This window comes from Oceaniferula marina, from assembly GCF_013391475.1.
GTDB classification, from domain to species: Bacteria; Verrucomicrobiota; Verrucomicrobiia; order Verrucomicrobiales; family Akkermansiaceae; genus Oceaniferula; species Oceaniferula marina.
In genome coordinates this window covers 172602-230272 of the sequence record NZ_JACBAZ010000008.1, presented here as the reverse complement: position 1 = coordinate 230272, position 57671 = coordinate 172602, and the positions used below count along the sequence as shown (strand labels likewise).

Sequence of the window (57671 nt, the reverse complement as noted above, 5' to 3'; positions counted from 1 at the left end):
TTCGTATTCCTCGCAGTGTGCCGGGATCTCAGCGTCGGAGACGGTGCCTGAGGGAAGATTGATGTTTTCAGGTTTGATGTCGATGTGATCAAAGAGGTTGTGGTGCATGAAGAACCAGTAACTTTCTTTGTGTTCGCGCGGCAGGCCGGCGTATTCGTCGAGGTTGAAGGTGATGACGTTCTGGAACGACAGTCCCTCTTCTTTGTGCAGGCGGATGAGTTCCTGATAATAGCGGATCGGAGTTGCTCCGGTCGCGAGTCCGAGAACGGTGGGCTTGCCTGCGGCATCGTTGCTGCGGATCAGTTCGGCGGTTTCGGCAGCGAGTTTGGCGACTGCCAGCTCCGGGGTATCAAAGGTTTCGACTGGGATCTTGTTCATGGCGGATGCCTTTTAGCGTGAAAGCCAGCGTTTTCAATAGTGATTTATCACGAGGGAGGGGGTGATTTTTATTTTTCGGGGGTGATTATTTTCACTAGCTCCGTGGTGCTGACTTGTCCATTGACCCTTGAGATCGTTTTGATGCAGTCGAGTCCAGGGTAATACCACTTGGTGGCGTGGATGGTTTGAACATTACCCAGGTACAGTTGATTCGATGATTTTTCAATTTTGATGCAATCTTTGAAGGTGCCTGCGGGTGTTGTTATGGATTCCCGGCCAATGATTTTGATCGAGGATGACTGAATAAACGGGAAAATTTTTCCTTCATAGTGTTGCTTCCCGCTAGCATTCGATGAAATCACATCTCCCTTGTGAAGGGTAGGTGGAAGCTCCAGATCAGGTTCAGTAAGCTTGAGGCTTAGGGCCGGATTAGCATATTCAAGTAAATGAAATCCGTTTTGATCGATGTGATGTTTACTTGTTGATTTATGTTTGCTTCCGTCAGGTAGAGTTTGGTCGTGAGTCACAGTCGCGGTTCCGTTTGTCGAGCTGGTCACACTGCTTTTTATGCTGATCTCATCACCGTTGTGGATTGTGTTTTTATACAGCCAAGTGTTACCCTCAGTGAGGTTGATGAGCTCCTTGGCGGTTGATAGGACTTCTCCTTTGTTTTGCTTTGGTGCTTTGTTTTTTTCAGGTGCTTGTTTATTGTAAAGTTTGGCCCTGATCCTCACACCGCCGTCTTCGAATCCGAGTGACGATTGCAGGCTGTTGAAGCGGGTGAGCCAGGAGAGTGGCGGGGCATCGTTGCGAGGGGCTCCGGGGTGGCCGTAGGCGACGGACTCCATGGTCATGGCTTCGGCGTTCCATTGGTATCCTTTACCTCCGGGGCAGTAGAGGTCGGATGCAAAACGTTGTTGATGGATGAGGGCTGGCTGCTGGCCGGGGAAACGGCGGTGCCATTCGTTGAGAATGGGGATGGCGCGCCAGCTTTCCATTCTCCGGGTTTCCTCCAGATCGGTATCGTCGATGATTTTTGAGAGACCTGTGAGAAACCTCGGATTAGATTCGAAGAGGCAGTGTTTGGCCTGAGGCAGAGCGTCGAGTGCCGGGCCTTCGGCGATGGTTTCAGCTTCTCGGTCGATGGCTCGGTGTAGTATGTTTTCGTCGAGCGATAGGAGGAATGCACTTGGCAGGGCTGCATAATAGAGGGAGATTTGGACGCCATTGAGTTCTTCTTCATCGGTTAGCACGGCGACATAGGATTTGCCTCCATGTTTGCGAGTCTCATAGCGGACGAGATCGGGAGCGGAACTGCCGATCATGCCCTTGATCGCGGTCAGGAACAACGCCAGTTTCATTTTACTGGTGGATTCGACCCTGATGGCGAGAGGTAACTGTCCGATCAGTTTTTCGCTCATTTTGGTGTTCTGAACAGCTTTCCAGAAAAATCCGTCTTCGAGGTGAAGTGAGACGGAGTTACCGACCCAGGAGAGTGGATTGATTTTCAGCCCTGGGAGCATTTCCACCAGATCTTTATCGAACTCGTCGAAGAGCTCGCTGTTTTTATCGAGGGCAAGGGCGAAATAGAGCAAGGATTCCGCGGGGACTGAGCGGGCCTTGGGGGAGAGGCTGGCTTCTCCTACGAGGTCGATCATTTCGTTGTAATCACTATCCACACTCAGTGGAAGCACCGTGATATCCAGAGCTTGGGAGTCGGGTTTGAGTTTCAGCTGAATGGCGATGGGGTCGAAGACCTGGGCCCAGCCGGACTCGTATCCGCGACGCCATTGTTCGTAGGCTTGGGCTTCGGTGGCGCTTGCCGATGTGAGTTTGAGTTCGGAAACCGGGGTGATGAAACCGAGGTTGCCGTAGTGTTCACTGTGGATGGAGCTTCCAGCAAGCTTGCAGGATCCGAGTAGCCCGTCAAAATCCTTGCCGATGGGTTGTTCTGCCAAGGCCCGGGCGTTGAGTTCACCTAGGGCGGCTGCGGCGCGTGTGCGACGGGATGCCCCGATGCGAAGTTCCGGACTACACCAGCGTCGGATAGTGGCGTCGGAGAGGTAGACGAAGGCGGACTCGTCTGCGGCGATAGGGTAGCGGTGACGGAAAAAGCGGAACTCTTCACTGGCTCCGAGTGAACGATCGCGGGTCACTGCGGTGAGGCGTTTGATTTGTTCAGAGGAATTGGCCACGGCGACCAATGTGCCTTTGAGCAGGAGGTGGCAGGAGAACGATCGATCGGTGTTTTCAAAGGCAAGGTGCTTGGAGCTGCCAGAAACGTCGACGGCTTTCAGGCTTTTGGCTTGATGTTGTTTTGCTTTGAGTTCGATGGTTTTCGATAGTGACTGGAACAGGAGTTCCGGTTTGTCCGATTCAAACAGAACGGCGACATCGCTGCCCATCGGGAAAAAGGGATCCCCGCCGGTAACGGCGACCGATTGAATGGGTAGGAGTTTTGCCGCCATGTCTGGAACATCGAGCCCCATTTGGCGTCGGTAACGTGATGGCAGGGTTCGGAAGGGGTTGCGGACGGTGAAGCTCTGAATGACGGGGGCTCCGTCACGTTCGATGTGGTCGATCAACTTGAAGAGGTCGTTGATGGATGGCACAAAGAGAGCGTGCTGGTCGATGGGGATGTAATGGGAGAGGGGGTCGACGCTTACCGGGTCTGAGGGAAGTTTGTCTGTCCAGTCGATGGCTTTGACGGTGACCCCTTTGATCGTTTTGATTTCGACATCAGGTTTGTCTTTTGAGGTGGCTAGAATCAGGTCGCGGTCGAGGGCCAGGTTTTCGGAGATCGCGCGGCCACCGGAAAAAATGGCAAAGGTATCGTCGAGGTCTGAAGCATTGCGTCTGGTGTTGGCGTTTTCTTTTTGAGGGGCGCCTGCTTGGTGCCTGAACCACGCGGTTCCCGGGAGGTGTCCATTTGCGAGGCGTTGGTAGTGTTGGCTGCGAAGGGCTTCAAACTGTTCTTTGCTGCAGGGTTTGGCCGTGGACGGGTCGAATTGGAACGCGTATGATTGCAGTTTTTTTTGGCGTTGATCGTTGCTCATCCAGAGGTTGATGATGCCTTTTGTTTTTTTCGGCTCTTTAAGCTGGATGGCGATTTGTAGTTCTTTTTGTTCCGGGGTGTGCCAGCGATGTTGTTGTTGTTCTCCCTCTTGGATAAAGGCGGTGAATGCCTGACCGGAGGATTCCGGTATGCGGACCGAGACCGCTTGCTGTCTTTTGGTGTCCCAAATGCCGAGAGCCAACGCTTGTTCGGGAAGCTTCTGTGCCTTGTCCAAGGTAAGATCCTGGATTTCGACTTTGTAGTAGGTGTCGGCATTCAAGGACGTTGCCGTCAGCATGAAGGTGGTGGAGAGAAGGCGTAGCGGAGAGAACAATCTTCGTTTCATGCTGCAATGACTAACACGCTTGGACACAGCATGGAAATTGATTTTTTTTATGGGATGATCGATTTGATGTATGTTGCGTAGCATATGATGGCTTGGCAGAGGCACAAAGATGGGGGAGGGTGTCGCTATGCAGGTGATGAGAGCAATGCGATTGAGATGGACGGGGGCAGCTGTTGGTGTGGCGGTGATGGTCGGAGTGTTGATACCCGGAATGCCCCTCATTGCTGATGAACGCGTCGAAACCGCTTACAGTAGAGAGCTGGATGCCAAGCTTGAGCAAGCGGGTGAGAACCGTGCTGAGCTGGAAAAGGCTCTCGATGAGGTGCCAAAGGCGCAGCGCAAGGGGATGCATTTTTTGATCGCTTACATGCCGGATTCTGACGCCCGCTCGCTGAATGCCGCTTATTTGTTAAACAATGTGGCCTGGGCATACAAGGCCCGCGAGAATTTCACTTGGGCGAAGCAGGTTCCTGAGGACGTGTTTTTTAACGATGTGTTACCTTATGCCAGTTTGAATGAACGGCGTGACGATTGGCGGCAGGATTTTTATAAACGCTTCAGCAAGTATGTGAAGGATGCGAAAACGCAAGAGGAGGCTTTGATGGCTGTGAATCGGAACATTTTGAAGGAGCTCAAGGTGGAATACAACACCAAGCGTAAAAAGCCGGATCAGAGCCCGTATGAGTCGATGGAGCAGGGGATGGCGAGTTGTAGTGGCTTGTCGATTCTGCTGAACAATGCCTTTCGCTCGGTGGGCATCCCTTCTCGGGTGGCAGGTATTCCAGCATGGACCACCAAGCGAGGGAATCACAATTGGGTGGAAGTCTGGACCCCGGTCGACAAAGCCTGGCATTTTACCGAGTATTACCCGGATGCCAAGGGACTGGACCACGGCTGGTTACTGGCTGACGCCGCACAGGCGAACCCGAAGAGTTTTTACCACAGTATTTATGCAAGCTCTTGGAAGTCGACCGGGCTGCATTTTCCTATGGTGTGGAATATGAAAAACAAGGAAGTGCCCGCGGTGAATGTCACGGAACGCTATGTGGCGTTAGGTGGTGAAAATGCGGTAGGTGAAAACGATTGCGAGTTGCGCATTCACCGGATGGTGGGCGGGAAGCGGGTTGCGATTCCCGTGGTGGTGCTTCAGGGGGATCTTAAAATTGCCGAGGGCGTTTCACCTAAGCCAAGCGACGATATGAATCGTTTTTATACGGTCGTGGTTCGCAAAGGGCAGATCTATCAATTGATGTGGAAGGATGAGGTGTCTGGAGCGATGCAACGGCAAACGGTCACCACGCCGAAAGATAAAACCTGGCTGGAGGTCAAGTTGGGGGGGTAGGGGAGGAACTTTCTGATGGCCTCTGTTTTGTTCCTTCGTGCTTGATGCGCGAGTTGTGTATGGGCTTGGAATGCTAGGGTTTTCTCAAGGCGATTTCGAGAGCGGTCCGGACGGCGTTTCTTTTACTGAGGGCCCGGAGTAGTTCGGCTTCGATACGCTCCCGGTTTTCTTCGTCGGTGGTGAACTCGATCTCGTTTTCGAGATGGAGGATGAGGTCGTTTGTCTGACGCAGTTTTTGCTCCATATGAATGAGGGCACAGGTGTGTCTCCATGCTGGTGGTCTAGGGGCTGATGATGCCGTGGATTGGGGCGCGAGAGGAGGCGTCTTTTCGCTGGATAGCGCTGATGCCTTCAGTTGTGTATGCGTGGCTTGTTTCGTCGCGGGTGTTTTTGCAGGGTTCATAGATGAACATCTAACATTTATTAGGAGGTTTGTCTATGTGTTTTTGTTAGTTTGTAGGTTGCGGTAAAGTAGGGCAGGATTCTATCCTGCCGGCTTCCGGGTGTGAGGTGGGGGGTAATTGTAGTTATGCCATGCCAGCTGACAGGTTGGAAACCTGTCCTACTTTGCTAAGGTAGTTTGGTCAAGGGATGGTGCTCTCACGCCGGCTGAAGAGGGTGGGGGCACGTGGTCTGTTAGCTCGGTGGTTTATTTTTTCATGGCTTTGTTGACTTTGACTCCCTTGCCTTTGCTTCGGCGGAACTCATTGTAGCTTTTGTAGTTCTTCTTGTTGAGTTCCAGCTGGCCTTGGATCAGGTTGCCTTTGAAATCGACTTTTTGTTTTTTCTGTGGGGCGGCGAAGGCATCATCGTTGCTTTGCTCAGTTTCGCTGGATTGGTAATCAATCTGGCTACGGAAGAACGCATAACGACCTTTGGGGTCGCGGGCGATCACGGTGGGTTTTCCCTGGATGGATTCGGCTTTCCAAATACCGCGGAGATCGGTTTCCCCGGTTTTGAATCGGGAGTTGTCACTACCGATGGCTTTGACATGGACGTTGTCGAGGAGCTTGCCGGATTCGCGATCCCTGACGTGGACTCGCAAGCTCGCGGCGTCAGGCTCTTCTTGGACTTCCATTTTTAGGGGGGTGATCAAGACGAGGCCGGACGTATAGAGGTAGTCTCCACGGCAGAGGATGAGGTAGGCACCGTCGTTGCGGATGGGGAGCGTGATGTGTTGCTGCATATCCTCTGTCATGTCGCCCTGGTTGAGTTTGATACTGAGTTCATGTTCCGGAGCAATACCGGCGAGTTCAATATTGGTGATGTTCGACAGGTTTTTTTGTTTTAAGTAGAGCTTCATGAGGTCCACACGATAGATTTTCAACTCAGCGGTTGAGATATTGCGGTAGTCCATGGTGATGGTGGCTTTTTTTCCAGATGAGAGCACTTTGACTTCATCGAGTTTGACTTTTTTCTGTTCAAAGTAAGCGATGGATTCACGTGCGTCCGGGTAATGGTCCTTGATGGGTTCATACCATTCCATTGCCTTATCGGGTTGTCCTTTGGCATGGAAAATCTGGGCAGTGATGAAGGTTGCCAGATTTTTATCCTGCGAGGTTCCGTGGGCCACTTCAGCGGCGGCTTGGATGGCGACATCGTAGTCTCGCAGCCAGAATGACCCGAGGGCCTCCATGTAGCGGAAGCTGCTGAGGTGTTTGCTTTCAGGATACCGTTGATGGCAGCGTCGAGCCTGGGCGACGACGGCGCGGTAGTCTTTTAAGGCGAACAGGGTGTTGGCCATGGTGTAGGAGACTTCATCGGCTGCCGGGTGTTCGGGGTGTAGGAAGAGGAATTGGTCGAGCATCTTTTGGGATTCGGAGATGAGTTCGACTTCGCTGACCTTGCTGTTTGCCGGGCTATCGATTCTGGCTTGGACTTTTCTGGCGTTGCCAGACCTTTCGTTCAGTTCCTGAGCCATGGCAAACCACGTGTTGGTGATCTCGCCGTGGTCAGGATAGAGTTGCCAGATGTTTTTCTGGTAGTCAATGGCGTCGAGGAAACGTCCCTGGTCTTCGAGTGCTGCTCCGACGTAGGTGTCTTGGGCGAAACCAGCTTCGAGCGTGGCGGCAAAAACGTACTGCCCCCGTTCGAACTCTTTGAGTTGTCGGTATGCTTTGCCGACTTTAAGGATTTTATCGAAGGGAATGCTGAGGTCCGGCATTCTGGCGTCGAGTGTTTCAAAGGCTTCGACGAGTCGCTTGGCATCGGGTGTTTGTTCAGCGGATTCTAACCAGAGTGTGATGCGTGCGATTTCAGCATCTTCGGTGGATGGAAGTTTCAGCTTGCGTCGTGCTGCGAGGTGTTGTTTCGCCAGTTGGTGTTCTCCATGGTTGTAATGGAGTTTGGCGAGTTCGGCGTGCTCGGCCGCAGAGGTTTGATAGGGTTGTGTGGATGCCTTGCCTCGGGCAAGTACGGTGAGTGACCCTTGCGGACCGAACACCGCTTGTCCGGGGGATTGCAGGGGAATGAAGGTCGAGGGTGTCTGATTCCACGTTCCTGTGTGGCTTGCAATCATTTCATAGCGGATCCAGCGTGGTTTGAATGTCCCTCGGAAGGTGACGACCAAGTGGTTGTTTTCCAACCGGGCCCCACTATGGGCACCACGAAGAGAGCCCGGAATGTAAGTGAATCCGGCAGGAAGCTGCTCGACCAAGACGACATCTTTCTGGTCTTTTTTCTGATTTTCCAGACGGATGTCGACACGCACGATGTTCTGGAATTCGGCCTCTTTTGCCGGTGACTGTCCCGTGGTTTTGATAGGCTGCCCCTGGAAACTCAGATTTTCACGGTAGTATTTCCGTTCGAGGATGGCGAAGTTGTCGTTATTGGATTTTGGGAATTCGGCGAGGAATCCTGTCAGGCTGGCTGATAGGTAGAGTTCGCCCTTTCCCTTGACCACGGCTTTGACCGTGTTCTTTCCAGGTGTCAGCTTCTTGCCCGGGATATGGATCGGGGTGGATGGGGTGTTGTCGTCTGTGTGGTGGGTAAGGATTTTGTTCCCATTGACGAAGATTTCAACCGTTGCCTTGGTGGCGTCCGTTGCTTTCACGGATGCAGCCAGCCCGGAGACGGCGGCGGCACGGATGATGTCATTGGTGTATCCCACGGCTCCGGCTTGTTGCCAGGTGAGCTGTTTGAGTTGCTTGGCCTGAGCCTTCAGTTTGGGATTGATCTTGGAAATGCTGGAGAGTGCCCGGAGTGCTTGCCCTGCGATCCATGCCGGATGGCGGGTGATCGGATCGGTCGAGCTGGCCCATTGCTCTTGATCGTGCATGCTTTCGAGGAGGTCCGAAGCAAAGGACGGGCGGTCGAGGTTGATAAATGCCTGGGCGAGGAGCACCTTTCCAGCGTCTCCCAGGGTGCCTCGGTCTCGGTAGAGGCGGTTGCAGATGGAGAAATCAGATGCTTTGCCAAAGGAAAGCGCTTGTTGCACGAGGCAGCGGGAATCCACTTCGGGGTCTGGGATTTTTTTTGCCTGGGTTTTGAGCCAGGATTCGGTTGTTTGTGTCGCAAGTTCCTTGCTGAAACCCATGGCCTTCCAGCGATGGATGGCTTCGTAGGCTGTGGCGGTCACGATCAGGTTGCTTTGTTTGCGGCCATGTGTCGAAGTCCATGATCCATCTGCCCGCTGAAGTGCGAGCAGCTCATTGAGTGTCCATTTTGCCCGTTGTAGTAGTTGCTGGTAGTGTGGGCTGGAGGTGGCCTTTTGTTTGGTCAAATACTCCAGCACCGCGACCTGGGCGTTGAATTGACCCGCCGGGTGGGCTTGCCGGCACGGGACGTTCCAGCCAAAGACGGGCTCAAGCTTCGAGGTGGAGAGCTGATAGAGTGACTGGTTGATGTCTTTTCTGAGTGTCAGAGTCAGGTGGTGTGGGGTTGCCTGATCTTGCAGAGCGATATCGAAGCTGCTTGTTCCGGCGCTCAATGTCTGGCTGTGCCGATTTGCGACCGGGGCTCCGTATGGGCGGATCGGAACCTTGATCTCGGTTTGGTATGCGGCGCCCTCCAGCGTGAGCTCTGCGAGTAGCGTCAGGGTGCCGGATGCTGGGACCGTGATCTTTTTTGTCGGGACGGTGGCTGAGTCGGCATCTTTGTCGATGGTGAGTTCCTCGGTGTGAGTAGCCAGAGGCTTGCCGTTATGGTTGACGCTGATTTTTACTTGGCCGTTGGTCGCGGGCAGGGCGCCGTGGCGGAACAGTGAGAGTTCGGGGATCCATTTGTCACCGCCCATGACCTGTGGGATGGAAGCAAAGCGCAGGCTGACCGGTTCAGAGGTTTTGATGGTCTGTCGATCGACCCCCAAGGTTCCATTTTTTGCTGCAGCGAGGACATGGAGCGTCCATGTTCCAGCACGATCGGGGAGGGGGATTTTCAGCGTCGAGCTTCCTTGGGCCAGTAGTTGGATGGGGGCGGACCAGTTGGGTGCGGCTGTGTGTTCGGTGGTGTTCCATGTGCCATTGAAGAGGCCTGTTAATGCCATGGGGCTGGTTCCTACGGCATTGGGAAGCTCGGGGATTTGATTGAGCCTCGCCCCCCCCTGATTTGCCGGGATTCCGGGGATGTTGGTGAAATTGACCGGGCTGATGAAGTCGACCCCGTTGCGGGCCTCGCCATTTCCGATACGGCCTCCTCCGACGAACCCGCTTTGAGCTCCTTGGGAGCGGAACACGGGTTGGTTGATCCGGTTGGGGTTGACGGCAAACCCATTCCGGGACCTCGCCAGAGCGATGGCATTGGCATCTGCTGTCGAGGTTCGTTGTGGGTTGTTGAGATAAAAATCGATACTATTGCGTTGGAGTGATTGTGTGCGGTTTGGGTTGTTGAGAATGGCATCGATGGAATTCCGGGTCACGGCGTAGTCTCCTGAGCGAAGACCTGCGGTTGCGCGGTTGCCTGCCTGGATGTCAACTTGATTGGGGAGTTCCCATGCCTGATCAACCTGTTGAAGGCTCTCAGCTCGGGTTTGGTCGTATGCGGAGCGGTAGTAATCCGATTTGATGCTGGCGACTTTTTCCATCCAGCGGCGGGCATCTTTGTTATACGGATCTTCACGTAGGACGTTACGGAATGCTTCATCTGCTTCATCGTATTTGCCTAGGTTGTAGTATCCTTCACCCATGTAGAGATGCTTACGGATGTTGTCGATACTCTGGAAGTGTTGTTGGGCGAGACGGCTGAGGTCGGTGACTCTGTGAGCTCGGTTGTTGCCGTCGGCGATGCGTTGTTGTTCTTCTTTATAGGCAGCGAGGATTCGTTGCTGGGTTCCGGTGTGGGTGAACCCGCAGCTGGTGCCCATTGAATATTGGGGAAGCTCTGAGGAGCGTTGGAACGGGGTGTAGATGAACCAGCCGCCCTCGGGTGATTTGGCCTGAGTTTCGTGGCGCTGCTTTTCAATGGATGCCATCAACAGAGCCGGGACGGGTTTGCCTTGGGTGTCACTCACGTTGACCTGGGCTGTGATGGTTTCTCCGGGTGAGAAGGACGCCTTTTCCGGTAGTATGGTTTGGACGAATAGCCGGCGGCTCACCGTAACCACGTCCTCCGCGGAAAAGAATGATCGGTCGTGCATGACCATCAAGGAGGTCCTGAATATCGGGGCGTGCTGCGGGCTGAGATCCAGCTTGAAAAGGTTGGCTCCCGGTTTTAGCTCGACGATTTGATGTTCAATGATGTGTTGGGCCTCAACTGTGAGCAGGGCTTGACAAGCGGTATGGCGTTTGGAAAAGACCCGCAACTCGAATTGGCTGTCATCGAAGAGCTTTTGGGTATGGTGGTAGGCGGTGATTTCAGATGCAGCATCATCACCTAACACGTGGATGATCGTTTCTGTCAGGCTGGGTTTTCCCTGAGGGTCAGAGCCTTCGATGCGGAGAATGTAGCGACCTTGAGCGGCAATCTTGATTTCGGTTTTACCTTTTCCTGATTGGGGGTCGGTGGTGATTGGGAGTTCCTGAACGAGTTTCTCCTTGTTGCCTTCAGTGCTTCGCAGGAGTTTGAGTGCGAGTGTGGCTCCTACCGGTTGTTCGGAAGCATTGTGGGTGTTGACCTTGATGGTGATCGGCTCCTGGCTGGTGACCATGGCTTTGTCTGATTCAGCCCGGATGTAGAGCTGCAGCGGGTCAATTGTGATGGCGTTGGCTGCTCCCATGCTGGAGATGCCGATGAGTTGCGCAGAAAAGACGAGTGATGAACCGGATGCGATGCCTGTGGTGTCGTAGCTGAATGTGGCGAGGCCTTGGGCATCGGTGACAACATCGCTGTGTTTTCCTGATGGTAAAGTGAGACGGATCCGTCGGTCGCTGACGGGAGCGTCCCAGTGATAACGGGCACGGAGAGAGCCAGTCAGGATATCACCCGTTTTGAGGTGAGATTGGTCAAAGGTGAGGGTCAGGGAGGCTTGACTGTCCGACTGTCGGGTGATCGGGATGAGGTACTGGAAACGTTCGGGGCTGGGTGTGGACGATTGCTTGGCTTCGTCGGGACTTTCGGGGGTTAATGTGACGATGACGGCTTTACTTTGCGTGTGTCGTGGGATTTTAAATTGGGCTTCAAAACCACCTTGCGGGTTTAAATCAAGCGAGGATTCAAAAATGGGCAAGTGGTGGTTGGTTCTGCAGTTGAGGGTGTATTTCTTGTTTTTAGGCAGGGTGTAGGAACCGTTGAGTGCGTCCCGGACAATGCCGGAGAGGTGCACGGTTTCTCCGGGGCGGTTTTCACTGCTGGCCGTATGGAACCACGCCTTGGCGGTGAGTTTAGCCGGAGAGGAGGTGCTGTCGAGGTCCTGAGAGCATGTGGCCGCCCCTTCTGGGGAAATGGCCAGCACTCGCAATGAACTGAGATCTTCGAGGGCATCGAATGTTTTATAACAAACGCCGTCGGGACCGGTGAGCTCTGTCCCGATGATTTTTTCACCGCTGGCGAACAAGAGTTTTACCTTGGACGCCGGTTTTCCGCTGACCCAGTTGGTGGCGTAAGCGATAAGCTCCCGGGTGCCAACGCGGACGGCAATATCAATATTGCTACGCATAACCAGGCTGGTTGTGTGGTAGTCTTCGTCTTCAATTTTGATGATGCAGACGCCGGGTTTATTTTTGGGGAAGGGGATATCTATTTTCTGGGTGAGCGGATGATGTTTTTGATAGTCTTTGATGGAGACGTCCCATGAATGATCGGGTTCGATGAGGTCGATATCCAGTTTGGTAAGATCTGCCAGGTGGCCATTTTTGAGGAAGTAGGCTTTGAGGTCGATCCAGTACTGATGGACTTTGACCTTCTCGATGTTCCTTGTATTGAGGATGATTTGAGGTGTTTCTTTCAGGGTGAACGTTTTTTCAGCGCTGGCTAACAATCGTTTGCTGGTGAGGGCGGCCAGACGGGTGCGGAAGTCTTTGGCTTTGGAGCTTTTGTAGAGGCTGATCGCCTTTTCCATATCGATGAAGTGTTCTTCCCAGAGTTTGGCCGTCAGAAATTTTGCGCGGGAGGCTTCATTGGATTTTCCGTATTTACTGGTCAAGATATTCCAAGACGAGATGGCCTGCTGATAGAGTGTGTCCTGTCGGATTTTTTTGTTTGCTGGTTCCGGGGACTCCTTGTCGATCCGAATAGCCAGTTCGTATGGAATCTGGCCGCAGGAGAACAGGAGCCCCGCAATCCTCGGGTCGAGAGGATATTGGCTGATGAAGGCTTCGACTCGTTTGGTCGCCTGGGTGTGGCAGTCCACCTCATTGGCTGCCCCAGCTTCTTTTTTCAGGATTGCCAGCTGGCTTTGCAGCTGGGCGTAGTCGATTTCGACGAGGCCTTTCTGGCATGCGGCCCATTGGGTTCCATTGGGGAACGTTTGAGCTGTCAGGTTCCAGGCTTTACGGGCGAGTTCGAATTCTTCCATCGCGAGGTGGATGGAGCCGAGTGCGTAATGGGCCAACTCAAGGTGTTGTCCTGCTAATTTTTTTCGAACCTCCAGCTCTCCGGCGGTTTCCACTGACTGACTGAGCGGCGTGGGGGTGACGGCGGTCTTGTATTTATCAGCGATGTAATTTTGATAGGCGGTGATGGCCAGTTTGTTTTTGCCGTGGGATTGCAGCATGGAGCCTAAAAGGAAGGCCGTTTTGTTTGCGTGGATGTGTTTGGGGTAGGCTTGGAGGTAGGCTTCGGTGGTTTGTTTCCATTCGTTGATGTCGTATGCTTTGCCTCCTTTTTGGCGCAGGGTGTGAATACGCAGCCAGCTGGCGTCGGCGAGTAATGCTTGATCCGCATCGATGTGTTTTTCTTCAACCAGCTGGAGGAGTTCGAAGAGATAGTTATCGGCTTCGGGTCGTCGGTTTTGTCGGTGCAGTGCCTCGGCATGAAGGTAACGAACCATGGCGATGTGTTTGCCCGTCGCCAGGGTGTTGGCATTTTTTTTCATGGTCACCCGTTCAGGGCTTCCGATCAAACCTCTCCATGACGGGTCAAACTCTGCGAGGTAGGCGAGGGCTTCTTTTTCTGCTCCCTGATAGTTACCTGCCAGCGAGAGCATGCTGGTCATTTGGTAGCGGGCTTCGGCTCGTAGTGTGTGGCCGCAGTTGAGGTCGAGGATTTCGCTGTAGAGGTTGTAGGCTTTGGCGTAATCCGGTGCGGGGGCATCGAGGTTGTCAGCCGCGGGTTTGCGGGTGAACGACTCGGCAAAGCGGATCAATGATCGGGCGATGCCAGCCTTACGTTCGGTCGCGAAGAGTTTGATGGCTTGGCTTTCGTAGATGCCAATGGCTTTTTCATACTGTTTGCGAGCGCTATAGGTTTCCGCTTCAAGGAAGATGGACTTGGATAACCATGTGCTCTTTGGAAATTGCTTTTGGAGCTGCTGGCAGGATTGTTCCGCTGCTTCGTAATTTTTTTGAAGGAATTCGGTGGTTGCCTTCAGGTGCAGGAGTTGATCCTGGGTGAACTGCTTGTCCGCTGCAGCCAGGGTTTCCAGATTGCCGCTGAGGATTTTTCCTGCGAGGGCGTAGTTGTTGTCCTGCAGGGCGTTGGCCGCTTTTCTGGCGTCGGTTTCAGCATGGACGCACGGAATGGGAGCGAAGGTGAAAAGGAGGACGGCGAAGGCGATGAAACTTTTCATGCTGGCTTTTTTAGCAAGCCGGCCAGCTGATACGAGAAATAAATGTTGGGCTCGTGTAAAGGGTTTGTAAAAGGGGGCGTCGGCTGAAGTTTAAGCGAGGAAGGGGTTGTGTTGTTTTTCCAGAGCGATGGTGCTCAGGGGGCCGTGCCCCGGGCAGAGGAGAGTTTCGGGGGGCAGGCTGAGGAGGTTTTCACGCGCATGCCGTAGCGACTGTTGATAGCTGCTGAGCCCGGATGCTTTTCCCATCGATCCGGCAAAGAGGATGTCACCACAAATACAAACCGGTGCGGAGAGCCCTTCAATGAAGTAGGCCCGGGAGGGCGTAAAATGGCCGCTGGTTTCCAGTGCGGTGAGTCGGATGTTCGGTGTCAGTGCACGGGACTCTCCGTGACGGATGTTCTCTGGCAGGATGGTTTGATCTTCTGGAAACGAGGGCAGCCCGGAGATGTGGTCGTGATGCCCGTGTGTGATGTAGAGGTTTTTTAGCTCCAGTCGGTGTGTGCTAAGGTGGGAGAGGATGGGCGATGGGTCGGTTCCGGTGTCGAAGACCCAAGCGGAGTGCTCATTTTCCAGAATGAAGGCGTTGACGCCGGCGTGGCCGAAGCGGGTTGTGATCGTAATCAGTCCGGCTGGTGCTTGGCAGCCCGGGAGGTAGGTATTGAGCTGGGCCAGAGCCTTGGGGTTGAGCCCGAGGGCTGAGGCAATGGCGTTGAGCTCGTGGACGGGCAGTGCCGGGCCATCGGCTTGCAGGGCACGGGAGACAGCGGGCTCAGGCAAGGATGCCTGTTGTGCCAGAGATGCCGGCGTAAGTCCCTGACCGCGCATGGCCTTGCCAATGACATCACAGATGTCGTCTTCTCTGGGGATCTGAGGGGCTTTGGTCTTGTCCTGTGTCATCGCGCTTGTGGTAGAGGTTTGGAGTTGTCGCTAGACTGATCTTTAGTCTAGATCATGGGCATGATCAATGTGGTTTGTGCGGTGATTCAGGATGATGACGGACGGGTGATGGCTTGCCAGCGGTCGGAGCATCAGTCCCATGCCGGGAAATGGGAGTTCCCCGGAGGGAAAGTAGAAACCGGTGAAGATCCTCGGGATGCCTTGCGCAGAGAGATCCGGGAAGAGCTGGGCTGTGAAATCGAGGTCGGAGATCGATTACCTGAGGTGAAGCATGATTATGGAGACGTTGCCATTTGTTTGATCCCCTTTGTCTGCCGCTTGGGAGAGGGCGCTGAGCCTGTGCCCCATGAACACGCTGCTGTTCGCTGGCTCGAGGAGGGGGATTTTCCGTCTTTGGATTGGGCTGAGGCGGATATTCCTATCTGGCGCCACTGGATTGGAGGACAATAAAAAACATCCCCACCGGATAGAACCAGCGGGGATGTTTGAAGAGTTGGTGATGTTGGCCGCTTAGACGCTGTATTTGGCAACGAGCGCTTCCATTTCCGCCATCTGGGCGTCGATGGATTCGCAGAGTGCGATCTGGGTGCGTGTGCGATCGACGTTGTGGCCGTCACGGTGCACTTTGAAGTAGACGTCGCCTTTGAGGTAATCGGTCAGGAAGCGGGTTCCGCATTCCATCGTCAGGAGTTTGCCGGAGAAGGCGAGCAGTGAGCGTTCGTTGTCGGTCAGGAATTCCCCAGCGGATGCGAGGTAGCCTTTAACCAAGGCGTCGAACATGAACATGCGCATTTCAACCTTGGAGACGTCCTTTTCATCTTCGGCTGCCGGAGAGGTGGCGGTGCGCACCATGTCGCCGAAGTCGTAGATGGCGGATCCGGGCATGGTGGTGTCGAGGTCGATCACGCAGATGCCTTCGCCGGTTACGTCATCGAGCATGACATTGTTGAGCTTGGTGTCGTTGTGGGTGACACGAAGCGGAAGTTCACCACTTTCAAGCATGTCGACGACCTTGCTGCCTTCTTCCTGACGGGCCATGTACCAATCGATTTCCTTTTGCACGCTGGCGGCGCGGTTCTCGGTGTCGGCCTCGATGGCCTCGACGAGATGCTGGAACCGTTGTTTGGTGTTGTGGAAGCCTGGGATGGTTTCGTGTAGGGGATCACCGGGCAGGGTGGCGGCGAGTTTTTGGAACTCACCGAATGCACGGGCTGCTTCGGTTGCTTGGGCTTCCGACTCGATGGTGTCGTAGGTGCGGGCACGTTCGATGAACGGGTAGGTGCGCCAGCAGTTGCCTGCGGCATCGATGGCGTGCGGGGTGCCTTGCATCGATGGAATGCAGGTGAGGGTGCGACGGCGGGCTTCCGGGTTGCCTTCCTTGAGCAGTTCGTCGAGTGCGTGGGTGGTGACCCGGTCAACGTTCTCCATCAGTTCGATGGGCTTTTTGAAGGCCTCGGTGCTGAGGCGCTGGTGGATGTAGCGAATCCGTTGTCCTGCCTGGTCGTAGTAAGCGCAGTAGGTATCGTTGATATGACCGGAGCCGTAAGGGTGGGCGTGAACAAAGTCCGCGCGCATGTCGAACAGCCCGGCAATCTCTTTGATGTCGTGCATAGTGGTGGTAATGTTTTGTGTGTTTAGGAGTGGGCGCACCTAGGGAACACCTTGGACGATTAGTCCAGAGGTGTCGGGTAGTCCCCGGCGTCGATGAGCTGTTGGATGTTTTCAACAACGTGTGGTTTGTCTTCCGGATAGGTGACTCCGAACCATGAACTGGTGGTTTCAAGAACTTTGCAGTCGCCTCTGTCTTCCCGGATGAGTTCGTCGACGAGTGTCGGGATGTAGCACTCGGATTTGAGTTCGGTGCCTCGTTCCTTGAGGAAGGTGATGAAGTGTGCTTCGATCTGAGTGAAGAACTCGTTGGTGAATCCCCAGAAGTTCATGGAAGCAATCGCTGATTCCGGAACTTCGCGGCGGTTGCCGTCGAGTCCGTTACCGTAGATGTTCCCATCGTCCTCACGTTTGATTTCGGTGACTTCCTCGACATCCTTGAGGAATCCGTTTTCAGCGGAACAGATGCCACGGTTGACATCTCCGTGATCCGAAAGGGTCTTGGTGATGTGGTAGCCGACCATGCAGTAGTGTGACTTGTCGTCGTTTTGTTCTGTGGTCTGTGCGAAGTACTTGGCAATTTGTTGGTAGGCGTCCGATCCGTAGAAGTCATCGGCGTTGATCACGGCAAAGGGGCCGGAAATGGCGGTCCGGGCAGCCCGGATCGCATGAATGGTGCCCCAGGGTTTGACGCGTCCTTCTGGGACGGCAAATCCGACCGGGAGGTCGTCGAGTTTCTGGAAGACGTAGTCGACTTCGATTTTTCCAGCGAACTTGGCTCCGACTTGTTCCTTGAACAGGTCGGCAAAATCTTCGCGGATGATGAAGACAACACGTTTGAATCCGGCACGAATGGCATCGTAAACCGAGTAGTCGAGGACAGTTTCGCCATTGGGCCCCATGGGGTCCATTTGTTTCAGGCCGCCGTATCGGCTGCCCATTCCGGCTGCGAGAACAAGAAGTGTGGGTTCCATAATAAGAATTTTCTGTGGTTGTGCGGGGATGTTTTGCCGTGGAATAGGGGATTTGGCAATGGTTTCTTTCATGCTGAGGAAAATCCGCGCTGCCTTTGGTAAAGAATGCTATTGTCAGTGCCGCTTCCATTGTCTTTGATGGCCCCGGTCATACAGATTGCCTTCGCATCCTTGGATGGGGGTGGTGATGTGGACGACCGATCCGAATCACAACTGCATGGAGATACTATCTGACGAAGGAGGACGCCGGCATGTGCGCTCAGTTTATCGGGCGATGCTTACGGCGCGTGTTCTCGAGAACAAATTGGGAAGCCTCTACAAGGCCGGTAAGATTGTTGGCGGTGTGTATCTGGGTAAGGGGCAGGAAGCGGTGAGCGCTTCCCTTGCGACTTGCCTGGAAAAGGGAAGGGACGTGTTTGCCCCCTTGATTCGGGACCAGGCCGGACGCACGGCCTTTGGTGAGGATTTACTCGATTGCACCCGGACTTACCTTGGCTCGGTGGATGGCCCAATGCGCGGTAGGGATGGGAATATTCACCGGGGACGCCCTGCAGAGGGGATGCCGGCAATGATCTCGCATCTGGGAGCTTCGATTTCGCTGGTCAGTGGTATGCTGCTGGCCAAGCGCTTGAAGGGGACCTTGGATGGCGTGGTCGGAGCCACTTGTATTGGTGACGGCTGCACCTCGACGGGATCCTTTCACGAGGGATTAAATACGGCTGCGGTAGAAAAGCTTCCTCTGGTGTTAACGGTTGCCAACAACCAGTATGCGTATTCAACGCCCAATGTGCATCAGTTTGCATGTGAGAGGCTGGTGGACAAGGCTGTGGGATATGGAGTGCGGGGGCATCAGGTCGACGGCACGGATATGTTGGCCTGCGTCGAGGTGATGTATGAAGCGGTCGAACGGGCCCGGGCGGGTGAGGGACCTCAGTTAGTGGTGGCGGAAATGCTGCGGCTTACTGGTCATGGTGAGCACGATGATGCTTTTTATGTGGATGCTGCAATCAAGCAGTCGGGGGTTGGTCGCGATTGTTTGGAAGTAGGGCGCAAGCAGATGGTGGACGGTGGCTTTGCCGGAGGTGATGAAATCGACACTTGGCAGGAGGAAGCGGCTCAGACGGTGCAGCAGGCTCTGGCCCAGGCTCAGAAAGAGCGCTCTCCCGACCCCTACCAGGATGATTGGCAGGCCTATGCCACCCATTTGTCCACGTATTACAATCAAGACTGAAGTGGATGAGTGAGGTAACCTACATAGACGCGATTCATGCTGCCTTGGACAAGGCGATGGCAGATGACCCGGGAGTTTTTCTTTACGGTCAGGACATCGGAACCTTTGGTGGGGCTTTTAAGGCGACCAAGGGTTTGGTTGGCAAATACCCCGGCAGGGTGCTGGATGCTCCGATCAGTGAGGATGCGATGGCCGGTGTGGCGATTGGAGCGGCGATCGAAGGAGCCCGCCCGGTTTTGGAAATGCAGTTCGCGGATTTTTCGTCTGTGGCGTTCAACCAGATCGTGAACCAGGCTGCGACTCATTATTACCGGACGGGGGTTCCCGTGCCCTTGACGGTGCGTCTGCCTTCCGGCGGCACCCCGGGGTCCGGGCCGTTTCACAGTCAGAGTATGGAGTCGATCTATGCGCACTATCCAGGGCTGGTTGTGGTGACTCCGGCAACGGTGGCAGATGCGTATTCGATGCTTTTGGAGTCGATTGAGCTCGACGACCCGGTGGTGTTCTGTGAGCACAAATTTTTGTATCGCTGGCTGAAATCAGAGAATTTTGACGGGGATGCGTTACCGATTGGCAAGGCTCGGATTACCCGTCCGGGAAAACATGCAACGGTGGTGGCCTACAGTGCGATGGTGCATGAGGCTGTGCGTGCTGCTGAAATCCTGCACGCCGAGGGGGGGTGGGAGATCGAGGTGGTTGACCTGAGGAGTGTGAAGCCGCTGGATACGGATACGGTGGTTGCATCGGTGGCCCGAACCGGGCGTCTGCTTGTTGTGGGTGAAGCCTTTCCCTGGGGAGGCGTGACCGCTGAAGTGGTTTCGCGAGTGAGTGCGGACGGTTTTCACTTGCTGGATGCACCTCCGGTCAGGCTGAACGCCCGCGACACGCCGATCCCGTATCACCCGAAATTGTGGTCGAGTCACCGACCAACGCCCGAGTCGATTGTGCACGAGCTCCTCAAGCTCTTGAATTACTAGTTTTTCATTGTCGTTTATAATTTCCAACCCTAATCAGACTATGCCCAAGGTTCCTATTCTCATGCCCCAGCTGGGTGAATCCATTGCCGAAGCCACCATTCTTCGCCTTAATATCGCGGTCGGGGACCAGGTCGAACAGGATCAGGATCTCATCGAAGTGGAGACCAATAAAGCGGTGATGGATGTGCCATCGGTTTGTGCCGGTGATGTGCTCGAGATTTATGCCGTTGAAGGCGAAAGTTACGCAGTGGGGACCGTGCTGGGGGTGTTACAAGTCACGGAAGAGGAACTTGATCGAACCGGAGAACAGTGCATGGACGCCACCGAAGCGCAGCCGCTTCCCAAGAACGGTGATTCAAGTGAAGCCAATGAGGATGCCACCCTGCACTTCAAGACCGACGGCGGAGGGTATCATGAGCCGAAGCCTGTGGAGCCAAATGTCAAAGGGCTGCCCGTGCCGGCGGGCAAAGGAGGAGCGCATTATATTTCTCCCCGGATGCGTGCCCGAATGATGGAGCTTGGATTGCGGGCGGCTGATATTTCTGCCATTTCAGGGAGTGGCGGCGGCGGGCGTGTGACGGTGGAGGATTTGGAAAACTTTCTCGAGTATATCGAAACCTGGCCCCATACCAAAGCATCGCCGATGCGTTTGGCCGTGGCGGATGCCATGCGCCGTAGTTGGTCGCGCCCCTTGGCTACTGTGGCCCGGCCGCTGGTGATGGATAAAATTTTGGATCATCGCAGGGGGCAGGATCCCAAACCCGGCCCCGCATTGTATATTTTGAGGGCATTGGCATTGGCATTGGCCGAAAACCCGACAACAGCGGGCTATCTGATTGGTGAGAGCGTGGTGCACCCGCGTTCCTTTGATATTGGCGTGGCGGTTCAGGTCGAGGACGGTGTGTTGGTTCCCATTATCCGCAATGCGGATTCCAAGAGGTTGAAGGACCTAGTCGAAGAATACCACGAAATGGTCAGCTTGGCTCGAGCTCGGAAGTTACCGGAGGAAGCCACCCAGCACGGGATTGCCACTGTAACGAATTTTGGAACCTTTGGTTTGACCTGGGGGACTCCCATTCCTTTGCCAAATGAGACCTTGATTCTTGGTTTGAGTGCCGGGGTGAAGCGACCGGTTTGGAGCGAGCAGGCGGGAGCCTTTATTCCGGTGACCGAAGCTGAAATCGATCTGACCTTCGATCACCGGGTGGTGGATGGTGGTGGCGCAGGCATGCTCTTGAATAGGATTTCCGAGCTGCTGCAAAAGCCTGAAGATCTGTAGAAAAATCTATTGAGCTCTGCTGTAGGGGGCTTCGGCGAAGGGGGAAGCTCCATGCCTTTGCTTCACTGCGGCCCTCGACCACTTCCAAGGGTCGATGCCCTTTTCGGTGAATACCGCCATGCCGATCACGCCGACGTTGCGGGTGGTGCCGTGCCGCTGATTTGAGTAGGACGCATCCACCGAAGAAAATTTGAAAGCCGCGACCGCTGATTCGCTGGTTCGGAATCCGTCAACGACGAGGGTTTTACCCGGCTGAACAATATATCCGCGCTTTCGGTAGGCCGCCGCCTTGCCATCCATCACATCGAGCCCATCGACGCTGAGGACAATTTCCAAACGGGAGTGGCTGAGGTTTTTCACCACCAGCGAGTAGTTGCTGTTTTTGCGTCCGACCACATAGCGGCGAGGATTGTCACTGTATCGGGTATGGTAGTTTTTCAAGCTTCCCCACGAACCCTTGACTCCCCACTCGACCAGCCCGCCTGCCGCCTTTTGCATGCCCTTGCCACTGTATTTCCATGAATCAACCATGGCATTGACGCCCTCCTTGTCATTGTAATAAATCGCTGCGACTCCAGCAGGTTTCGAGGATGTCCGGTTGAAGCTAGTGTAGCCAATCTCCGATTCCAGCTCATCTCCCCAACCTGTGCCCAGACCTGGACGGCTGCGGGGGGCTTCAGAGGCGGCATAATTAGCACTTCCCGCCGCAGGTGCGGACTGGCTATCTGGAGGACTGACAACCGCAGGGTAGGGTGCGGTAGCACATGAATGCATCAAAACGATTCCGAGCAGGCTGAGACCGGAACTGATTATGGGGAACAAGGCTTTGTTTTTCATAGTGATGCTAAAAAAACAGCAATTGAGGTATGCTGTCAAGCTTGGATGCTAAATTTCCAGCATTTTTTAATTGCGGTATTTCCAGCATTGTGGAAGGTTGATTGTATGAATCGATTGGAGCAGGGGCAGATGTCGCGTCGTGAGAGACAGATCATGGATATTTTGTATCGTCTCGGCAAAGCGTCGGCGAAAGAGGTTCTGGAGAATTTGCCGGACCCTCCTTCGTATTCGGCGGTGCGGGCATTGATGGCGACGCTGGAGGGCAAGGGGATGGTGAAGCATAGCAAGGAATCCAGGCGGTATATCTACCAACCGGTGGTGGCCGAGACCAAGGCGAGGAAATCGGCGATTTCGAATTTGCTGAGTACTTTTTTTGAGGGAAAACCTGAGAAGTTGGTTGCTGCGTTGTTGGATTCGGAGGATATGAAGCTCGAGAAGGAAGAGGTTGTCAGGATCCGGGAGGCCTTGGGCGATGATGACCAGGCGGAGCGTTGATGAACCACTGATAAAAAAGATGATGTCGATCCTCCTGAGTAGTTTGATGATTTCCGTGCTTGCTGCCGCAGGTCTGTGGCTGATTGCCAGGAAAGACCCGGCGGGTTGGCCCTGGGTGACTGTATGGAGTCTTGGATTACTCTTGTTTTTGCCATTGTTGTCACTGTGTCCGAAGTGGCATATGCAGTCGCCCGTGATGGCGGATGCCGCTGATCGGGTTTCGTCAGGCGGGGGATTGGTTTCAGCATTACTGGTTTTGTGGGCTCTGGGAACAATGGTGATGATGTTCCGTTTGTTCTGGCGGCATCGGTGTTTGCGCCAGTGGTTAATGTGTTCGACTCCTGTTGATCGGGCGGAGGGCGATGGCTTATTCCTCCTTGAGGAATGTTGTCGGATGTTGGGGGTGAAACGGGTTCCTGAGCTGAGGATGAAAGAGGGGCTGTATTCGCCGGTGGTTGCCGGATACTGGAAGCCGGTGATTGTGATGCCCTATCATGCGGAAGCGTGGTCACCCGAAATGCGCAAGATGGCGATCCTTCACGAGCTGGGGCATATTCAGCGCTGGGATTTGTGGATGCGCTTGGCTGCCGAGCTTTGCTGTGCGCTGTATTGGTATAACCCTATAGTGTATTGGATGCGCTCCAGGTTGATGAGCCAGTGTGAATACGCCTGTGATGCGAGAGTGATTCGTGCAGGTGTGGATAAAAAACATTATATCGGTGCTTTGTGCGATGTCGCTGAAAGGATGCTCGAGTCGAGAGCCAGGGTTATTTCTGTTGGTGGCTTGGCGATGGCGGATCATGCCAGCTTGAAACGTCGGGTTGACCGGATGCTGGTGCAGGCCAGTAGTCAGGGGGGAGCGGCAGCGGCTCTGGTGGTATTGGTGACTTTTGTCAGTGCGCTGGCCTCAGCGTTGGTCGAGCCGGTGAATAGACCATCATGGGACGTGATTCCGGGGGTGGCATCACCGGCGGACGAGATGAGTGAAGTGGAGCTGCGCCATTCAGCCAATCCCTTCCCGGGAAATTGAAAGCGATCCTCTTTTTGACCGTGTCTGATCCCCTTTCTTGAGTGGGGGAAGGTGCAATGGCCGAGATGCTTGGTTAGTTTAAGTGGTTTGGTAACAAGTCCTCTCAATAGGGGGTGACCAAGTGGCCGTTGTGTATATATATAAAACGTATATCATTTGTATATATCATTTGATGGATCCAACAAATGGCATCATATTCAACACAATGAGACGTTATCATCAACTCACGACAGGGACCGGACGTGTCAATTTCTCGTATCGGCGGGGAAACAATCCTCCACCAAATCAATCCCGTGGATTTGCATTGGTGGCCACGATTTCGGTGATGGTTTTATTGGTGATGATAGCCTTGGCTATGTTGAGTTTATCAACGGTTGAGCTTCGGAGCTCGACAGCTGCCAAGGCCCAGGAAGAAGCCCGGGCCAATGCCCGGGTGGCCTTGATGATGGCCATTGGTGAACTCCAAAAATATGCAGGACCTGATCAGAGGGTCACCGCTGAAGCTGATATTCTGAGCTCAGCCGGTTTTTATAAAAACAACCGGAGTGAGGGGCGTAAGCATTATTTGGGTATTTATTCGACGGAAGAGTGGCATGAGAGGGATTCCAATGGTTTGCGCAAGGCTTGGAAAACGTATGACGAAACGCGCAACCGGGATGCCTTTATGCGATGGTTGGTTTCCGGTGATAGTGAAGATCGGAATTCCTTGGGCTTTGCCACGGAAACGGTGGCCGAGGATCAATCCATTGAATTGGTCGGTTCCGGCACTGTGGGGGAAAACAGTGCCTCTGACAGGATCAGGGTTCCCTATGATGCTGTCACTGATGCCCAAGGAAAGGTATCGGGTCGGATGGCTTGGTGGGTCGGTGACCAGGGGGTTAAGGCCCGATTGGATTTAGCCGACCTACGTCGGGACACATCCCAGAAGGAGTGGACGAACCGTCGGGAGCGGGTGAATCCGGTGCAGATGGGCATGGCCAGTGTCGAAGGTTTTGAAAACATTGGCATCGACCCCGAGAACGAGGAACAGCAGGAAGAACTGCAGCGGATCCTGAGCTATTCCCAAAGCGGATTTTTTAACGGAGGAGCTCTTGCTTTGGACACATTGAAAGAGCGTTACCATGATGTCACGACCTTGAGTCGCGGCGTGCTGGCTGATGTTGCCTTGGGTGGGTTGAAGCGAGACTTGTCTCTGCCTTTTGAATTGCCTAATCTAACTGCGGATTCAGGTTCTTCTGATTGGATTTATAATCTGAACGGAAGTGATGTGCCGCAGGAGCGGGAATCGGGTTTTGCCAAAATTCAGGAGTTCAATAACAGTGGGGACCAGCGCTCCCAATGGGTGTCACAGGAATATGACGGTACCGAGCGCTGGCCGAATGGGTTCCGTCCTGATTGGTGGGGTAAAAAAGTAGGTTATGTCTATTCCTATCCGGGAAATTCGGGCTCCGATGTTCAGGGTAATAAGCAGTATCTTCGTGGTGCTAACTGGGATATGTTGCGCAACCATTACCGGATGTACAAACGTGAGTATGAGCAGTTGGGATCCTCAGACCCCACTCGGCAGGGGGTGCGCAACCCGAGCGATGACAGAACCTGGTTGGTGAGGAGTTATGATCCGCCAAGTCCCCATACGGGATCAAAAGGTCAAACCCCGCTTACGTTGACCGCTGTTGGTGAATTTGGGCCAGGAGCGGCCAATGCCAGTCCCAGCAAGAGTTTGTTGGACCCCTATTACACCTATGGATTTGCAGCATCACGCGGCATCCGTCATTGGAATGACCGGGAAGTGTCTTCCCTTGGTCTGGTTCCGATTATGACCCGTCTGACATTGGTGATTGGCACCTATGGTGAAGATACCGATGACAATGGTGATATTGACCGGATGCAGTTTACCGTGGATGCCGTAGGAACGTTATGGAACCCCTACAATGTCCCGATCGAGGTGGAGTCTGTATTTTCGGACATTAAGTTGGAGGGCTTGGCCATGAATGCCAAACTTGAAGGTGAAGGTTGGGAGATCGACTTGCCATTCAATAGTTTGCGCCTTGGCGTGACCGAAGAGAAAGACCCGAATTACCCCTTTGCTTCATCGCCTCCCAGCCAGCTGATTCGTCTGGAGCCGGGAGAGTTGAGAACCTACTCGCTCAACTATCCTGAGCCGAAGGATTATTTTGCGGGGAGTGGTGGCAAGGTTCCGGGGTCGTTTGTTAATAACAATTGGACAGGTGGACTGTTTGGTCGCTATTCCCGGAGAACCGTCCCAGCTGGTAAGCAGGTTGAATTTGAATGCACCCCGAATACCAATACCGTGTGGTTGCAGAATTACATCGGTTATTTTCATACTGCCAAGGGGCAGTTTATGAACCCCTTCATGAGGGGGGATTTTCATGACCTTCCCCAATTCTCAGGAATGGTGGTGAAGGATGCATCGAGTATTGGAACTCCGATTAAGAAAAAAATTACCGTGCCTGAAGGTGCCGATAAAAAGATGGCATTGATGACCATCGATTTTAAATTGCGCTCATCCGGTGAGACCCTGAGCGGTAACAGCATCGCTCGGGAGTTTGACCCGCGTGCCATTGTCAATCACGTCAAGGCCGCAGGGCAGAGTGGCAAGGGGGATGTTCCGGCCAACTGGGATGTTTCAATTGAATCGATCAGCGATTATGACCAGGTTCAGATAGGGATTGGAAGTGGAGGCCGGAATAATGGCTTCTGGGGCCCCTCCCATGAGGGAGATGGGGAGACGCATGTGATTTACTATGAAATCCCGGATGCTCCTATTGCCTCGATTGGCGGTCTGCAACATGCGCAGACCTCTCCGGCTGCCTGGGACCAGCCTTATGCTATCGGTGGAAGCTCGGCTCCGCAAAAGCTAAATCGGAATCAAATTTTCAGAACTCAGACAGAGAGTGCAGGCTTTGAGAATGTGTATTACGACGACGCCTATCTTCTCAACAGCGCCTTGTGGGATCGCTATTATTTCACCGGGCTAACTTTCAGCGATACCAATGTGGATGAGTCGAACGCCTTGCCACTTGCTGAAGAAATCATGGCTGAGTTTCTTGACCCTCAAAAGGAAAACCCGCTGGGGAACCGACGCCTGAGTCTTTCCGGGGGGCAAAGCTCACCTCCGATTGAGGAGTTGACCCATTATCGTTGGATCGCCCGTCATTTGATGTTGGACGGTGCTTTCAATGTCAACTCCACCCGGGTGGAGGCATGGAAAGCATGGCTGAGCAGTTTGAAGGGGGCCGATGTGGATCGAGTGAACCCTGTGAATGGTCGTCTAACGAAGGATTCCAATTCAAACACACCCTTCTCACGCTCGGTGGTTGCCGGGGGGAAGGAAGGTGAGGACTGGCGCGGCTACAACACCTTGTCAGACAGCCAGATTCAAAAATTGGCTGAAAATATCGTAGAGGAAGTCAAAAAGCGGGGGCCGTTTCTATCGGTCGCCGATTTTGTCAACCGCAGGATCAGCTCTGACGAGACCGGCAAGGAAGGTGCACTTCAGGCCGCTCTTCGTGCTTCGTCGCTGAATCTAGGGTCCGGAGTGGAAGAAGGGATTCCGGGCACGATTCGTCAAGGTGATGTATTGGCTGGTTTAGGCGCTTCGATCGCAGCCCGTAGCGATACCTTTATCGTTCGCGCCTATGGTGATTCGTTGACTGCAACGGGTGAGGTGAGAGCCCGAGCCTGGTGTGAAGCCGTGTTGCAGCGTATTCCGACGCCTGTGGATGACAACGGGAAGTTGTTGGATATGCCGAACCCAGAGTTCCCAGGGAACAACCCGGGAGGCACAGATGCTTATGTGGAAAACGCCGAAGCTCCTCTCGCCGCCAAGGACTTTGGTCGTCAATTCCGCGTGATTTCTTTCCGCTGGCTTGCGAAGGATGAAGTTTAGATTATATATAGCCTCAATGAGAACCGTCATATCGCTTATCAAGGTGCTTTCCATATTGTTGGTGAGCTCGAGTATGCTTGAAGCCCAACAGAACAAGCAGGGAAGAAAAATTTCATTTGTTTGTGCAAGTTGGATCCCGATGGACGACGAGCTTTACTATCAGAAAACAGGGAGTTCGAGATCCAAGAAGCCTACGTATGAAGAAGTGAGTATGTCGGAAATGGTTCGATCGCTTCCCTATGAGGCCAGAGTTGAGGGGTCCCTTGGTTTTTACAAGCGCGTCGGGGATGAGGAATACCGCAAGGTTGCCCAGGTGAGGATCCCCACGGGTTGTAATCGTTTTCTATTGTTGTTTATGCCGAAAAAGGAAAACAACTATCAGATCAAAGTGATTCCCGATGATCGGAAGCGTTCACCTTTTGGCGCGTATAGCTTTTATAATTTCAGCCGTTTGCCGGTGAAGGGCTTGCTCGGAAATAAGCGATTCGATGTTGATGCAGGAAAACATAAGTTGGTTCAGCTCCAATTGAAAGCCGGGACTCCCTTGCCTTATGCCACTCAGGCCGAGGTTGATGGAAAACGTCAATGGCTGCAGCGCAATACGTTTCATTATAACCCTAAAAAACATTCCAAGTTTTTTATTTATCAAGTTCCCAGTGCGAACAACCGCTACAAGGTGAAGTGCAAGGCCATTGTGGAATTCCAGCAGGACAAACCCAAAGCAAAACCTGAGGTCAGTACTCCGTAGTTTGGCTTGCTCGGAGAGGGGGGGGCGTCTTTGGTTTTAGCCGGCTGAGCCGGTTAGTCGCTATGGTTTGATCGCTTGCGGTGCTTTTGACAGGACTTCAGCTGTCTCTGTAGTTGTTTACACAGGCTGTCGATCGCTTGGTCTTCGGGTGAACCGGAAGGAACATCCGGGCAGAAGCGGATGTGATTATGCGATTCACTCAGCTTGTTGATCAGTTCGGATTGTTCGGGTAGATGCTCGGTCAGTTGGGCGAGCCATTCCGGAAGAGGCATCCCTACAGGCCGCGGGCCGAGGATTTTGCCCAATTGGGGTTCGAGTCGGTTGAGCGGGGTTTGGGATACTCCGCTGGGTGGGTGATAGACCTTGGCTGTGTGAGATTGCCGGGGACGTCGCGATTTCCAGAGTCTCCATGCGATCCAGAGGGTGAGTACGGCGATCAGGCTAGCGATGATGGTTGAAACCTGGGAACGGTTACTCTCTTCGCTTCTCCAGAGAAGGAAGTCTTCACTGAGCATTTGCCACCAATCGGAAAGTTTGCGTTGCCACTGGTTTCTTTTTCCCTCTCCGAGGTGTTGCCAGCTGGGCGGCGTGAGGTCCAGATCTTGCCAGTGACCACCATGTGTGCTGTCGTTTGATGGAATCCAGACCCGGCACCAGGCGTGGGCATCCAGTCCCCGCATGAGCCATTCGTCTTGATCTTTTTCGTCTGCGGCGAAACCGATGCAGTAGCGTGTGGGAACTCCGGCCTCTCTGAGTAAGAGTGTTGTGGCTGTTGCAAAGTATTCGCAGTGTCCGGTGCGGGTTTCTTCGAGGAAGCGGGAGATGGCCGTTCGGCGGTTGCGTTTACTGAGTCCCGGGGTGTTGAGGTGGGTGCTGTAGGCAAATTCGGTGGTGAAAAAATGACGAAGGGCTTGAATTTTGAGAGCTGTGTTAGGTAGCTCCTTGAGCTTGAGCTCTTCACTTATTTTGCGGATCGACGCTTGTTCTTTTGCCGGGATGTCGAGGTCGGTTTTGTCTGGAGCTCGTTCGGTGGTCGAGTGTTTTCCTCGCCAGATTTGATATTGAATGACGTGGTATTCGGGGTTGGCGAGGCGGACGGTGCCGAGAGTATTGCAGTCGAGGTTGGATTCGGGTCCCAGTTTGGCGATGCCGCCGATGGCTTGGGTGAAGTGGGGCAGTGGTAGGGGGTTGTCGATCAGCCGGGGGTTGATTTCACCGATCATCGTGAGCTCGGCGGGTTCTTCAATGACGGGTAGCGGGGCGGATTCCTGATCTTTGAACACCCGGATGTCAGATTGGGGGAGAATGGTTTGTCCGAGGTAGCCCAGCTCATCGTGAGGAGCATTGGGGTCACGGTCAAGGTACTGATATTTCCAGACAGCGTTGGCGTAGCGGTTGTAGGTGGCCACCCTGACCAAGGGGGGCGGGGGACCCTGGTGGACGCGCATTCGCCAAAAAATGCGTGAGCTGAGCTTGAGGCGCCCGAGCCTTCCGATGCTGGTTCGGGATTCGTCTGCAGAGCTGTGATGGTTTTCATGGTCGGGGGCGCTGCTGCTCCGGTAGTAATCGCGTAGTTTGAACATCCCCCACTGGCCGGCCGATGTGAGCGCGATGATGCACCCGATGGAAACGGCCCATGCCCAGGGGCGGAACCCGGCTTTGCGAGCATTGAAGAAAAGCGCTATGGCGATCAGCAACGACATGCCGGCGAGGTGATGCCATTCGCTTCTGCTGCCCATGGCCGTAGCGAGTAGTGTTACGGCCAGGTAGGGGTAGCTCGTGTGGATCATGCGAGGTTCAACCTGGCGCCCCAGTCGCTCATCTTCTTGCATTTTCCTGCGGGCAAAAAAGGAAAAGGTATTCAGTGGTATTTTATTAGCGGTGCCAAAGCGCATGGCCAGTTCAATTGGCAGTAAGGCCAAGGGCGCCCAGATGAAGAGACTGTGGAGCTGGTTTGCCTTTGTCCCGTTAATCCATGAGAGAATCGCGATCAGGGTGGCGCACAGCACGGAGTAGTGCCAGGCCCTGACGTAGGTGGTAGGGCCGAACTCCCAGCGGGTTGTCAGCCAGGATTTGGATTCTAATAATAAGGCCGCGATGAGCCCGAGTACAGGGTGCCCGGTCATGCTGCCCCAGAAGAGCAGGGTGATACCGGATAACAGACGCGGAGGCATAGTCGGATGATTAAGTTGTTAGGTCGCGGGTGAGATCAGATCTTGCTGGATGTGTTGACTTCTCAGCCAGTGGACTGGCGTGACGGGAGGTGAGGATTGTTTGGCCTGGCGTATACTTTCTTCATCTTTGCAGATGCAGATGACCTTCAAGGAGATGCTTGCTTGTAGCAGGCGTTTCAGCATGGTGTTCCTGGCCTCTGACCAACCAGTGAAGATGCAGATGCACGCTGTGAGGTCTTCACGGTATCTGAGGATGAGTTTTTGTAGTTCGATGAAGTCTTCTCTGGGCTCGCAGCTGACGCCTGCCAGAACTTCCAGCATTTTGTCGATGCGTTCCTCGCCCCTTCCGGCGCTGAAGACATGGGCTTCATCCCGGATAAACATCAAGTCGAGTAGAGATTCCCGAGTGTCAATGGTTGCGGCAAAGGAGGCTGCTACCGAGACGGATTCTTCAAAGATATCAGCATCTTCAGCGGGGACAAAGGTGTCTAACACGAGTCCGTAGCGAGGAAAGAAAACTTCCTCGTATTCTTTGACGATAGGGTGTCCTGTTTTTGCCCAGCTCTTCCAGTGGATGTGGCGCAGAGGGTCCCCCGGGCGGTAGTCCCTGACGCTGGTGAAATCCCCTGATTGGCCGACGGCGCTGGAGGCTGTTTCTCCTCCAATTTGGAAGCGGGCACTTCCGGGTAGGCTGAATTGGGGTAAGCGGTAGCGTTTCGGTAGGACGATCAGTTGATCGTTGTTGGTATGGATTTTTCGAACCTGTTGGAATAAGCCCAAGGGGTCGGGCAGGGTGACACGCAAATCGTTGAGAGAGATGACGCCGCGTTGTTTGGGTGTAAGTGTGAGGGTGGTGCTGGTGTGAGCCCCCGGAGCCAGTGTTTGCAGAGGTGGTGAACTCTCGCTGCGGAACCGGGTCAGTGTGCGTTGCAGCCATTCCCAACGATAATAACAAAAAAAACGATCGAAGAGGTTCCGTTTTTGCTCCCCTGGTTCACGGGAGTGGGCGAAGAGGTCAAAGGATGGCCGGTTGTCTGGAGGTATTTCCAGAACCGATGAGCCTGTGAGTGAGAGCGCTCCGGTATTTTCAAGGTCGACACGGTACCGGAGTTCTTGTTGTGCCGTTGCGTGTTTAGGCAGATGGCGTGTGGCCTTGAGCTTGGCTCGCCGAATCAAAGCCCAGAAAGCGCTGAAGCCAAGTAAGGCAAAGAGGCTGGCCCTGATTTGGAACAAGGGGGCAAGGGAATACTGCGGGAGGAGTAGCAGCGAGGCCGGAATTAAGAGAACCAACAGAATGCCCCCTGGCCGGAAGCGATGCATCAGAAAGTGGGCGACCGCCGAATTCTGGTGATAAATACGGTAGAGAATTCGCTGAAGCCGGGGCGATGGTTGGCTCTGGCTCACGACTTAGACCGGGACGGGGGTGGATGCCAGAATGTCATCGACGACGGCTTTCCCTGTGAGTCCGTTGAACTTGGCTTCGGGGGCAAGAACCAGTCGGTGTGCAATGACGGCTGGAGCGATGCGTTGAATGGTTTCCGGGATGACATAATCCCTGCCTTCGAAGATGCTGAGGGCTTGAGCAACCTTCATGAGCGCCAGTGATGCTCGTGGGCTGGCTGCGAGCCTGACGTCTTCCACCTCACGAGTGGCGTTGCTGAGGGTGACAATATAGTGGCAGAGTTCGTCACTGATTTTTACGGAAGATACCGATTGTTGGAGCTTGAGGATCTCTTCGAGTGAGGTGACCGCTTCCAGTTGTTCCAGCGGGTGTCCTTCGTTCTGGCTTTGGAGGATTTGGACTTCTTCCTCCGGGGCGACGTATCCGAGTGAGCACTGCATCATAAAGCGGTCCATCTGGGCTTCAGGCAATGGGTAGGTTCCTCTGAACTCAACCGGGTTCTGGGTGGCGATGACAAAGAACAACCCTTCGAGTGGGTGGCATCGGCCTTCAATGGTTGCCTGGCGTTCGGCCATGGATTCAAGCAGCGCACTTTGGGTTCTCGGCGATGCCCGGTTGATTTCATCCGCGAGTAAGATATCCGTAAAGACAGGCCCCGGGTGAAATTGAAACGCACTCGTCTGCTGGTTGAGAATGGAAACGCCGAGAATGTCAGAAGGGAGCAAGTCCGGAGTGAATTGAATGCGGTTGAATTCCGCTCCTCTGATGGATTTTGAAATGGCTTTGGCCAGTGTGGTTTTCCCGGTTCCCGGGTTGTCTTCCAGCAAGACATGTCCTCCGGCGATCAAGCAGGCGAGGACGTTGCGGATGGTGTGGTCTTGTCCGCGAATAATTTGGGAGACGGATTGTTCGAGAGCGAGGGCCGAGGCTTGGGCTGACATGGATAGAGTAAGGGTGATGGGAAAACTCGGGCTTAATCTTTGATGGGCTCGTTGGTTTTGATGTCTTCAGTAGCGAGAGCACTGTGGCCATTGAATAGCGTTTGCACGTCAGATACGTCACCAACGGCTTCTTCAAGTTTTTTCCAATTCCGGTTGTTGAGCAATTTGCGGCCTTTGTTGGTCGCGTGTCTGAGGTCGATATCGAGCAGGATTTTTGGTCCTTGTTCCGTGGCGACAACCAAATACAGCGGGTAGTCGTAATGGTGTGATGTTTTCGACTCGGTGCGGATCGAGACGGCGGTCCAAGAACCGGCGGAGTTGACCCCGAGAACATGGTCATTGGCACTGTGGTCAGAAGCACCGCGCAATGCGTAGTTGAAGGTTTTCAACGTTTGGACGTTGCTGGTTCCCTTGAGGACGGCACAGAGGGAAAGGGCTTCGGTGGTATCGTTGGCCCGAAGCGTGGATCTGAAGCGCGTGAGTGTTTTTTTTGCTTCGTCGGCACTGATATTTTTTTTGTGTAGTGGGGGCGAGAGGGTGGTTACCCGGGCGAGCAGCGTTTTCGAATGTTTTTCCTGCTGTTCTTTTTCCAGTGCACGGAGTTGCGTCTCAAGTTTCTTTTTTTCGGCTTTGAGCTGATCGTTAGCGTACTCGTTGAGGGTTTCGTGAGGGATGAGGTGCCAATTTCCGGATTCCCGGATCAGCCAGACTTTGATTGTATGAAATTCGCCTGAACGGTTGGGTTTGGCGAATTGCAGCGGCAGTAGCGCGAGCGACTCGGATTGGATGAGGTCGAGGTCTCTGCGCGGGTTGGCTCTCACCCGGTGAAGTGACTTCCAGAGCTGGCTCAGTTGGTTCAGGTGTTGGGCCTGTTTTTGTGGGTTGTCAAAGAAGTCTCCATTGCGGGGTATGAGACGGAAGCAATTGAGGAAGTTCAGGCTGTCGAGGGCTTGGATGAAGTACTGGCTGACTTCTTCGGGATCCCCAGAGAAGGTTTTCGCCGGGTGATGTTTGTAGATGAGTTGGGGTAGTTTTCCAACGAGCTCTTCCTGGTCCCGTTGTTGGTTTCTCCACTGTTCCCTCCAGCGTTCTTCTTCTGGCAGAAGGGCTGATTTGAGCAAATTGGGTAGTTTGGTGAAGGTTTTTCCTTTTTGTTTTTCCGTGGGAAAATAGAGAATATGGCTGTGTTTCGAATCGAGAGGGTTCCAGAAGCCTACGACGACATCCTTGTTTTTTTGATCCGTTTTCAAGGTGTGGGTAATCACGGACGGGTGGGTGACGAGGGTCCACGCATTTGCGTCCTCCGAATGGTCGAGGCCGCGGGAAATGAGATCGGTGGTGGTGTCCAGAGGCTCGGGGAGTTGATTTGACCCCGCTCCCAGACTGGCGAGGACGCCAAGTAGATTTTTATTTTTCAGTTGTCGCAGAAGATTTTCAACGGCCTGATGGCTATCCAGCCGGTCGAGTCGGGCTGAATTCTCTTCTTCTTTGATGGAGTCCAGCAAATTGGCTTGGGCGTTTTGGCGGGCACTGGATTCTCGCTTCGTTTTTTCTTTGGCCATCCACATTTCCAGTTGCTGGACCGATTTCTGGACAGCCGGGTCGTAGCCGTAGCCGGTGTTGGTAAATCGGCTGGGGAGTGGTGACGCCAGCCATTGATTGTTTTTTTTGACTAAAGCAACGGCATGAATGCGGATGTTAAGGGGGCTGCGGGCGTTGTCAGATCGTAGCAGGATGGCTGCAAAATTGGCTTCAGTACGGGAGCCTTCATAGGAAAACACATCACCGTCTTGAAAGTGGGTGTTTTGAAGGAATTCAAGCTGTTCTCGAATCTCGTTGCGCCGTTTGATGCTACAATATGGCGAAAGGGCGGTGTCTTTTGAAATATCCAGAGTTCCCTTGGCCAGTTTGTCCAGATACCGCAATGCGATCGATGTTTCCGGTGTGGCTTTGGGCTCTGCAGAAGGCGTGTCCGCCCGGCTGTGGGGCGAGGACTGAAGCAGGAGGGCTCCCAGCATGATGCAGAGTCCCATCCGCAGCTCGGGGAATGTGTGAGCTTTGATGAATCGACTCTGGTTGGCGTGGAACATAACTATAATCAAGCAGCTTTATGGTAAATGACAACTACGGATACCTTAGGGCCGCCTGGTGCATTGACTGACATCAGCGCGGGTAGAGCTTGTCGAAATCCTTTTCAGAGGGCTCACCCTCTGGGGCAGGTTGTTTTTCCCCGTTTTCAGGTTTCTTTTTTTGTTGCTCGGGGACGAGGGCTTCAAGCAAGGCTTTGGTTTCACTGCGTGAGGATGCACCAAGGTATGGTTTCAACTGGCTGTGCAGGTTGTCACTCGGGGTGCGGATGTTTCCCGCCAGTTTGACATCAATGTGGTAAAATCCACTGTTGGGACCGGTAAACGGAGCCGGGACTTCCTCTTCAAAGTAGGATTCGGGGACGCCGAGTTTCAGCGTGCCACTCAGTGCGCCATCATGGTTCACCCGGATTGACCCTTCCATGGTGAGCAGGCTGCTATTGGCGAAGTCAATCTCACTGAGGGTGAGGCCTTGGGCCGTGCGCATCAAGACTCCGGTGGAGTTGAAGAAATTGACCCGGGCATACGCGGTTTCACCGGTTAGCTTTTTCAAATCCTTGAACATGGGAAGCCCGGACATGAAAAGTTCGGTTGCATTGAACGGTAGGTTGAAGCTCAGTGCTTCTTCAGGTGCTTTGTTGTAGTCGTAAGAGAAACTACCTGACCGGCTTTGAATATTGCCTTGAATCAGGCGCCCCATTTCTTTGCCCAGCAGTTCTTCCATCGGGAAGTTTTTGGCAGAGACATCAAGACTGGCCGCTGTCCGGGTATTGTTTGGTAGGCTGCCTTTGAGCGTGATTTCCCCCTGATTAGAAGATTCGGACACCAAGCGGGCTTCGATATCGGCACTTTTTGATTTGAGGGTCAGGACCCCAGAGGCCAATTGCATTTGGGGCCAGTCGGGGATCTTCAGTGTGCCGTTGCTGAAGACAATTTGTTTTTGCTCATTGGCGAGTTCCCGCAGGGAGACTTCGATGTCGGCAATTTGTGGTGCCTTGCGCTGGTCTCCAAAGCTTAGCGAGAGCTGGTTACATCGGTAGGCTTCGAACTCGTAGGGGGGCGATGCGGTTGCCTCGTTGGGTTCGCTTGACGGCTGGGGGACTTGCAGGTGGAGCGTCCCTGTACTGGCAACGATTTCTTCGCCGATCCAGTTTTTTGAAAAGAAACTGGTCGCTTTGATATCAGCACGCAGGTTGTTGAAGCTGGCGTTTTGGATGAAGGAGTGTTTATCCCAATGGATGTCGACCTTATTTGCCTTGGCTGAGACCGGTGTGACTCTGAGTTGGGTAAGCTCTGCGCTTTGTGATCCTGAGAGCGAACAGATCATGGATTCTGTGTCGGCTTTGAACGTCCTGCCGTTGTACTTCACGATGATGAAGATGCTGGCAACGATTAACAGGACGAAACCAATGCCAAAACAACCAAGTAAAATCCATTTGAGGCGGGGGTCCGTCTGGCTTTGTTTTTTGGGTTGCTTGCTGCGGCGTTTGCGGCGGCGGACTTTGATGGCCTGGGTTCCGTCTTCACGCGTGACGAGCTCTCCTTCGGACTTCCGTTTTTCCTTTGATTCGGAGTGACGTTTTTTGCGGTTGCCGCGTTTTAGGCGGGCCATCATTTCGTCAACGGAGACAGACTCGTTGCTTGGATTGGATTGGTTGGATTTATCAGGGATGGGTGCCATGGAAACCTTCGCTGGTTGTACACTTTGCAGTAGAGCTGCGTTCAGGGGAGGGGGTATCGCGTGCCTTTAGCGATTTCTCCAGATCTGGCCGCTTGGGTCAATTAACTCAGCCTGGACGGTGATGATCACCGCTTCATTGAATGACTGCTCTGCATCAGAGCGGAACAGGCGACCGGCAAAGGGGATGTCTCCCAATAAGGGAACCTTGTCTTCGATTTTGGTTTTTCGGCTGGTCATTACGCCACCCAGGACCACCGTGGCCCCATCCTGGATGGTGACATTCTGGTCCTTGAGGCGGGTTGCCTTGAACACGGGCATCAAGATACGGTTTTCAGTTAGGACACCAAACTGGCCGCCACTATTCGAAACCATGTTATTGATGTCGATCAAGGTTGTCGATCCTGCTGATCCACTGATCGGAGATCCATAGTTGACGAAACCTTCGAACTCAACCAGCTCAGGGCGGAGTGATAGCTCGATGAATTTTTTGTTCGGTCCAACCGTGGGTTCTACTTCCAAGGTGACCCCGACGTTGCGTGTTTCAAAAGCTGTCGGGTGTGCCGGTGTGATTGGAGTTGCCGGGTTAGATACTCCGATGGTTCCGGTGGTGAGATCCAGAACCGCGTCGCCTCCACCAACAGTGTTGGGTAGCTCAGGTGGTTCATATTCCGTGGGGTAAATGAACTCGCGAATGACTTCGATTTTTGACCGCTCACCACTTCGGGCGATGGTCGCCGGCTTTTGCATGACGTCGGCGCCTGTTTTTTGATCGAGACCGCGCATCATCATTTGGACTTGGACGCCACTGTAGACCCCGGTCAGGGTCAGGATGCCGGGAGCGCGGACATCAGAACCCGTAAAGGCTGAGGTGCTGCCAGCCCGGATCAGGCCCTCGATCGAGTCGCTGTCCAGACCTGTGTCTCCGCTTCGGGTTCCAGAGGTGATCGGACTGCCAAATCCGGAGAATGGTGAGAGTGGCATGTCGGCCAATGGGGTGCCGTTGCCCACGGTGCCACCTCCGAGAAAGAGATGGCTGGTGAGATCAATCGGAGTAATCAGCCAGTCAAAATTCAAGGCTTTGAGTTGTTTCTCCGAAATACGCATGATGGTGGTGCGCACGATGACCTGAACGGGTTCTTCATCGGTCAGGTTGGAGACGAGTTGATCCACGATGTCGAGATTCGACGGCGTATTGCGCACAACCAGGCTGTTGCTGCTTGCGCTGTAGTTGGCGCTGGCTCCGTCGGGGAAGCTGATGCCGCTCTTCTGAAGGAATTCTACGATGTTGACATTTTTCGGGGTAAGTCCGCTTGAGCTGCTTGGTTCACTATCGAAGATGCTTGTGGAGTCTTCCTCTTGTTTTGTGCTGGCTGATGTGAGGAAATTTGGGGGCACCCGGAAGGTTCTGGAGACCAAGGCCTCATCGGTGCTACCGAGGGGGGTAATGAGGATGGCTGCACCGTCGCTGCGCCACTGGGTGTGCGTTTGGTCGGTGATGTAGTCGAGAACTTTGGATAGTGGAAGAGCCCTAGCTTTGAGATCGACCCGGCTGGATCGGACCATTTTGGCTGTTTCCGAGCCATCTTCCCCGAGGTTCAGGACAATGTTGATGCCGGTTTTTTCTCCGGTAATTGATGGGGCATCGCCGAGTCGGCTTTGCACGCGGACAAAATCCAGAGCCTCGTCGATGGATGCATTATCCAGATCAATGACTTCCACCGTGATGCCTGCCAGTTTTTCGCGTAAGCTGATGCCGACTCTGCCAGCGGGATCGGCATCAAGGCCCAGGGCGCTCGGGATGATGACTTCAGCAGGAACAGGAAGCTCCCAGTTGGCATCCACTTCGCCGAGCATGACGGAGCGGGTGTGGTCGTAAGCCGCGCGATAGTAATCGGATTTCGTGGCTTCCACTTTTTCCATGCCGCGTCTGGCTGCTTTGTTAAAGGGGTCGATACGCAAGACATTGCGGTACATGGCCAAGGCCCGGTCATACTGGCCAAGGTTGTAGTAACCTTCGGCTTCCCTGAGCGAGAGACCTACTTTTTGAACATCCTGAACGTGTTCCGGCGTCAGGGTGTGGTTGTAACGGATCGGGTCGTCGATCTGTTTGCGTAATTTGATGGCTCCGAGGTGGGCTGGGGCCACGGTGGGGGCGAGAACCTGATCGAGTAATTGCTTGGCGCTCTCGTAGTCGCCGCCCTTGGCAAGTGCCCGGCTGCGCTCAGTGGCTGCCGTTGCGTATCGATCTGCCGCGGCTGCGTGGATTTCCTGGGTGATCGACCCAATGGGCAGTAGAGCGAATGCCTGCGAGTAGTGTTGCACCGCCTTGGCGTAGTCTTTGCTGTTGTAGGCAGTATCACCTTGATGGAGAAGCTCCTGGGCTTTGCGGGTATTGTTGACCCGGCGCTGCAATTCTTTTTGGACCAAGGACTCCTGAGCCTTGGCGATTGGGGTATAAGTAGGCACGACCAGGCCCATGGCACAGGCCATTCCCAAGCTCGTCAATTGCCTCCCCCATTGCTTATGATGCGCAATATTTAACTTTTCCATAGGTGTAGTGACTGGCTTATAGACTGCTTCTGGCTCGGGAGTAAGCGTAAAATTCAAAAAAATGCAGTGTTTTACAGGGGCTTCACATTGTTATGGCACATAGAAAATTAGAGAGTTCCGTGCAAAAATGACTTGTGATGGGCTGGAGTCTGGCTAGATTGCGCGCACCGGAGAGTATCCGGTTCCCGATATGGTTATTTCCTCCGACAACACCTCAGGCACACCCTCTTCAGCCTCGGATTCGCTGGAGTCCGCTCAGACGACTTTGGCGCATGCCGCATATGACTCTAAAATTGAGGGTAACGTTATTTTTACTCGCGTGGATGCCGCGATCAACTGGATGCGGAAAAATTCACTGTGGCCGATGCCCATGGGCTTGGCGTGTTGTGCGATTGAATTGATGGCGACGGCGTCATCTCGTTTTGATATTTCTCGTTTTGGGGCCGAAGTGATGCGTTTTTCACCTCGTCAGAGTGACGTGATGATTGTGGCTGGCACTGTGACGTATAAGATGTCGCTTGCGGTGAAGCGGGTTTGGGATCAGATGCCGGACCCGAAGTGGTGTATTGCCATGGGGGCCTGTGCTTCCAGCGGTGGTATGTTCCGCAGCTATTCAGTTTTGCAGGGGATTGACCGCCTGATCCCGGTGGATGTGTATATTTCCGGTTGTCCTCCTCGTCCTGAAGCGTTGATTGAAGGGTTGATGAAACTGCAGGATAAGATCGACCAGGAAGAGTCACTCAAAGCATTGAAGGTGGACTCCAGTGAAGTGGGTGAGGCGTCCAAAGGCTAAAACAAACAACAAATTTGACTGATGATGACGGCAGAGCAGGCAGCTGAAAAGGTTTTGGGATCGTTTGATCGGGTGACTCATTTGGAGTTCCGAGGTGAGCATACAGTGACGGTTCCTTTGGAGAATTTGAGGGAGGTCATGGAGTATTGCAAGGGGGAGTTGGATTTGGATTTTTTATTGGATGTCTCCAGTGTCGATCACATGGGAGATGATCCACGGTTTGAAGTTGTTTATGAGTTGGCCAAGGTGGACGATTCGGTTCATCTGAGGGTGAAAGCCGCCGTTAGCGAGCAGCAGGCTGAGGCAGAAGCCGTACCGACCGTTTCGGATTTATGGGCTACGGCCAATTGGCATGAGCGTGAGGTTTACGATATGATGGGGATTCGGTTTGGCAATCACCCTGACATGCGGCGGATTTTGATGTGGGAGGGGTATCCTTACCACCCGCTTCGCAAGGAGTTTCCTCTGGCTGGTAAGCCGACGGAACTGCCTGATGTGGCATCGACGGATGCCGCCCCGATGGCGGACGGCCCATTTGTCGCAACTTGTGGTGCGGATTCTCGAATCAAGTCTGAGCCCCGCTCCAGAGCTTAGACGCAAGGTGTTTTTTTATTCGGGAGGCCTCAGTGATGAGCGCTTGATTTGGCGTTTTGCCGGTCTTCCCCTGTGTCGTGTGATCTCCAGTGAAATGGTCTTAGGGTGATTTTGGCTGGTGTCTTGAGGGTGCTTTTTGAGATGGGGGAAGATTGCACAAAATTATTCTGTCGTTTTGCTTTGGGAATAGCATAGCCTCCGACATGTCAACGCTTCCCGATGCGGCCCCCATCCCTGAAGAGCCTGCCCGTCACCTCAAAGGAGGAGTGTTGTTGGTGGTTGCTCCTGTAGATTTGGCAGAAGCCTTTTTTTCGGTTCCAGCGGTTCGTGCCTTGAAGCATTTCCGGCCGATGGGCAGTATCACGGTCCTTTGTGTGGAGTCTCAGCGGGAGATGTGGGATGCCATGCCTGAAGTGGATGCGGTGGTGGACTATCCGCTTGGGAGTTCAGCGAGGAAATTGCATGCTTTGATTAAAGGGGGGGAGTCGACGCATTCGTTTTTTGACTCGGCTGTTTTATGGGAGCCAGGGGCTGCGGCTTTGGCTGTGATGCGGGCTCGTGTCCTGCAGCGCTTCGGATATCCGGCCAAGGGGTTGGTGAAATGTTTGACCGATCCCGTGGAGCGGGTGACGGATCCTGGGCCGATCGAACACCGGGTCAGGTATTACCTGGGATTGGTACAGGAGCTTGGTGCTGATGCCTTTGTTCGACAAAATTTTCAAACCATTCCTCTGCCTGAGAAACCCAGGTCTATACGTATTGCTGTTGCGGTGGAGTCTGAATATGGATCGGCCTACCAATGGCCTGAAGCAAAGTTGGAAACTTTGAAGCATGCAATGGAGGAAAAATACGGGGCTGTGCAATGGGTGGCGATCCGCAAAGGTGAACCATTGATCCCTCAGCTTCAATCCTGCACGGCCTTGTTAGCGAGTGATGGGGAAGTGGCACATTGGGCATCCTTTGTCGGTTTGCCAGCCGTGGTTGTGTTTGGTCCCGGCGAGCCTGATTGGAAACGGCCGTTGGGTAAGCAAAGCTTGGTCGTTCGGGAACATGTGGCTTGTAGCCCGTGTTACTTGGCCGAATGTCCCATGGATCATCGGTGTATGGATGGCGCCAGCGTGGAGCGTGTGATGGCGGCGTTGGAATCCGCGATGGCAGAGCGATCGTAGGCGCCGCATGAGCGCCTGTATTTGATGGTATGAGTGGAGTTTCACTAGCAGCACATAAGCTGCCGACCGATGAAAATCGGTCTTGCTCATTATCAATTTCTGCTAGGCCTTATACCACTCCGCAAAACAGACGAGACGATTGATCGTTGTTGAGGTATGTGGAAAAGCACTGCGTGATCCATGAGAGTTCCGGATGAATGACTCCTTTGGCTTTGTTTCTCCTTAGTCATGGTGCCCGCACCATTCCTTCGTCGCGCCTGACCAAAGAACTCATTCATCTCGGCTATCGTCCCATCTGTTTTACTACTTGGTATTATTCCTCGATTTGGATCCGGGGGAAAACCGGTTTGGGTTTGCCGATTTCGTGACCGTCAGGGATGAGCCCCCATTGGAGTTCGGGGATGGTGGTTTCACTCAGGCCGGGCATCCGGAGTTGGTTTTGGATTTTGGTGCAGGCTCCCGGGGTGACGGGAGAGAGCAGCACGCTGATGTGGGCGCAGCTTTCGATCATGTGATAGAGCACCGAAGCCAGTTTTTCTTTTTGATCGTCGTCTTTAGCCAGTTCCCACGGGCGGTTCCGTTCGGCGAAGCCGTTGCAGAAGCTGACGTGGGCGTTCAACGCACGTAAAGCCGCTGCGGTGTCGTATTTGGCCATTGCCTTTTGGTAGGCGTTGGTCGCATCGCTGAGTGACTGACGCAGGGCGCTGGCATCTTCATCGTCCGAGGTGGAGACTTGCATGGTTCCTCCGAGGAAGCGTTTGCTCATGTTGAGTGCGCGGTTGCAGAGGTTGCCGAGGTCGTTGGCCAGCTCGGTATTGTAGAGCATGACGAGTCGGTCGGCATCGAAATCGGCATCTTTACCGGTGGTGATGTCACGCACCAGGTAGTAGCGCAGGGTTTCGGGACCGAACTGCTCAGCGAGAGCATCGGGGTCGATGACGTTACCAATCGATTTGGACATTTTTTCTCCCTTGATATTCCACCATCCATGGACGAGCAGGGAGGGCATTTGTTCGTCGGAGAACCCGATGGCGTGCAGCATGGCTGGCCAATAAATCGAGTGGGATGGCACGAGAATGTCTTTTCCCAGCACGTGGATGTTGGCTGGCCAGAGCGAATCGAAGTCTGGGAGGCCGCTGTCATCATCGGCGAGGTAGCCAGCGAAGGAAATGTAATTGATCAGAGCATCGAACCAAACGTAGGTGACGTAATCGGTATCGAAGGGAAGTTCGATTCCCCAGCGGAGGCGTTCTTTCGGGCGTGAGATGCAGAGGTCGGTGTCGGCCGCCCGGTCGATTGCGTTGAGGACCTCGGGGGTGCGGAAGCCGGGGATGACAAAGTCATCGTGGGATTCGACGTAAGAGCGTAACCAGTCGGCGTGCTCGCTGAGTTTGAAGTAGTAGTTTTCCTCGTCCCGTTCTTCGACTTCTCCCCATTCGGGTCCGAAGTTGCCATGTTCGTCACGCTCTTTGTCGGTCAGGAATTGTTCCTGTCGGACGGAGTAGAATCCTTTGTATTGTTTTTTGTAGATCTGTCCCTCGTCATGGAGTCGGGTCAGAATGTTTTGCACACAGGCTTTGTGGCGCGGGTCGACCGTTTCGGCCCAGCCATCGTAATCAACGCCGAGTTTCTCCCAGAGTTTGATGAATTTTTTTGTGTTACGTTGGGCGAAGGTCGCGGGGTTGACGCCTTCTTTTTCGGCCGTCTGCTGGACCTTTTGCCCATGTTGGTCCACACCGGTGAGGTAGTAGGCCTCTTCACCAGCCAGTCGGCGGTAACGGGTGATGACATCGGCGAGAACCTTTTCGTAGGCGTGGCCAATGTGGGGGGCTCCGTTGGTGTAATCGATTGCGGTGGTGATGTAAAACATGGCAGAGTCTGGGCCGTGTGAGTGGGGGATGAGATTTCTCGAAGGTTGCTCGTTCAGAAGCGTCGGGTGAGGTTATTGTTGCTCGGTGGCAGGTCCCTTGACTTCGGCTTTGGCATACTGGTGGTGCATCCAGTTGAGGTAGGTTCTGATCATGAAGTCAGCTTTGCCTCCCTGTACGGCGCGGTCGAGTTGCAGTTTGTTTTGTTCGGTGTCTTCGAGTTCACGTTTATCGACGTAGAAGAAGATGGCGCGGTCGTTGAAGAGACGCTTAAAGCGCTGGGCTTGCTGTGGGTTTGCGAACTGGGTGTCGGAGTCAATGGTTTCCGAGACCTCACCGGGATTGAGCCCCTGGGCCACTTCATGCAGATACTGGTAGGCCAGTTCATCCTTGGGAGGGGTGCCTGAGAGTGAGAACGGGCCAACCTGAACAGGAGTCAGGCCTTTTTCTTTGGCTGATTCGTCAAAGGATTTTCCGGACTTCATCAGTTCAACGATGGCGTTGCGCTGATCCTTGGCAGCTTGCTTGACTTTTTTGGTGGCGTTTTCACCGATCAGATTTGCGCGGGCCTTGTTGCGGGCCGTTTCGTAGGTCAGTAGGACCGGCTCGACGACTTTTTTGAGAACAAAGATGACGTGGGCGGATTCTCCAACGGGAAGAGGATCCGAGACGTGGTCATAGTTGTTGTCGGATTTCCTCATGCTGAAGATGACTTCCTCGATGGGCATGTTTTTGTTTGAGCGTCCACGAAGGGTGAGTCCCTTGAGCTCCTTGGGGAGGGTAGAGCGGGTGAAGAGCTCGGTTTCAACCACGGAATGCTCACGCTTTGCCATCAGGGCTTTGAAATCCAGCGGGCGTTTGGCGGACTCGCTGTCGAGGATGTCCTGGTGGGACTCCTTGATTTCTTTGGCCAGGTCACGGCTAGCGATCCGGAGTTGTTCAGCCTTTTCGGCCTTTTCTTTGGCTTCGGCTTCTTTTTTGGTTTTGTCAGCCTCTTTCTCGGCCTCGGTCATCTTGGACTCATCCTTTGGCTCTTCTGGTTTTTCCTCGGGTTTGTCTTCCTTGGTTGCCTCTTTGACCTCATCGGAAAGGTCGATCATGATGTAGGAAATTTGACGTTGCTCGTCGGTTTTATAGGCGTCCTGATGAGACTCCCAGTAGGCTTTGATTTCTTCCTCGCTCGGGTTTTCCTTTTCGACAAAGTCGTCGCGATTGAAGGTGATTTTTGCCAGCGTGACGGTTTGGTTCTGGGCTTCGAACTGGTCTTGGGCAGCTGAGCGCAGCGGAGTGAGTCCACCACCGACGATGGCAACGAGTTTATTCAGGCAGAGGCTTTCACGAATGATGCTGCGCATGTCTTTCTCTGTCATGCCGAGGCGTCCGAGACGTTTATCAACGAACTGAGCGTAGGCGGTTTCGTTGTAATTGCCTTCACGGGTGGTGAAGATGGGGGACGTTTTGAGTGCGTCACTTACTTCGTCTTCATCGGCATGGATCCCCATGTCATTCATGGCGTGTTGCAGAATGACGCGGTTGGCGATGAAACGGTTTAGATCCTGGTTGCCGAGGTTGCGTTGTGAGATGGTGTAGTAGTTCATGCCATACATGCCGAGTTGCATGGCTTGTTGCAGCGCCTCGGCATCCGGTGCCATCAGAAGGTTGATGTAGTTGTGCAGACCCATTTCGTTGGCCAGTTGCAAGGTGGTTCCTCCCATTCGCTGATAGTCGTTGTGGTTATAGGATTCGCCATAGACCTCGAGCATGGTCGGGCCGCTTCCTCCACCGCCACCACTGGAACCTCCGATGTCGTTCATGGTGAAGAGGAATCCAGCTCCAAGCAGGACGAAGACGACGGCCATCAGGCCGGTGTATTTGCGCATATTTTCGATCATAGCAAAAAAAATGGAATGGTCAGGGGTGCCTGAAAATGAACAGGCAGGCGCGGGAACTTAGGGAGAGATTGGCCGCGTAGCAATACTAAACCCGCGGGAATCCGCGGGTTTTTTGAGTTTTGTCCGGGCTGGGGTGGGCCCGGGGCAATGAATGCCAGATGGGGATCTATCAATACCTATGGTTTTTCCGGGCTTTGGCCCGGGTTTTGGCCCGGGTTTTCGGGGATGATTTCGAAGCGGTAGGCATTGGTTTCACTGAGGTATTTCTTTGCCAGGGCATTGATTTCCTCAAGGGTGATGCTGGCGTAGTCCTGGTCTCGTTGACGCGCCCAATCGAGTCGGTAGGGTTGTTCTTGGGACTGTGACATGACGGTTCCGAGCCAGTAGCTGTTTTCTCGCAGGGTTTTCTTCAGCATGCTGAGTTTTGGTGTGAGTGCGCGGTTGAGTTCGTCCTCGGTGGCCCCTTTACTGGCGAGTTTTTGGCCGATCTCGAGAATGATTTTCCCTACGCGTTCTGATTGTTCCGGTTTTCCGGGGCTGACGGCGAGTAGGTAACCCAGGTCCTTGTAGGCAGCCTCGCTTTGGAAGCCTGAGTAAGGACTGTAGGCTTCACCCAGTTCCTCCCGGATTTTTTCCCGCATGCGGTTTGAGAGGATGGAGCTCAGGACGCCCATTCGGCGGGTGGCTTTGATGTCGCCGCTGCCGAGCCCCGGGCCTTTCCATACGACCATGGCAGCTCCGGTCGGGATCCGGCTCTCGAAGGTGTAGCGTTTGGTGGTTGGCGGTTCGGGGCGCTTGTCCAGCGTCCGTTCCTTATCGTATGCCGGCTTATCGACTTTGCGTTGAGGTAGGGCTCCGATGGTTCGGGAAAGAATGGGGATCAGGGTTTCCTGATCGAAGTCACCGATGATCGAGAGTTCCAGCGGGTCTTGTTTCAGTGAGGGGAGGACCCACTGTTTGACGTCATCGAGGCTGAGTTTCCGGGCTTTGTCTTCGGTGGGGATCACAAACCTTGGATCGTTGCCGTGGAGGTAGGCGTCGATTTTTTGCTGAGCTCCGGCCTGTGTGTGCTTCAATTGGGAGTAGAGCTTGGGAAGTTGCGCTTTGAACAGACGCTCTGCTTCCGGTCGGAGGCCGGGGTCGGTGAGGTAGGCACAGAGAAGTTGGAGTTGGAGTTCCAAATCATCCGGTGTGGTTGCTCCCGAGAGAACAAAGGCATCGTCGGTTACAGAGAACGAGACGCCGGCATTTTTTCCTGCGAGGATGCTGCGGAGGTCATCGCTGCTGTGTTTGCCCAACCCTCCGGCGATCAGGGTGGCCGAGGCAAACATGTCGAGCCCGGATTGATCGCGGGGCATGGTGAGCTTTCCTGGCCCCACGCGGGCGGTCATACTGACGGAGTTCTTGGTGAAGTCGGTTTTTTTCAGGTTGCACCGGCAGCCGTTGTGGAAGTGAAGTTGGGTGATGTCGAGGTCCTTGACATGTGTTTGTTTTTCGATGGTTCCAGTAGGGCCGAAGTCGGTGTAGCCGAAGCTGACACTGGCTTTTTTCTCCGGTGCTTTGACCGCAACGTTTTGACTCTTTTCGTAGAGCTTGAGCATTTCGATGTCTTCTTTTTCTGGCTTGGTATTGGTCGTAAGGACGAGAGTGACATCCTGGGTGCTCCAGAAGGATTTGAATGCTTCGTGGCATGTTTCCGGGGTAATCTTTTCCAAGTTGGCGTTGAGGATTTTCAGGTCATCTTCCGGGGTCGAAAAGACAGCGTTTTTGTGAACGTGTTTGGCGAGCGATGATGCTAGTGTGGGGGTTTTACGGCTTGGCGCTGCTTTGACCTGACGCTCGTAATAGTTTACCAAATTGGCTTTGGCTTCAGCGAGTTCGCTTTCGGTGAACCCGTGTTCCATTGCGCGTCGGAATTCTTGTTCGAGGACGGGGAGGGCGGCTTGCCACTGGTGGTTTTTTGCATCCACTGAAAGGCCTCCCATTTCAACGAAGTCGAAGAGGCTTTCTTTGAACGAGCCCCCTTTGGAGATGGTGGCCTTTTCTTTTTTTGCCAGTAGGGAGAACCGGCGGTCGATGATGGCATTGGCGAGGGCAAAGGGAAGTTTTTCTCCGCGGGTCGTCACGGTGTCCGGTTTTGCGGTGAAGGGTTTCAGCGCCAGCAGAGTGATGTCGGTGGTTGCGACTTCCTTGTCTCCGAGGACGAGGGTGCGAAATCCATGGTTTTTGGATACCTTGCCGAGGTCGGGAGATTTGCCTGCTTTTGCTGGCTGTTTCATACTTCCGAAGTTTTTGATGATGCGCTGCTCGGCTTTTTTGACATCGAAATCACCAACGTAGATGAAGGTCATCCGCTCCGGCACATAGAATTGCTCGTAGAAATCGGTGAAGGCGCTGCGAGGGGCTGATTTGATGATTTCTTCTGTTCCGATGGGGAAGCGCTTTGCCAGTTTGGCATCGGGGAGCAGGGAGTTGAATTGTTGCTCCATGAGGCGCATTTGGACGGAGTCCCGTGAGGTTTTCTCAGCGAGAATCACGCCTCGTTCTTTTTCGATCTCCTCATTGCGGAGGAATGCACCATCGCCGAAGTCGCGCATGACGTCGAAGCCGAGCTGCAAGGTGTCTTCCTCGTTATTGGGGAGGTCGAGCATGTAGACGGTTTCGTCAAAGGACGTGTAAGCATTGGCGTGGGCTCCGAAGGCGATTCCCAGGCGTTGCATTTTCGGGATGAGTTGGGATGAGTCCGGGAAGTGCTTGGATCCGTTGAACACCATGTGCTCAAGGAAGTGGGCGACGCCACGCTGGTCCTCCCGCTCCATCAGGGAGCCTGCTGCAATGTGTAGTCTCATACTGACCCGGCCCGGAGGGTCTTGGTTTGGCATGAGGATATACTTCATGCCGTTGGGGAGTTTGCCGTAAGTGACGTTTGCGTCCGGTGTGATATCGCTTTTATCCTGAGCCCAGACCGTTTGGTCTTGGGAATTGGCCTTGGCGTTTTGGGGGAGTGCCGGGACCGCCAGGATGGCGAGAGCTTGAAGTGAGGAGAGTAGGGTTCGGTTCATCTTCATAATGTGACTGCTTAGCGATGATCGCCAAGGTGATTGTTTGATTTTTTTTTATTGTCGTATCTGCACAAATAGTTACACTTTTTTTGAAAAGTTTCAGGATATGTGACGATTTTGTTGCATAAAACCCCTTCCTTAGGCGGCTTGGCTCGCTTCGCGGCTGGCTATGGGATTTTTATAGAGCAAGGGGACGAGCTCTAATAAACATTCTTCGATTCACCCTGAATAACTCTTACATTGACCTGTGTTTCCACGCGTAGATAGAACTGAATTCAAGTTTCTGATCCCTTTGTCTGTCAGAGATGAAGTGATTAATGTGGTTGAGCAGCATACGGGCTATGACGAGGAGGCTGGGGGGAGTTCCCAATATCCGATTATCAGCCAGTATTACGATAATGCCTTCCGCGACTGTTATTGGGAGAAGCAGAGGGGGCAAAAAAGCAGGAGGAAGTTGAGGATCCGGGTGTATGGTTCGAATGCCGGGGAGATGCCGCCCACGACATTTATTGAGGTGAAGCATAAGTGCGATGGCCGCGGCGTGAAGCGGAGGCTCAGGTTGCCGATGGAGGACGCCTTGGATTTGGCTGAGGGTAAAGTGGAGAAGATGCTGGTCGACGGGGGTAGGATGTCTCGCTATGAGCGGATGGTGGTGAATGAAATTCTGGGGTTGGTCGAGCAGCGGCAATTTAAGTTTTTGTGCACGATGCGTTATGACCGTCAGGCATTTGTCGGGGGGGAGGATGCTCCTGATTTGCGTGTGACCTTTGATACCGGGATTGCCTGTCGCTTTGAACAATTGGATTTGCAGGCGGATGATCAGCGCTTTCAACATTACCTTTTACCGGATGATCATTGCATCATGGAGGTGAAGACTTGTTCCGTGGTTCCGTCATGGCTCCGGGAGTTGATCGGAGCGAAGGCTCTTGTCCGCCGTGGATTTAGTAAGTTTTGTACCGCGCTTGAGCACCATGATCCTGTCATCCGGGAAGCCTGTTACGGCCCCAATACGGTCCCGTTTCCAGCCGATCACCCCATCAAAGGGCGGCGTCGACCCGTTGCTTATAATGATGAGATTCAGTCTGCCAGTGTGATTGCTCAAATATAATATGAGGTCATCGTGCAGATGAAAATGCTGGCATCTTTATCTTTATTTGATAGTTCTTCTCCGTTGATTTTATTCATCACCTACACACCCTGCAGATTCCAATCCTACCATTCACAATGCTCGCTTTCCTCGATTCTTTTTTTACTGATAATCCTTCCGCTCCAAGTGCTATAGAAATCATCATCGCTGTCTCTGTCAGTCTGGTGCTGAACCTCTTAGTGGCCTTGCTCTACAAAAGTACCTACCGTGGGAAAAGCTATTCTCAGGATTATGCTCATACGCTGGTGATCATCGGGACGGTGGTTACCATTATCATTCTGATTGTCCGAGGTGAAGGGGGAGGTCAGATTGCATTTGGTATGTTTGCCGCCTTTTCCATTATCCGGTTCAGGAGAAATATGAATCAGGCGAGGGACCTTGCCTTTATCTTTGTCTCCATGGCAACCGGTTTATCCGTGGGCGCCTTGCCGTTAAGTCAGCTTTGGTTGGCTGTGGTTCTGTTGGCTATTGTTGGTCTTGCGGTGGTTCTTTTGGCCAAAGGGGATTTGTTTGCCCCTACACGAGTGAGCCATAATCTCCGGGTCCGGGTCACCAACGACATTAATTATGACGAGGTTTTTGCTCCGATTTTCGCCCAGTATACCGAAGATGTTAGCTTGCGCAGTGTGGAATCATCCCAGGCTGGCATGATGACGGAATTACGGTATGGCGTGACCTTGAGTGATTCCCGCAAAATTGCCGAGTTCATGGAAAAGATGCAGGTGGCATGTGGAAATAACCGTGTGCTTCTAACCACATTGCGAGGGAATGATCTCGGAGTGTAGTTTTTTCTAATGTAACCCATTCGGATGGAAATATAGGATGGGATATAGCGGGTTGTTTCAAATATAGACAAAGGGTTTAAATGTAGACAGTTGACATGTTTTCATCTTGACCTCGTGATAGTGGATCTCTAGTTTCCCCACGTTCGCGCCAGATGGCGTATGAGTCCTATGAATATCCATGAATATCAGGCGAAGGAGCTGTTCGATCAATTTGGTGTTGCCAGCCCTGACGGGCAGGTAGCTGCGACAGCAGAAGAAGCGGAATCAGCAGCACGAGCTCTCGGAGGAGGGAAGGTGGTTGTTAAATCTCAGGTCCATGCAGGAGGTCGAGGGAAAGGGACATTTAAAAACGGATTTCAAGGTGGAGTTCATTTGGTGAACTCTCCGGAAGAGGCAGCGGATGTGGCCGGTAAGATGATTGGTCAAACTTTGGTGACCAAGCAGACGGGGGACGCTGGTAAGCTGGTCGGCAAGGTGATGGTGGGAGAAGCCATTGCGTATGATCGCGAGTTGTATTTGGCCATTTTGATGGATCGTGAAAGTTGCCGCCCAGTGGTGGTTGCTAGTACGGAAGGTGGGATGGATATCGAGGATGTGGCTGAGAGCACTCCGGAAAAAATCGTTCGTCAGTTTATTCATCCTCTGGCGGGCTTGCAGCCATACGATGTGCGCAAGTTGGCCAAGGGTTTGGCCTTGGAGGGGAATCAGGCGAAGTTGTTTGGTAAGTTGTTAGCCAACCTATACAAGTTGTTTATTCAATGCGACTGTTCGATGGTTGAGATCAACCCGTTGGTGGTGACGACAGATGGTCGGATTATGGCTCTGGATGCCAAGTTTGGGTTTGATGACAACGCCTTGTATCGTCATCCCGAAGTTGTGGCCTATCGTGACACGGATGAGGAGGACCCACGTGAAGTGGAGGCTGCCAAGCATGATTTGAATTACATCGGCCTTGATGGAGACATTGCTTGTTTGGTGAATGGTGCCGGTTTGGCAATGGCAACGATGGATATCATCAAACATTGCGGAGGAGAGCCCGCCAATTTCCTCGATGTTGGAGGTGGGGCGAGTAAAGAGCAGGTATGCGCAGCCTTTAAGATTATTTTAGGTGACCCCAACGTGAAGGCGATTCTTGTGAATATTTTCGGTGGGATTATGCAGTGCGATATCATTGCCGAAGGCATTCTTGCCGCGGCCCAGGAAACCGGCTTGAGCATTCCGCTTGTTGTCCGCCTTGAGGGCACCAATGTTGAACTTGGCCGCAAGATTATTGCCGAGTCTGACCTCGATGTGATTCCGGCTGAAAGCCTCAACGATGCCGCGCAGAAGGCTGTTGCTGCAGTTTCTGCCTAATCATCTTTTTACCCATTACTAACTACAAATTTTAAGATGTCTATTTTAGTTGATGAAAACACCAAGGTCCTTGTTCAGGGGATCACCGGAGGTTTTGGCGGAAAACACGCCCAGTTGAGTCTCGATTACGGAACTCAGATCGTTGCCGGGGTAACTCCTGGAAAAGGGGGGCAGGTATTCGGCGAAAAAACGCCGGTATTTGATACGGTATCCGAGGCCGTAAATGAAACCGGAGCGACGGTTTCTGCTATTTTTGTCCCACCTCCATTTGCTGCGGATGCGATTCTTGAAGCGGTTGATGCGGATCTGGATCTCGTGGTTTGTATCACTGAGGGGATTCCCGTTGCCGACATGATGCGGGTCAAGGAAGTGATGCGCGGTGGTAAGACCCGCTTGATCGGGCCGAACTGTCCGGGCGTGGTGACTCCAGGGCGCGGCGAGGGCTCCCACGGTGGGTGTCGGATTGGCATTGCTCCGGGATACATTCACAAACGGGGAAATGTCGGAGTGGTTTCACGCTCCGGAACCTTGACCTATGAAGCGGTTTATCAGCTGACGGAGCTTGGATACGGACAGAGCACCTGTGTGGGTATCGGAGGAGACCCGATCAATGGTACCTCACATCTCGATGTGCTGAAGATGTTTAATGAGGATCCGGAGACGGAGGCTATTATCATGATTGGTGAGATTGGCGGTAATGCCGAGGCTGAAGCTGCACGCTGGGCCAAGGAACATTGCTCCAAACCTATTGCCGGCTTTATTGCCGGGGCTACAGCTCCTCCTGGACGCCGCATGGGGCATGCCGGAGCCATTGTCGGTGGTGCCGATGATACCGCGGAAGCGAAAAAGGCAATCCTCAGGGAGTGTGGTATTGCGGTGTCGGAGACGCCGTCGGATATGGGTAAGACCTTGGTTGGGATGCTCTAAACCCCCAACCCCGATGGAGTATCATAGGTCCTATAAAGGCTATAGGACCACCATTGATTAAAGCCCGAGGATGGTTCGGGCCGCGGTGAAGTAGATCACCATGCCAAAAATGTCGACCAGGGTGGTGATGGCCGGGGCCGCAACCACGGCGGGGTCCAGTTTGATGGCTCGTGCTCCGATGGGTAATAATGCACCTGACAGGGTGGAAACGGCAATCTGAACGGCCAAAGAGACCGACACCGCGAGGGCGAAGATGGTGTAGGAGATTCCTTCAGGGAGTTGAGGGTTGAATGCCGGCAGGATGAAGATCGTAATTGCTGCTATGCTGGCCCCCATGATCAGTCCGAGTAGGAGTCCGAGGCTCAGTTCCTTGAGGATGACTTTGAACGTTGATCCGGGTTCAAGTTCACCCAAGGACATGGCGCGGATGACCATGGTGGCTGCTTGACCTCCGGTGTTTCCCCCTGCGGCGACCACCATTGGAAGGTAGAGAGCCAGCAGGAAGATACTGCTTAGCACATGTTCAAACCTGAGCATGACATACCCAGAGGAGATCGCCAGGACGGCCAGAACGAACAACCATGGAAAGCGGCGTTTGAAATGGGTGCCGATGGAGGTGTTGAGGTAGGTCTCTTCCGATGTCTCGCCGGCAATACCCGACATTTTTTCAATGTCCTCGGTGGACTCCTCTTCCAGAATTTCCAATACGTCATCGTGGGTGATGATACCGAGCAGGTGGTTGAATTCGTCAACGACAGGCAGCACCGTCATGTCGTATTTAGAGAACATCTGGGCGGCTTCTTCCTGGTCGGCGGTGGCGAGAATGGTGATATCCACCTCCTGCATGATCTCGGTGATCGGGGTGTCCCAAGGGCTGAATGTCAGGTGGCGCAGGCGGACTTTGCCCATCAAGTGACCTTGATCATCGACTACGTAGATCCGGGCGAGGGATTCGGTGGAGTTGATGTCATCGCGCAGGACCTCGAGCACCTGCTTGACGGTCATGTCCGAGGTGATTCGGGCGACCTGGGTGGTCATGCGCCCACCGGCGGTGTCTTCGTCGTAGCGCATCAGGCTGCGCGTGGCCTCCATGTCTTCGGGCTGGAGCAGCGCGAGGTAGCGCTGTCTGGCTTCGGCGCTGACGTCTTGAAGGATGTCGGCCCGGTCGTCATCGAGGAGTTGGCCGAGGATATCTTGTTGAGCTTTGGCGTCGAAGCGTTCGAGGGTTTCCTCGATTAAGGTGTCGGGCAGCTCGGCGAGAATCTCGGGAAAGCGATCGATGCTGATATGTGCGGTGAAGAACGAGCGTTCTTCGTCATCCAGGTTTTCGAAGACGGCGGCAAGGTCGGCGTAGTGGAGTTCTTCGGCCGCTTTGAGGAAGCCCTCGACGTTACGGGACTCCACTGCGGCTTCCAGCGCTTCGATATCCAGTATGATGCTATCTTCCGGCATGATTATCTTTTACTCGTCAAAATGGAAAAACCAACCTCGAAACTCAGAAATTGTTTGGGGCGATTAGAGTGTATCCAGCCACGTCAGAAATGCCTGGTGCTGATCAGCTCGGTATGTGTGGCAGAGCAGGCCGGCTTGTTTACCTCCTTCGGTGTTGGCCGGGAGGTCATCGATATAGGCGGTTTTCCCTGGTGTCAGCCCATAGGTTTCGATGGCAAGTTTGTAGATTTCGGGTTCGGGTTTGATATGTCCGGTTTGGTAGGAGTAGATTCCGCCTGAAAACTTGTTGAAGATCGGGTAGTGGAGGCGGAGGTGGTCGAGGTGGGCACTCTGGATGTTGGAAAAAAGAAGCAGTCGGTGGCCGCTGGCGTGAAGAGCGTCAATGCTTGCCCACATGGCCTCGTTCGGGCTGAAAATGTCGGTCCATGCCTGCATGAAGGAGTCCAATTCCTCGGGGATGCCGAGGGTTTCTGCGGCCCAAGGAAAATATTCGTCGGCATTGATGCGGCCGGCTTCGAATTCGTCCTTGCGTTCGAGTAGCTCGTTGAGGCGGGTTTCGGGGTTGGCGATATGGTCCGGGATGAGGCGTTTGAGGGAGGGGATAAAATCAACACCCACGATGACATTGCCGATATCAAACAGAAAATCCATACACGGATTTTGCGTCAGATTTTTAAAAATGAACAGGCTTTCTTGATGTCATTTTGAATGGGGGGGGCAACCGTCCATTCGGGAGGGGTAAGTTGGGCGTGTGCTCTTGCCGAATCCTCTCCACCGACTGGCTTCCGAGGCGGGAAGGGGGGGTACATAGAAAACGCGCCGACTTCAGGAAAGTCGGCGCGGAAACAAACGCGTTATGAATAACGCACAAGAAAAGAAAGCTTAGGCTTCGGCCTGCATGGCTGCCTTGCGTGCCTTTTTGATGATGTCGCGAACGGTGTCGCTTGGCTGGGCTCCTTTGGAGATCCAGTTATCGGCTTTTTCGACATCGAGGGTGAAGTTGACGCCATCCTCCATGGGGTTGTAGGATCCGATTTGCTCGATATAGCGGCCGTCACGGCGCTTGCGGCTGTCAACGGCAACGATCTTGTAGAACGGGCGATCCTTGGTGCCTTGGCGGTTGAGTCTGAGAGTAAGCATGGTAAAAATGGGTTAAGCCTGTGCGGCGGGGCGGGAAATTGTACGATGAACGCCGGTTTGCCAAGCGAAAAATCGCCTTTTTTTATCGATTTCGTATTTCCATCGTGAGAATTGCTGCTATGAAATCCGTCCAGCCCGGATGGGCAGACACGTATGTTTATTGATCATATCAGGATAGTTGCCGCTGCAGGAGACGGTGGAAATGGAGTTGTTCATTTTCGCAGGGAGAAATTTAAGCCAAAGGGAGGACCCGATGGTGGCGATGGCGGGAACGGAGGATCGGTCATTCTCAGGGTGGATCCGGCGGTGGATAACCTGAAGGCGTATTCTTATGATCCGAAGCTGATCGCCAAGCGCGGTGAGCACGGCGGAGGAAATCGTAAACATGGCCGTAGTTCCAAGGATAAAATTGGCAAGGTTCCTCCCGGAACCGTGGTCTACCGAAGCAATGCCACAACGGTGGCCGAGGCGGTTGAGCTGGAGCGCAGTGAGGAGGGGATTGACCTCGAACCGATTGCCGACTTGACCGAGTATGGTGAGGAGTTTGTCCTGTGCGCCGGTGGAAAAGGAGGCAAGGGCAACTGGCACTATAAAACCTCGACGAACCAAGCCCCTGAAGAGCATACCCTGGGCACGGAAGCCGAGCTCGGTGTGTTTTATTTAGAGCTCCGACGGATTGCGGATGCCGGTATGGTTGGATTCCCGAATGCCGGGAAATCGACGCTGGTCAGCAAGCTGTCCGCAGCCTCTCCCAAGATTGCCAATTACCCGTTCACGACCTTGAACCCGATGGTGGGAGTGGTCGAGTTTCCCAAATTTCGTCGATGCACGGTGGCGGACATCCCGGGTTTGATTGAAGGTGCCCACGAAAACCGAGGGCTTGGCCATGAGTTTTTGCGGCATATCACGCGTTGCCGTCTGCTTTTGTTTGTCATTGATATGGCAGGCAGTGAAGGGCGGGACCCCATTGAGGATCTTCAAACCTTGCGTACTGAGATCAAGATGTATGACGAGGACGTGTCCAAGTTTGAGTGGTTGGTGGTCGCTAATAAAATGGATCTTGAGGGGGCAGAGGAGAACCTTGAGGTTTTCCGACAGCGCTTTCCCCAACTGACGATTGTGCCTCTGTCAGCTGACACTGAGGAGGGGCTTGAAGGACTGCGTCAGGAATTGGACCAGCGGGTGGGATACCGTAGGGACAAGGGCGCAAGTTCGTAGAGGTCTGGCCGCAGGTCTCGCTGCGGCGGACTCGTGGCGAGGTGCCTTATTGGATGATCAATAATACCAGCCAGGGGACCAGAGCAAACGTAAGGAAGATGATTTTATACAGTCCTAGAAATCCATAGAGGACGGCGCTGAGCTGTTCGCGTGAGATGGAAAACATCTTGCTGTGCACGCGGAAAATCAGGTTAGGCGCAAAGAGGATCATCAGGGTGCTGTAGACTAAAATGCCTCCGTGAATGACGGTGGACCACATGAAGAATTGAGTCAGGGTGTCTAAGTTCATGGTCGTAATGATGGGGGTGATAGAAGATCACCGTGGCTCGGATAAAATCAACCGAGAAAGAATCGTTGGAAATTTTCCATACACTGTGAGGTATCAAGGAATTCTGAGATTCCTGACATGGCATAGGCCAGATTGGCAGGGTGGTTGAGGCCTCCGGGAAGAGGATGGCTTGTCCAGATGCTTGGTGGGGACATATCCGGAGCGTCGGATTCGATCAGGAGTCGGTCCGCTGGCACCTGCTGGAAAATCTGGCGTGATTTCTCTTTGCCGGGGTGCAGGATGGTCAGCGGGCAGGAAAAATAGGCTCCCAGTTTGGTCAGTCGTGGGATGAGTTCGGCGGAGCCTCCGTATGAGTGCATCAGGAACCCGCGTTGGGGGAGTTTCTGGGATTCCAAGATGTCGACCATGGCTCCCCAGGCGCGGACGCAGTGGATTGAAAGTGGCAAGTTTCTCGCCTCTGCCAACTGTAACTGATGGGTGAAGGTCGATAGTTGAAGCTGGAAATGGGAGCGATGGCGGGCTCGGTCCAGGCCGCATTCGCCGATGCCGGCCGTCGGGTGCAGGTCGAGCATGCGGACGAGTTGGTCCGACCAGTCGGCTGGTGCCTCATCCACATACCATGGGTGCAGTCCAAAGCTTGGTATGAGTTGTTGTGGGTGCTGGCGGGAGAGTTCGCTGACGTATCCCCAGTCGTTGGGGCTGGTTCCATTGATAACAGCACGGGTGACGCCGGCCTGAAACATTTCCTCAATCACTCGGCTGCGGAGCTCTCCGAAGCGTTGGCTTTGCAGGTGGTTGTGGCTATCGAACATGGCGATCCGCTAAGTGTCCTGTGGCTTCAACGCCTTGTTGCCACTTGGACCAATTCGTCTGCGGCACTCTGCAGGGAGGTATGTGAAAAATCCGGTAGTTCAATCTCGGCCGAGGGTGCCGGGTAGTT

40 protein-coding genes (2 of these 40 cut by a window edge) are annotated in these 57671 nt (G+C 53.7%); 17 read left to right on the top strand and 23 right to left on the bottom strand.

Going from position 1 to position 57671, the window contains the following annotated elements:
• Both nagB and HW115_RS16500 read right to left on the bottom strand, forming a co-directional pair.
• On the bottom strand, positions 1-378 hold the 5' portion of the coding sequence (gene nagB, locus HW115_RS16505) for a glucosamine-6-phosphate deaminase (protein WP_178934048.1). 375 nt of this gene lie to the left of the window's left edge; 378 of the gene's 753 nt are visible here — the first part of the coding sequence; it begins with the start codon at positions 376-378; its stop codon lies beyond the left edge, outside the window.
• A gap of 68 nt (positions 379-446) precedes the next feature.
• The gene (locus tag HW115_RS16500; protein WP_178934047.1) at positions 447-3779 is read right to left on the bottom strand and encodes a hypothetical protein; all 3333 of its coding nucleotides are present in this window, start codon (positions 3777-3779) and stop codon (positions 447-449) included.
• A gap of 145 nt (positions 3780-3924) precedes the next feature.
• Between HW115_RS16500 and HW115_RS16495 the strand changes: the two genes are divergently transcribed.
• Positions 3925-5121, top strand: a complete 1197-nt coding sequence (locus tag HW115_RS16495) for a transglutaminase-like domain-containing protein (RefSeq protein ID WP_178934046.1) — start codon at positions 3925-3927, stop codon at positions 5119-5121.
• Positions 5122-5194: 73 nt separating this feature from the next.
• Here HW115_RS16495 and HW115_RS16490 read toward each other — a convergent pair whose 3' ends face one another.
• From HW115_RS16490 to HW115_RS16480, 3 genes are all read right to left on the bottom strand, one after another.
• Complete coding sequence (locus HW115_RS16490) at positions 5195-5524, bottom strand: hypothetical protein (RefSeq protein ID WP_178934045.1); 330 nt, start codon at positions 5522-5524, stop codon at positions 5195-5197.
• Positions 5525-5770: 246 nt separating this feature from the next.
• Entirely contained in the window at positions 5771-14221 is an 8451-nt protein-coding gene (locus HW115_RS16485) for a tetratricopeptide repeat protein (RefSeq protein ID WP_178934044.1), read from the bottom strand.
• A 90-nt stretch (positions 14222-14311) separates the two neighbouring features.
• Complete coding sequence (locus tag HW115_RS16480; RefSeq protein WP_178934043.1) at positions 14312-15118, bottom strand: MBL fold metallo-hydrolase; 807 nt, start codon at positions 15116-15118, stop codon at positions 14312-14314.
• 54 nt (positions 15119-15172) lie between these two features.
• On the opposite strand from HW115_RS16480, the gene HW115_RS16475 reads away from it, so the two are divergent.
• The gene (locus tag HW115_RS16475) at positions 15173-15568 is read left to right on the top strand and encodes a (deoxy)nucleoside triphosphate pyrophosphohydrolase (RefSeq protein WP_319609409.1); all 396 of its coding nucleotides are present in this window, start codon (positions 15173-15175) and stop codon (positions 15566-15568) included.
• A gap of 60 nt (positions 15569-15628) precedes the next feature.
• On the opposite strand, the gene HW115_RS16470 is transcribed toward HW115_RS16475, so the two are convergent.
• Both HW115_RS16470 and HW115_RS16465 read right to left on the bottom strand, forming a co-directional pair.
• On the bottom strand, positions 15629-16729 hold the full coding sequence (locus tag HW115_RS16470; RefSeq protein WP_178934042.1) for a phosphotransferase enzyme family protein: 1101 nt from the start codon (positions 16727-16729) through the stop codon (positions 15629-15631).
• A 59-nt stretch (positions 16730-16788) separates the two neighbouring features.
• Positions 16789-17700: a nucleotidyltransferase family protein gene (locus tag HW115_RS16465; RefSeq protein ID WP_178934080.1), complete on the bottom strand. Its 912-nt coding sequence runs from the start codon at positions 17698-17700 to the stop codon at positions 16789-16791.
• Between the two features lie 217 nt (positions 17701-17917).
• Between HW115_RS16465 and HW115_RS16460 the strand changes: the two genes are divergently transcribed.
• The 3 genes from HW115_RS16460 to HW115_RS16450 are packed head-to-tail and all read left to right on the top strand — an operon-like array spanning position 17918 to position 21187.
• Positions 17918-18931, top strand: coding sequence for a thiamine pyrophosphate-dependent dehydrogenase E1 component subunit alpha (locus HW115_RS16460; protein ID WP_227021594.1), 1014 nt, complete (start codon positions 17918-17920; stop codon positions 18929-18931).
• 5 nt (positions 18932-18936) lie between these two features.
• A complete protein-coding gene (locus HW115_RS16455; protein WP_178934041.1) occupies positions 18937-19908 on the top strand; it encodes an alpha-ketoacid dehydrogenase subunit beta in 972 nt (323 codons plus the stop codon).
• Positions 19909-19948: 40 nt separating this feature from the next.
• Positions 19949-21187: a 2-oxo acid dehydrogenase subunit E2 gene (locus tag HW115_RS16450; protein WP_178934040.1), complete on the top strand. Its 1239-nt coding sequence runs from the start codon at positions 19949-19951 to the stop codon at positions 21185-21187.
• Between the two features lie 6 nt (positions 21188-21193).
• On the opposite strand, the gene HW115_RS16445 is transcribed toward HW115_RS16450, so the two are convergent.
• Positions 21194-22024 (bottom strand): hypothetical protein, encoded by an 831-nt coding sequence (locus HW115_RS16445; RefSeq protein ID WP_178934039.1) that lies wholly within the window; start codon positions 22022-22024, stop codon positions 21194-21196.
• 105 nt (positions 22025-22129) lie between these two features.
• Between HW115_RS16445 and HW115_RS16440 the strand changes: the two genes are divergently transcribed.
• From HW115_RS16440 to HW115_RS16425, 4 genes are all read left to right on the top strand, one after another.
• Positions 22130-22519 (top strand): BlaI/MecI/CopY family transcriptional regulator, encoded by a 390-nt coding sequence (locus HW115_RS16440; RefSeq protein ID WP_178934038.1) that lies wholly within the window; start codon positions 22130-22132, stop codon positions 22517-22519.
• Positions 22520-22538: 19 nt separating this feature from the next.
• On the top strand, positions 22539-23549 hold the full coding sequence (locus tag HW115_RS16435) for a M56 family metallopeptidase (protein WP_178934037.1): 1011 nt from the start codon (positions 22539-22541) through the stop codon (positions 23547-23549).
• Positions 23550-23754: 205 nt separating this feature from the next.
• Entirely contained in the window at positions 23755-27459 is a 3705-nt protein-coding gene (locus tag HW115_RS16430; RefSeq protein WP_227021593.1) for a hypothetical protein, read from the top strand.
• A gap of 16 nt (positions 27460-27475) precedes the next feature.
• Complete coding sequence (locus tag HW115_RS16425) at positions 27476-28207, top strand: hypothetical protein (protein ID WP_178934035.1); 732 nt, start codon at positions 27476-27478, stop codon at positions 28205-28207.
• Positions 28208-28260: 53 nt separating this feature from the next.
• Here the strand turns inward: HW115_RS16425 and HW115_RS16420 are convergent, their stop codons facing one another.
• The 6 genes from HW115_RS16420 to HW115_RS16395 all read right to left on the bottom strand — a co-directional run bounded on the left by HW115_RS16420 (position 28261) and on the right by HW115_RS16395 (position 39042).
• A complete protein-coding gene (locus HW115_RS16420; RefSeq protein WP_178934034.1) occupies positions 28261-30381 on the bottom strand; it encodes a transglutaminase-like domain-containing protein in 2121 nt (706 codons plus the stop codon).
• An 18-nt stretch (positions 30382-30399) separates the two neighbouring features.
• On the bottom strand, positions 30400-31785 hold the full coding sequence (locus HW115_RS16415; protein ID WP_178934033.1) for a DUF58 domain-containing protein: 1386 nt from the start codon (positions 31783-31785) through the stop codon (positions 30400-30402).
• Between the two features lie 3 nt (positions 31786-31788).
• A complete protein-coding gene (locus tag HW115_RS16410) occupies positions 31789-32724 on the bottom strand; it encodes an AAA family ATPase (RefSeq protein ID WP_178934032.1) in 936 nt (311 codons plus the stop codon).
• A 32-nt stretch (positions 32725-32756) separates the two neighbouring features.
• The gene (locus HW115_RS16405; protein ID WP_178934031.1) at positions 32757-34814 is read right to left on the bottom strand and encodes a hypothetical protein; all 2058 of its coding nucleotides are present in this window, start codon (positions 34812-34814) and stop codon (positions 32757-32759) included.
• A gap of 73 nt (positions 34815-34887) precedes the next feature.
• The gene (locus tag HW115_RS16400; RefSeq protein WP_178934030.1) at positions 34888-36492 is read right to left on the bottom strand and encodes a hypothetical protein; all 1605 of its coding nucleotides are present in this window, start codon (positions 36490-36492) and stop codon (positions 34888-34890) included.
• A gap of 66 nt (positions 36493-36558) precedes the next feature.
• Entirely contained in the window at positions 36559-39042 is a 2484-nt protein-coding gene (locus HW115_RS16395; protein ID WP_178934029.1) for an Amuc_1098 family type IV pilus outer membrane protein, read from the bottom strand.
• Between the two features lie 190 nt (positions 39043-39232).
• Between HW115_RS16395 and nuoB the strand changes: the two genes are divergently transcribed.
• The 3 genes from nuoB to HW115_RS16380 all read left to right on the top strand — a co-directional run bounded on the left by nuoB (position 39233) and on the right by HW115_RS16380 (position 41598).
• Positions 39233-39835, top strand: coding sequence for an NADH-quinone oxidoreductase subunit NuoB (nuoB, locus tag HW115_RS16390; RefSeq protein WP_227021592.1), 603 nt, complete (start codon positions 39233-39235; stop codon positions 39833-39835).
• Positions 39836-39856: 21 nt separating this feature from the next.
• Entirely contained in the window at positions 39857-40429 is a 573-nt protein-coding gene (locus HW115_RS16385) for an NADH-quinone oxidoreductase subunit C (protein WP_227021591.1), read from the top strand.
• Positions 40430-40632: 203 nt separating this feature from the next.
• Positions 40633-41598, top strand: a complete 966-nt coding sequence (locus tag HW115_RS16380) for a glycosyltransferase family 9 protein (protein ID WP_178934028.1) — start codon at positions 40633-40635, stop codon at positions 41596-41598.
• Positions 41599-41911: 313 nt separating this feature from the next.
• Here the strand turns inward: HW115_RS16380 and metG are convergent, their stop codons facing one another.
• From metG to HW115_RS16365, 3 genes are all read right to left on the bottom strand, one after another.
• Positions 41912-43468, bottom strand: a complete 1557-nt coding sequence (metG, locus tag HW115_RS16375; protein WP_178934027.1) for a methionine--tRNA ligase — start codon at positions 43466-43468, stop codon at positions 41912-41914.
• A gap of 72 nt (positions 43469-43540) precedes the next feature.
• Entirely contained in the window at positions 43541-45346 is a 1806-nt protein-coding gene (locus tag HW115_RS16370) for a SurA N-terminal domain-containing protein (protein ID WP_178934026.1), read from the bottom strand.
• 188 nt (positions 45347-45534) lie between these two features.
• Entirely contained in the window at positions 45535-48426 is a 2892-nt protein-coding gene (locus HW115_RS16365; RefSeq protein WP_178934025.1) for a M16 family metallopeptidase, read from the bottom strand.
• A gap of 241 nt (positions 48427-48667) precedes the next feature.
• Here HW115_RS16365 and HW115_RS16360 point away from each other — a divergent pair, with 241 nt between their 5' ends.
• The 4 genes from HW115_RS16360 to sucD all read left to right on the top strand — a co-directional run bounded on the left by HW115_RS16360 (position 48668) and on the right by sucD (position 52632).
• Positions 48668-49528 carry a polyphosphate polymerase domain-containing protein gene (locus tag HW115_RS16360; protein ID WP_319609408.1) on the top strand — a complete coding sequence of 287 codons (861 nt, stop codon included), beginning with the start codon at positions 48668-48670 and terminating at the stop codon, positions 49526-49528.
• Between the two features lie 116 nt (positions 49529-49644).
• Positions 49645-50352, top strand: coding sequence for a DUF4956 domain-containing protein (locus HW115_RS16355; protein ID WP_178934023.1), 708 nt, complete (start codon positions 49645-49647; stop codon positions 50350-50352).
• 168 nt (positions 50353-50520) lie between these two features.
• Entirely contained in the window at positions 50521-51705 is a 1185-nt protein-coding gene (gene sucC / locus HW115_RS16350; protein WP_178934022.1) for an ADP-forming succinate--CoA ligase subunit beta, read from the top strand.
• A gap of 36 nt (positions 51706-51741) precedes the next feature.
• The gene (gene sucD / locus HW115_RS16345) at positions 51742-52632 is read left to right on the top strand and encodes a succinate--CoA ligase subunit alpha (protein WP_178934021.1); all 891 of its coding nucleotides are present in this window, start codon (positions 51742-51744) and stop codon (positions 52630-52632) included.
• A 57-nt stretch (positions 52633-52689) separates the two neighbouring features.
• Here the strand turns inward: sucD and mgtE are convergent, their stop codons facing one another.
• The 3 genes from mgtE to rpsP all read right to left on the bottom strand — a co-directional run bounded on the left by mgtE (position 52690) and on the right by rpsP (position 55224).
• Positions 52690-54084, bottom strand: a complete 1395-nt coding sequence (gene mgtE / locus HW115_RS16340; protein WP_178934020.1) for a magnesium transporter — start codon at positions 54082-54084, stop codon at positions 52690-52692.
• Positions 54085-54147: 63 nt separating this feature from the next.
• Positions 54148-54735, bottom strand: coding sequence for an HAD family hydrolase (locus HW115_RS16335; RefSeq protein ID WP_178934019.1), 588 nt, complete (start codon positions 54733-54735; stop codon positions 54148-54150).
• A gap of 231 nt (positions 54736-54966) precedes the next feature.
• Positions 54967-55224, bottom strand: a complete 258-nt coding sequence (rpsP, locus tag HW115_RS16330) for a 30S ribosomal protein S16 (RefSeq protein ID WP_178934018.1) — start codon at positions 55222-55224, stop codon at positions 54967-54969.
• A 153-nt stretch (positions 55225-55377) separates the two neighbouring features.
• On the opposite strand from rpsP, the gene obgE reads away from it, so the two are divergent.
• The gene (obgE, locus tag HW115_RS16325; RefSeq protein WP_178934017.1) at positions 55378-56442 is read left to right on the top strand and encodes a GTPase ObgE; all 1065 of its coding nucleotides are present in this window, start codon (positions 55378-55380) and stop codon (positions 56440-56442) included.
• Positions 56443-56488: 46 nt separating this feature from the next.
• Here the strand turns inward: obgE and HW115_RS16320 are convergent, their stop codons facing one another.
• The 3 genes in view from HW115_RS16320 to mnmH are tightly spaced (at most 47 nt apart) and all read right to left on the bottom strand, a layout consistent with a single transcriptional unit that may run on beyond the window.
• Entirely contained in the window at positions 56489-56731 is a 243-nt protein-coding gene (locus tag HW115_RS16320) for a DUF6868 family protein (RefSeq protein ID WP_178934016.1), read from the bottom strand.
• A 47-nt stretch (positions 56732-56778) separates the two neighbouring features.
• On the bottom strand, positions 56779-57543 hold the full coding sequence (locus tag HW115_RS16315; RefSeq protein ID WP_178934015.1) for a TatD family hydrolase: 765 nt from the start codon (positions 57541-57543) through the stop codon (positions 56779-56781).
• Positions 57544-57569: 26 nt separating this feature from the next.
• On the bottom strand, positions 57570-57671 hold the 3' portion of the coding sequence (gene mnmH, locus HW115_RS16310; protein WP_178934014.1) for a tRNA 2-selenouridine(34) synthase MnmH. Its footprint extends 963 nt past the window's final position; only the last 102 of its 1065 coding nucleotides appear in the window; the start codon falls outside the window, past its right edge; it ends in the stop codon at positions 57570-57572.

Coding starts and splice junctions, on each gene's coding strand:
- HW115_RS16500 (WP_178934047.1), bottom strand. CDS start 3,779: ATGAAACGAAGATTGTTCTCTCCGCTACGCCTTCTCTCCACCACCTTC.
- HW115_RS16495 (WP_178934046.1), top strand. CDS start 3,925: ATGCGATTGAGATGGACGGGGGCAGCTGTTGGTGTGGCGGTGATGGTC.
- HW115_RS16490 (WP_178934045.1), bottom strand. CDS start 5,524: ATGAACCCTGCAAAAACACCCGCGACGAAACAAGCCACGCATACACAA.
- HW115_RS16485 (WP_178934044.1), bottom strand. CDS start 14,221: ATGAAAAGTTTCATCGCCTTCGCCGTCCTCCTTTTCACCTTCGCTCCC.
- HW115_RS16480 (WP_178934043.1), bottom strand. CDS start 15,118: ATGACACAGGACAAGACCAAAGCCCCTCAGATCCCCAGAGAAGACGAC.
- HW115_RS16475 (WP_319609409.1), top strand. CDS start 15,173: ATGGGCATGATCAATGTGGTTTGTGCGGTGATTCAGGATGATGACGGA.
- HW115_RS16470 (WP_178934042.1), bottom strand. CDS start 16,729: ATGCACGACATCAAAGAGATTGCCGGGCTGTTCGACATGCGCGCGGAC.
- HW115_RS16465 (WP_178934080.1), bottom strand. CDS start 17,700: ATGGAACCCACACTTCTTGTTCTCGCAGCCGGAATGGGCAGCCGATAC.
- HW115_RS16460 (WP_227021594.1), top strand. CDS start 17,918: ATGGAGATACTATCTGACGAAGGAGGACGCCGGCATGTGCGCTCAGTT.
- HW115_RS16455 (WP_178934041.1), top strand. CDS start 18,937: ATGAGTGAGGTAACCTACATAGACGCGATTCATGCTGCCTTGGACAAG.
- HW115_RS16450 (WP_178934040.1), top strand. CDS start 19,949: ATGCCCAAGGTTCCTATTCTCATGCCCCAGCTGGGTGAATCCATTGCC.
- HW115_RS16445 (WP_178934039.1), bottom strand. CDS start 22,024: ATGAAAAACAAAGCCTTGTTCCCCATAATCAGTTCCGGTCTCAGCCTG.
- HW115_RS16440 (WP_178934038.1), top strand. CDS start 22,130: ATGAATCGATTGGAGCAGGGGCAGATGTCGCGTCGTGAGAGACAGATC.
- HW115_RS16435 (WP_178934037.1), top strand. CDS start 22,539: ATGATGTCGATCCTCCTGAGTAGTTTGATGATTTCCGTGCTTGCTGCC.
- HW115_RS16430 (WP_227021593.1), top strand. CDS start 23,755: ATGAGACGTTATCATCAACTCACGACAGGGACCGGACGTGTCAATTTC.
- HW115_RS16425 (WP_178934035.1), top strand. CDS start 27,476: ATGAGAACCGTCATATCGCTTATCAAGGTGCTTTCCATATTGTTGGTG.
- HW115_RS16420 (WP_178934034.1), bottom strand. CDS start 30,381: ATGCCTCCGCGTCTGTTATCCGGTATCACCCTGCTCTTCTGGGGCAGC.
- HW115_RS16410 (WP_178934032.1), bottom strand. CDS start 32,724: ATGTCAGCCCAAGCCTCGGCCCTCGCTCTCGAACAATCCGTCTCCCAA.
- HW115_RS16405 (WP_178934031.1), bottom strand. CDS start 34,814: ATGTTCCACGCCAACCAGAGTCGATTCATCAAAGCTCACACATTCCCC.
- HW115_RS16400 (WP_178934030.1), bottom strand. CDS start 36,492: ATGGCACCCATCCCTGATAAATCCAACCAATCCAATCCAAGCAACGAG.
- HW115_RS16395 (WP_178934029.1), bottom strand. CDS start 39,042: ATGGAAAAGTTAAATATTGCGCATCATAAGCAATGGGGGAGGCAATTG.
- nuoB (WP_227021592.1), top strand. CDS start 39,233: ATGGTTATTTCCTCCGACAACACCTCAGGCACACCCTCTTCAGCCTCG.
- HW115_RS16385 (WP_227021591.1), top strand. CDS start 39,857: ATGATGACGGCAGAGCAGGCAGCTGAAAAGGTTTTGGGATCGTTTGAT.
- HW115_RS16380 (WP_178934028.1), top strand. CDS start 40,633: ATGTCAACGCTTCCCGATGCGGCCCCCATCCCTGAAGAGCCTGCCCGT.
- metG (WP_178934027.1), bottom strand. CDS start 43,468: ATGTTTTACATCACCACCGCAATCGATTACACCAACGGAGCCCCCCAC.
- HW115_RS16370 (WP_178934026.1), bottom strand. CDS start 45,346: ATGCGCAAATACACCGGCCTGATGGCCGTCGTCTTCGTCCTGCTTGGA.
- HW115_RS16365 (WP_178934025.1), bottom strand. CDS start 48,426: ATGAAGATGAACCGAACCCTACTCTCCTCACTTCAAGCTCTCGCCATC.
- HW115_RS16355 (WP_178934023.1), top strand. CDS start 49,645: ATGCTCGCTTTCCTCGATTCTTTTTTTACTGATAATCCTTCCGCTCCA.
- sucC (WP_178934022.1), top strand. CDS start 50,521: ATGAATATCCATGAATATCAGGCGAAGGAGCTGTTCGATCAATTTGGT.
- sucD (WP_178934021.1), top strand. CDS start 51,742: ATGTCTATTTTAGTTGATGAAAACACCAAGGTCCTTGTTCAGGGGATC.
- mgtE (WP_178934020.1), bottom strand. CDS start 54,084: ATGCCGGAAGATAGCATCATACTGGATATCGAAGCGCTGGAAGCCGCA.
- HW115_RS16335 (WP_178934019.1), bottom strand. CDS start 54,735: ATGGATTTTCTGTTTGATATCGGCAATGTCATCGTGGGTGTTGATTTT.
- rpsP (WP_178934018.1), bottom strand. CDS start 55,224: ATGCTTACTCTCAGACTCAACCGCCAAGGCACCAAGGATCGCCCGTTC.
- obgE (WP_178934017.1), top strand. CDS start 55,378: ATGTTTATTGATCATATCAGGATAGTTGCCGCTGCAGGAGACGGTGGA.
- HW115_RS16320 (WP_178934016.1), bottom strand. CDS start 56,731: ATGAACTTAGACACCCTGACTCAATTCTTCATGTGGTCCACCGTCATT.
- HW115_RS16315 (WP_178934015.1), bottom strand. CDS start 57,543: ATGTTCGATAGCCACAACCACCTGCAAAGCCAACGCTTCGGAGAGCTC.